General features: G+C 38.1%; 60 protein-coding genes, 1 tRNA gene and 2 pseudogenes (2 of these 63 running past the window's edge). 24 read left to right on the top strand and 39 right to left on the bottom strand.

The window, feature by feature from the left end; translation table 11 throughout:
• From LRS05_RS09175 to LRS05_RS09195, 5 genes are all read right to left on the bottom strand, one after another.
• On the bottom strand, positions 1-1752 hold the 5' portion of the coding sequence (locus LRS05_RS09175) for a DEAD/DEAH box helicase (protein WP_257868050.1). 117 nt of this gene lie to the left of the window's left edge; 1752 of the gene's 1869 nt are visible here — the first part of the coding sequence; the start codon lies at positions 1750-1752; the stop codon falls past the left edge of the window.
• Between the two features lie 99 nt (positions 1753-1851).
• A complete protein-coding gene (locus LRS05_RS09180; protein WP_257868051.1) occupies positions 1852-2424 on the bottom strand; it encodes a non-canonical purine NTP diphosphatase in 573 nt (190 codons plus the stop codon).
• 2 nt (positions 2425-2426) lie between these two features.
• Positions 2427-2927, bottom strand: coding sequence for a DUF4870 domain-containing protein (locus LRS05_RS09185; RefSeq protein WP_257868052.1), 501 nt, complete (start codon positions 2925-2927; stop codon positions 2427-2429).
• Positions 2924-3322, bottom strand: coding sequence for a DUF2752 domain-containing protein (locus LRS05_RS09190; RefSeq protein WP_257868053.1), 399 nt, complete (start codon positions 3320-3322; stop codon positions 2924-2926). Before LRS05_RS09190 ends, LRS05_RS09185 begins: the two co-directional genes overlap by 4 nt.
• 5 nt (positions 3323-3327) lie before the next feature.
• Positions 3328-3663 carry a TM2 domain-containing protein gene (locus LRS05_RS09195; RefSeq protein ID WP_257868054.1) on the bottom strand — a complete coding sequence of 112 codons (336 nt, stop codon included), beginning with the start codon at positions 3661-3663 and terminating at the stop codon, positions 3328-3330.
• A gap of 190 nt (positions 3664-3853) precedes the next feature.
• Between LRS05_RS09195 and LRS05_RS09200 the strand changes: the two genes are divergently transcribed.
• Positions 3854-5119 carry an aminotransferase class I/II-fold pyridoxal phosphate-dependent enzyme gene (locus LRS05_RS09200; protein WP_257868055.1) on the top strand — a complete coding sequence of 422 codons (1266 nt, stop codon included), beginning with the start codon at positions 3854-3856 and terminating at the stop codon, positions 5117-5119.
• A 51-nt stretch (positions 5120-5170) separates the two neighbouring features.
• On the opposite strand, the pseudogene LRS05_RS09205 reads toward LRS05_RS09200, so the two are convergent.
• A pseudogene (locus LRS05_RS09205) lies at positions 5171-6288 on the bottom strand (GTP cyclohydrolase).
• Between the two features lies 1 nt (position 6289).
• Complete coding sequence (locus LRS05_RS09210; RefSeq protein WP_257868056.1) at positions 6290-7318, bottom strand: transporter; 1029 nt, start codon at positions 7316-7318, stop codon at positions 6290-6292.
• A gap of 122 nt (positions 7319-7440) precedes the next feature.
• Here LRS05_RS09210 and LRS05_RS09215 point away from each other — a divergent pair, with 122 nt between their 5' ends.
• The 3 genes from LRS05_RS09215 to LRS05_RS09225 all read left to right on the top strand — a co-directional run bounded on the left by LRS05_RS09215 (position 7441) and on the right by LRS05_RS09225 (position 11631).
• Positions 7441-7701, top strand: coding sequence for a DUF4834 family protein (locus LRS05_RS09215; RefSeq protein ID WP_257868057.1), 261 nt, complete (start codon positions 7441-7443; stop codon positions 7699-7701).
• Between the two features lie 95 nt (positions 7702-7796).
• On the top strand, positions 7797-10307 hold the full coding sequence (locus tag LRS05_RS09220) for a YfhO family protein (RefSeq protein WP_257868058.1): 2511 nt from the start codon (positions 7797-7799) through the stop codon (positions 10305-10307).
• A 4-nt stretch (positions 10308-10311) separates the two neighbouring features.
• Complete coding sequence (locus LRS05_RS09225) at positions 10312-11631, top strand: glycosyltransferase family 4 protein (protein ID WP_257868059.1); 1320 nt, start codon at positions 10312-10314, stop codon at positions 11629-11631.
• A 4-nt stretch (positions 11632-11635) separates the two neighbouring features.
• On the opposite strand, the gene LRS05_RS09230 is transcribed toward LRS05_RS09225, so the two are convergent.
• The 6 genes from LRS05_RS09230 to aroB all read right to left on the bottom strand — a co-directional run bounded on the left by LRS05_RS09230 (position 11636) and on the right by aroB (position 16335).
• Positions 11636-12109, bottom strand: a complete 474-nt coding sequence (locus LRS05_RS09230; protein ID WP_257868060.1) for a hypothetical protein — start codon at positions 12107-12109, stop codon at positions 11636-11638.
• Between the two features lie 74 nt (positions 12110-12183).
• A complete protein-coding gene (locus LRS05_RS09235) occupies positions 12184-12627 on the bottom strand; it encodes a DNA primase (RefSeq protein WP_257868061.1) in 444 nt (147 codons plus the stop codon).
• Between the two features lie 14 nt (positions 12628-12641).
• Entirely contained in the window at positions 12642-13613 is a 972-nt protein-coding gene (locus LRS05_RS09240; protein WP_257868062.1) for a deoxyhypusine synthase family protein, read from the bottom strand.
• Positions 13614-13645: 32 nt separating this feature from the next.
• On the bottom strand, positions 13646-15046 hold the full coding sequence (locus LRS05_RS09245; RefSeq protein ID WP_257868063.1) for an arginine decarboxylase: 1401 nt from the start codon (positions 15044-15046) through the stop codon (positions 13646-13648).
• A 56-nt stretch (positions 15047-15102) separates the two neighbouring features.
• The gene (locus LRS05_RS09250; protein WP_257868064.1) at positions 15103-15279 is read right to left on the bottom strand and encodes a hypothetical protein; all 177 of its coding nucleotides are present in this window, start codon (positions 15277-15279) and stop codon (positions 15103-15105) included.
• Positions 15280-15336: 57 nt separating this feature from the next.
• Positions 15337-16335 (bottom strand): 3-dehydroquinate synthase, encoded by a 999-nt coding sequence (aroB, locus tag LRS05_RS09255; RefSeq protein ID WP_257868065.1) that lies wholly within the window; start codon positions 16333-16335, stop codon positions 15337-15339.
• A gap of 155 nt (positions 16336-16490) precedes the next feature.
• Between aroB and LRS05_RS09260 the strand changes: the two genes are divergently transcribed.
• The 13 genes from LRS05_RS09260 (at position 16491) to LRS05_RS09315 (ending at position 24562) form a co-directional block, all read left to right on the top strand.
• Positions 16491-17660: a proline dehydrogenase family protein gene (locus LRS05_RS09260; RefSeq protein WP_257868066.1), complete on the top strand. Its 1170-nt coding sequence runs from the start codon at positions 16491-16493 to the stop codon at positions 17658-17660.
• A 5-nt stretch (positions 17661-17665) separates the two neighbouring features.
• Positions 17666-18049, top strand: coding sequence for a DUF4258 domain-containing protein (locus LRS05_RS09265; protein WP_257868067.1), 384 nt, complete (start codon positions 17666-17668; stop codon positions 18047-18049).
• 54 nt (positions 18050-18103) lie between these two features.
• A tRNA-Val gene (locus LRS05_RS09270) sits at positions 18104-18182 on the top strand.
• A gap of 268 nt (positions 18183-18450) precedes the next feature.
• Complete coding sequence (locus LRS05_RS17640) at positions 18451-19125, top strand: phage integrase SAM-like domain and Arm DNA-binding domain-containing protein (RefSeq protein WP_374707767.1); 675 nt, start codon at positions 18451-18453, stop codon at positions 19123-19125.
• A gap of 59 nt (positions 19126-19184) precedes the next feature.
• Positions 19185-19805, top strand: coding sequence for a site-specific integrase (locus tag LRS05_RS17645; RefSeq protein ID WP_374707768.1), 621 nt, complete (start codon positions 19185-19187; stop codon positions 19803-19805).
• 243 nt (positions 19806-20048) lie between these two features.
• The gene (locus LRS05_RS09280) at positions 20049-20216 is read left to right on the top strand and encodes a type II toxin-antitoxin system HigB family toxin (RefSeq protein WP_257869256.1); all 168 of its coding nucleotides are present in this window, start codon (positions 20049-20051) and stop codon (positions 20214-20216) included.
• Entirely contained in the window at positions 20194-20553 is a 360-nt protein-coding gene (locus tag LRS05_RS09285; protein ID WP_257868068.1) for a type II toxin-antitoxin system HigA family antitoxin, read from the top strand. The genes LRS05_RS09280 and LRS05_RS09285 overlap by 23 nt, the downstream gene beginning before the upstream one ends.
• 149 nt (positions 20554-20702) lie before the next feature.
• Positions 20703-21140: a DUF262 domain-containing protein gene (locus tag LRS05_RS09290; protein ID WP_257868069.1), complete on the top strand. Its 438-nt coding sequence runs from the start codon at positions 20703-20705 to the stop codon at positions 21138-21140.
• A gap of 11 nt (positions 21141-21151) precedes the next feature.
• Positions 21152-21526: a hypothetical protein gene (locus LRS05_RS09295; protein ID WP_257868070.1), complete on the top strand. Its 375-nt coding sequence runs from the start codon at positions 21152-21154 to the stop codon at positions 21524-21526.
• A 62-nt stretch (positions 21527-21588) separates the two neighbouring features.
• Positions 21589-22515: a hypothetical protein gene (locus LRS05_RS09300; protein ID WP_257868071.1), complete on the top strand. Its 927-nt coding sequence runs from the start codon at positions 21589-21591 to the stop codon at positions 22513-22515.
• Positions 22496-23479: a DUF262 domain-containing protein gene (locus LRS05_RS09305; RefSeq protein ID WP_257868072.1), complete on the top strand. Its 984-nt coding sequence runs from the start codon at positions 22496-22498 to the stop codon at positions 23477-23479. The genes LRS05_RS09300 and LRS05_RS09305 overlap by 20 nt, the downstream gene beginning before the upstream one ends.
• Before the next feature lie 106 nt (positions 23480-23585).
• Entirely contained in the window at positions 23586-23924 is a 339-nt protein-coding gene (locus tag LRS05_RS09310; protein ID WP_257868073.1) for a hypothetical protein, read from the top strand.
• On the top strand, positions 23891-24562 hold the full coding sequence (locus LRS05_RS09315) for a hypothetical protein (protein ID WP_257868074.1): 672 nt from the start codon (positions 23891-23893) through the stop codon (positions 24560-24562). Before LRS05_RS09310 ends, LRS05_RS09315 begins: the two co-directional genes overlap by 34 nt.
• Positions 24563-24568: 6 nt before the next feature.
• On the opposite strand, the gene LRS05_RS09320 is transcribed toward LRS05_RS09315, so the two are convergent.
• From LRS05_RS09320 to mobA, 4 genes are all read right to left on the bottom strand, one after another.
• Positions 24569-24853, bottom strand: coding sequence for a hypothetical protein (locus tag LRS05_RS09320; RefSeq protein ID WP_257868075.1), 285 nt, complete (start codon positions 24851-24853; stop codon positions 24569-24571).
• Positions 24854-24860: 7 nt separating this feature from the next.
• Positions 24861-25133, bottom strand: coding sequence for a helix-turn-helix domain-containing protein (locus LRS05_RS09325; RefSeq protein ID WP_257868076.1), 273 nt, complete (start codon positions 25131-25133; stop codon positions 24861-24863).
• 226 nt (positions 25134-25359) lie between these two features.
• The gene (locus LRS05_RS09330) at positions 25360-26643 is read right to left on the bottom strand and encodes a relaxase/mobilization nuclease domain-containing protein (protein WP_257868077.1); all 1284 of its coding nucleotides are present in this window, start codon (positions 26641-26643) and stop codon (positions 25360-25362) included.
• A 3-nt stretch (positions 26644-26646) separates the two neighbouring features.
• Complete coding sequence (gene mobA, locus LRS05_RS09335) at positions 26647-27078, bottom strand: conjugal transfer protein MobA (RefSeq protein WP_257868078.1); 432 nt, start codon at positions 27076-27078, stop codon at positions 26647-26649.
• 453 nt (positions 27079-27531) lie between these two features.
• Here mobA and LRS05_RS09340 point away from each other — a divergent pair.
• A pseudogene (locus LRS05_RS09340) lies at positions 27532-28525 on the top strand (DUF932 domain-containing protein).
• A gap of 1060 nt (positions 28526-29585) precedes the next feature.
• On the opposite strand, the gene LRS05_RS09345 reads toward LRS05_RS09340, so the two are convergent.
• Genes LRS05_RS09345 through LRS05_RS09355 form a run of 3 tightly spaced genes read right to left on the bottom strand, consistent with a single transcriptional unit; the run spans position 29586 to position 31658 of the window.
• A complete protein-coding gene (locus LRS05_RS09345; protein ID WP_257868079.1) occupies positions 29586-29936 on the bottom strand; it encodes a hypothetical protein in 351 nt (116 codons plus the stop codon).
• Between the two features lie 25 nt (positions 29937-29961).
• Complete coding sequence (locus LRS05_RS09350; protein ID WP_257868080.1) at positions 29962-31485, bottom strand: hypothetical protein; 1524 nt, start codon at positions 31483-31485, stop codon at positions 29962-29964.
• Positions 31485-31658: a hypothetical protein gene (locus tag LRS05_RS09355; protein WP_257868081.1), complete on the bottom strand. Its 174-nt coding sequence runs from the start codon at positions 31656-31658 to the stop codon at positions 31485-31487. Before LRS05_RS09355 ends, LRS05_RS09350 begins: the two co-directional genes overlap by 1 nt.
• Positions 31659-31828: 170 nt before the next feature.
• On the opposite strand from LRS05_RS09355, the gene LRS05_RS09360 reads away from it, so the two are divergent.
• Positions 31829-32230, top strand: a complete 402-nt coding sequence (locus tag LRS05_RS09360) for a helix-turn-helix domain-containing protein (RefSeq protein ID WP_257868082.1) — start codon at positions 31829-31831, stop codon at positions 32228-32230.
• A 159-nt stretch (positions 32231-32389) separates the two neighbouring features.
• Here the strand turns inward: LRS05_RS09360 and LRS05_RS09365 are convergent, their stop codons facing one another.
• The 4 genes from LRS05_RS09365 to LRS05_RS09380 all read right to left on the bottom strand — a co-directional run bounded on the left by LRS05_RS09365 (position 32390) and on the right by LRS05_RS09380 (position 39900).
• A complete protein-coding gene (locus LRS05_RS09365) occupies positions 32390-34210 on the bottom strand; it encodes a hypothetical protein (protein ID WP_257868083.1) in 1821 nt (606 codons plus the stop codon).
• A gap of 210 nt (positions 34211-34420) precedes the next feature.
• Positions 34421-38431, bottom strand: coding sequence for a DEAD/DEAH box helicase (locus LRS05_RS09370; RefSeq protein ID WP_257868084.1), 4011 nt, complete (start codon positions 38429-38431; stop codon positions 34421-34423).
• A 292-nt stretch (positions 38432-38723) separates the two neighbouring features.
• The gene (locus tag LRS05_RS09375) at positions 38724-39467 is read right to left on the bottom strand and encodes a tyrosine-type recombinase/integrase (protein WP_308224973.1); all 744 of its coding nucleotides are present in this window, start codon (positions 39465-39467) and stop codon (positions 38724-38726) included.
• Positions 39463-39900 carry an Arm DNA-binding domain-containing protein gene (locus LRS05_RS09380; protein WP_257868085.1) on the bottom strand — a complete coding sequence of 146 codons (438 nt, stop codon included), beginning with the start codon at positions 39898-39900 and terminating at the stop codon, positions 39463-39465. The genes LRS05_RS09375 and LRS05_RS09380 overlap by 5 nt, the downstream gene beginning before the upstream one ends.
• An 83-nt stretch (positions 39901-39983) precedes the next feature.
• Here LRS05_RS09380 and LRS05_RS09385 point away from each other — a divergent pair, with 83 nt between their 5' ends.
• Together LRS05_RS09385 and LRS05_RS09390 are read left to right on the top strand one after the other, a co-directional pair.
• Entirely contained in the window at positions 39984-40691 is a 708-nt protein-coding gene (locus LRS05_RS09385; protein WP_257868086.1) for a type IIL restriction-modification enzyme MmeI, read from the top strand.
• Positions 40627-41163, top strand: coding sequence for a hypothetical protein (locus tag LRS05_RS09390; RefSeq protein WP_257868087.1), 537 nt, complete (start codon positions 40627-40629; stop codon positions 41161-41163). Before LRS05_RS09385 ends, LRS05_RS09390 begins: the two co-directional genes overlap by 65 nt.
• Here LRS05_RS09390 and LRS05_RS09395 read toward each other — a convergent pair.
• The 15 genes from LRS05_RS09395 to LRS05_RS09465 all read right to left on the bottom strand — a co-directional run bounded on the left by LRS05_RS09395 (position 41160) and on the right by LRS05_RS09465 (position 52853).
• Complete coding sequence (locus LRS05_RS09395) at positions 41160-42179, bottom strand: type IIL restriction-modification enzyme MmeI (RefSeq protein WP_257868088.1); 1020 nt, start codon at positions 42177-42179, stop codon at positions 41160-41162. The two genes, LRS05_RS09390 and LRS05_RS09395, sit on opposite strands and share 4 nt — an antisense overlap.
• Positions 42100-42609, bottom strand: coding sequence for a DNA methyltransferase (locus tag LRS05_RS09400; RefSeq protein WP_257868089.1), 510 nt, complete (start codon positions 42607-42609; stop codon positions 42100-42102). Before LRS05_RS09400 ends, LRS05_RS09395 begins: the two co-directional genes overlap by 80 nt.
• 4 nt (positions 42610-42613) lie before the next feature.
• Positions 42614-44299: a BREX-1 system adenine-specific DNA-methyltransferase PglX gene (locus tag LRS05_RS09405; RefSeq protein ID WP_257868090.1), complete on the bottom strand. Its 1686-nt coding sequence runs from the start codon at positions 44297-44299 to the stop codon at positions 42614-42616.
• 125 nt (positions 44300-44424) lie between these two features.
• Complete coding sequence (locus LRS05_RS09410) at positions 44425-44853, bottom strand: hypothetical protein (protein WP_257868091.1); 429 nt, start codon at positions 44851-44853, stop codon at positions 44425-44427.
• Positions 44854-44856: 3 nt separating this feature from the next.
• Positions 44857-45678 (bottom strand): hypothetical protein, encoded by an 822-nt coding sequence (locus LRS05_RS09415; RefSeq protein WP_257868092.1) that lies wholly within the window; start codon positions 45676-45678, stop codon positions 44857-44859.
• On the bottom strand, positions 45675-46493 hold the full coding sequence (locus tag LRS05_RS09420) for a C-terminal helicase domain-containing protein (RefSeq protein ID WP_308224975.1): 819 nt from the start codon (positions 46491-46493) through the stop codon (positions 45675-45677). The genes LRS05_RS09415 and LRS05_RS09420 overlap by 4 nt, the downstream gene beginning before the upstream one ends.
• Entirely contained in the window at positions 46448-47692 is a 1245-nt protein-coding gene (locus LRS05_RS09425; protein WP_257868093.1) for a DEAD/DEAH box helicase, read from the bottom strand. The genes LRS05_RS09420 and LRS05_RS09425 overlap by 46 nt, the downstream gene beginning before the upstream one ends.
• 8 nt (positions 47693-47700) lie before the next feature.
• Positions 47701-48519: a DUF1998 domain-containing protein gene (locus LRS05_RS09430; RefSeq protein WP_257868094.1), complete on the bottom strand. Its 819-nt coding sequence runs from the start codon at positions 48517-48519 to the stop codon at positions 47701-47703.
• 7 nt (positions 48520-48526) lie between these two features.
• A complete protein-coding gene (locus tag LRS05_RS09435) occupies positions 48527-48706 on the bottom strand; it encodes a hypothetical protein (protein WP_257868095.1) in 180 nt (59 codons plus the stop codon).
• Positions 48707-48708: 2 nt separating this feature from the next.
• Entirely contained in the window at positions 48709-49116 is a 408-nt protein-coding gene (locus LRS05_RS09440) for a hypothetical protein (protein WP_257868096.1), read from the bottom strand.
• Between the two features lie 28 nt (positions 49117-49144).
• A complete protein-coding gene (locus tag LRS05_RS09445; protein ID WP_257868097.1) occupies positions 49145-49348 on the bottom strand; it encodes a hypothetical protein in 204 nt (67 codons plus the stop codon).
• Positions 49342-51561, bottom strand: coding sequence for a helicase-related protein (locus LRS05_RS09450; protein ID WP_257868098.1), 2220 nt, complete (start codon positions 51559-51561; stop codon positions 49342-49344). The genes LRS05_RS09445 and LRS05_RS09450 overlap by 7 nt, the downstream gene beginning before the upstream one ends.
• Positions 51562-51720: 159 nt before the next feature.
• A complete protein-coding gene (locus LRS05_RS09455; protein ID WP_257868099.1) occupies positions 51721-52152 on the bottom strand; it encodes a hypothetical protein in 432 nt (143 codons plus the stop codon).
• Positions 52130-52504, bottom strand: a complete 375-nt coding sequence (locus LRS05_RS09460) for a DEAD/DEAH box helicase (protein ID WP_308224977.1) — start codon at positions 52502-52504, stop codon at positions 52130-52132. The genes LRS05_RS09455 and LRS05_RS09460 overlap by 23 nt, the downstream gene beginning before the upstream one ends.
• Positions 52497-52853, bottom strand: a complete 357-nt coding sequence (locus tag LRS05_RS09465) for a hypothetical protein (protein ID WP_257868100.1) — start codon at positions 52851-52853, stop codon at positions 52497-52499. The genes LRS05_RS09460 and LRS05_RS09465 overlap by 8 nt, the downstream gene beginning before the upstream one ends.
• A 307-nt stretch (positions 52854-53160) precedes the next feature.
• Here LRS05_RS09465 and LRS05_RS09470 point away from each other — a divergent pair, with 307 nt between their 5' ends.
• The 3 genes from LRS05_RS09470 to LRS05_RS09480 all read left to right on the top strand — a co-directional run.
• Entirely contained in the window at positions 53161-54117 is a 957-nt protein-coding gene (locus LRS05_RS09470) for a hypothetical protein (RefSeq protein WP_257868101.1), read from the top strand.
• Positions 54107-55543: a RecQ family ATP-dependent DNA helicase gene (locus LRS05_RS09475; protein WP_257868102.1), complete on the top strand. Its 1437-nt coding sequence runs from the start codon at positions 54107-54109 to the stop codon at positions 55541-55543. Before LRS05_RS09470 ends, LRS05_RS09475 begins: the two co-directional genes overlap by 11 nt.
• A 466-nt stretch (positions 55544-56009) precedes the next feature.
• Positions 56010-57671, top strand: partial view of an ATP-dependent helicase gene (locus LRS05_RS09480; RefSeq protein WP_257868103.1) — the 5' portion only. Its footprint extends 345 nt past the window's final position; only the first 1662 of its 2007 coding nucleotides appear in the window; the start codon lies at positions 56010-56012; the stop codon falls past the right edge of the window.

The raw sequence follows: 57671 nt of genomic DNA on the forward strand, positions 1-57671 counted from the left end.
ACCGCTGCGCCCGAATGATTCACCACTGCCTCTGCGCTCAGAACGTGCATTCCTGTCGCTGCTTCGGTCTCCTCCGCCACGTGGTGAGAATCCTCCGCCGCGCCCGTTATGGTCACGGCGCCCGCTGTTTTTGTCGTAGCCGTCGTTCTTAGAAATTTCAACGTTTATCCTTCGGCCCTGCAGCGTAAAGCTGTTCAGTATATCCATAACCGTTTCAGCGTGTTCAGGCGCAGTGTTGAAGAACGAGAAGCCTTCCTTCACATCAACCTTAAACACATCGTCACGGCCCAGGCCAAGCGTATCGCGAAGGAAATCCTTAAGTGACATCCAGTCATAATTATCGCGTGAGCCTATATTGATGAAGTAACGTGTTGCGCCATTGTCACCCGGCCTTGGCGAGCTGCTGTCGCGCCTGTCATTACCGGCAGACTGTGCAGAAAGGTCACGGTTCTTTTTATAGTAGTTGATGAAACGGTTAAACTCAACCGACACCATCTTCTTGATAAGCTCTTCTTTGGTAAGGTCTTTCATCACCTCTTCAATAGCAGGAAGGTATGAGTCTATCTCATGGTCAACTTCTACATCCTTGATCCTGTTGGCAAGGTGGAACAGCTGAATCTCGCAAATCTCTATACCCGAAGGAATGGTTTTCTCTTCAAATTTCTGTTTGATAATGCGTTCAATAGCAGATATTTTGCGTAGTTCACTTTTAGTGATGATTACAATAGATGTACCCAGCTTACCGGCACGGCCTGTACGCCCGCTGCGGTGGTTGTAGGTCTCAATCTCGTCAGGGAGCTGGTAGTTGATTACGTGCGTTACGTTATCAACATCAATGCCCCTTGCAGCTACATCGGTAGCCACAAGCATTTGTATCTGGCGGTTACGGAATGATTTCATTACACCATCACGCTGCGCCTGAGAAAGGTCGCCGTGCAGTGCAGCAGCGTTGTACCCGTCTTCAATAAGCTTCTCTGCAACAGCCTGCGTGTCACGCTTTGTACGGCAGAAAACCACCGAGAAAATATCAGGGTTGGCATCAGCAAGGCGCTTAAGCGCTTCATAGCGGTCACGTGCGTTTACAAGGTAAAATTCGTGTGATACTGTAGATGAACCAGAGTTCTTTGTTCCTACAGTGATTTCAAGCGGCTTACGCATGAATTCTTTAGCTATGCGCGCAACTTCCTGCGGCATTGTAGCTGAGAAAAGCCATGTGCTCTTCTCATCCGGCGATGTTGAAAGTATCGAAACGATATCGTCATAAAAGCCCATGTTCAGCATTTCATCAGCTTCGTCAAGAATACAGAAGTCGATTTTAGAAATGTCAACAAGGCCACGGTTTATCATGTCCTGCATCCTTCCCGGCGTAGCCACGATAATCTGTGCGCCGCGCTTTACTTCGCGGGCCTGTTCTGTAATGCTTGCACCACCGTAAACAGCCACAGTGTGTAGGCCTTTTACGTATTTTGAGTATAGCTTTATCTCGTTGGTTATCTGTAAGCAAAGCTCACGAGTAGGCGATAAGATAAGCGCCTGAGTGTTCCTGTTTTCAGGATTGATTTTTTGTATCAGCGGGAAACCAAATGCAGCCGTTTTTCCTGTCCCTGTCTGGGCTAACGCTACAATGTCAGTGTCTTTCTCCAATAAGGTCGGAATCGCTTTTTCCTGTACTTCAGACGGATTTTCGAATCCAAGGTCGCCAATTGCCTTCAGTAACGATTCGTTTAATCCTAATTGTTCAAATTTATTCATATATATTTTTAAAATAGGTGCAAAGGTACTGTTTATTAGCGATATAAACTAATAAGAGCATGCCAATTAAAAATATATTTAAATTTGAAAATCAATAAGTTAGCTTTTCAGGAAAGCTATAAGCTGCGCCACAGCCCGCCCACGATGGCTTATCAGGGCTTTTTCGTCAAGAGAAAGTTGCGCAAAAGTCCGGCTTTCTCCTACAGGGATAAATATGGGGTCATACCCAAATCCGCCGGTTCCGTGGCATTCTGTAGTTATGCTTCCTTCAACGATTCCGGTAAATAAAAGCTGCTTACCATCAAGGTTAAGTGCAATTACAGTTTTAAAATTAGCCTGCCTGTTACTGTTACCTTCAAGTTCCTGTAAAAGTTTTGCCATATTATCCTCTGCACTTTTTTGTTCTCCTGCATATCTCGCAGAATATACTCCCGGCGCTCCGTTCAGGGCATCTACTTCAAGGCCTGTATCGTCAGCAAAGCAATTATAGCCGTATTTTTCGGCTACATAATTAGCTTTAAGGATAGCATTGCCTTCAATAGTATCAGCAGTTTCAGGAATATCTTCATAACACCCGATGTCTTCAAGGCTTAGCAGCTCAATTTTCGGCGGGAGCTGGTGCCTAATCTCAAGTATCTTGTTTTTATTGTTAGAGGCAAAGACGAGTTTCATGGTTAGGTGCGGTATGGGTCTCTATTTTCTTTAGAGCAAATGCTGTCGGTTATATTCGCAAGGATGAACCAGCGCACATTTTTTCCTTTGCGAACATTTATCGCTGCATACATAGTTACGAAAAATTCAATTACGTTGAGCAATAATACAAATGCGATGAACCCCCAATAAGCTGATGACGCGTCAAGAATATTATCCATAAAAAAGGATTCCTGGTGTTCCATTTCTTCAAACGGGAAACCGTTGAACAAGACACGGATTGTCCACGCAAAAGCAAATGAATTGAACGGAATAAGCACTGTCTGCCCCAAAGCAGATTGTATAGCATGCCATCTTACAAAATACGAACCTTTACGGCTGCCAAGGTAAAATATTACTGCTGCAATAAAATTAACGATGGGCAGGAAAGTACCAGCCATTACAGAAACGACTGACATAAGGTAGCTGTTTGATGCCTGCTCGTATTCCTGCGGATAAATATAGATATCCTGATCTTGTGTCATAAGCCTTTATAAATGTTCCAGGCCCAGTTTGCGGCAACAAGTACAATTAAACTTGCTGCAAGCCACCGGGTGCGGATTGTTTTTTCAAAAATAAGGAAAGCCTGGTAAAGCGAATCTTTTTTTAACGCTATGTCAGCCAATAGCCACAATGGTCCTGCAATAAGTATTGCAACGATGATAAACCCCAGCGGATTTGTTTGGAGCGCTTCAAAAAAATTACCGTCATAAATCGAAATCACAGACCGTGTGCTTCCGCAAGAAGGGCAGGCTATACCTGTTGCATGTTTAAATAAGCAGGGCGTGGGCGTATCATGGATATCATGAGTAAGCGCCAGCAACCCATATCCGGCAGTAATACCGCCGGCCAGTAGAAGGTATAGCCTGTTTCTTGTCATTATTATTACAGGAACTGCTGTAGTTTCTCCATGTTTTTTTGGCGTGTGGCGTCCATGATCAGGAACCAGTCTACCAAAGCCCATACGCCAAGTCCGCCGCAGGTTAGTAGTTTTCCAACACCAAGGCCTGTATCGCCAATCAGGAAACGGTCTATTCCCAATGAACCGGCAAGTATTGACACAATAAGTATGGTTGTAGGGTCTTTAAGGTCAACGCTCTGAATCATTCCCCATTTTGAGTCATCTGCCATCTGCAGCCTTTCACGGATATAGTTCAGGTGTTGCGGCTGAAAATATTTTGCATTGGTCATCAGGTACATGTCTACTCTTTGTGATTCCATTTTATGTTTTTGGTTAGGTTATTAATTATGTAAATCTAAAAAAATATTTTAAACGTTAAAATAATCTTAATTATTAAGCACAAACTTTCTTCTAAATTTGAGTTGAGAAAGCATAATTTTTTTATGACATAAGTTTTTTAATAATTACTTTTGGTGCGGTATTTTAACACGCCGGTAATATTTTAGAAATATGATAAAAGATCTATTCGAAAGGATTCAAAAAAATAAAGGCCCACTTGGTAAATGGGCTTCACAGGCAGAGGGTTACTATGTGTTCCCGAAGCTTGAAGGGCCGCTAGCCAACAGGATGCAGTTTCATGGCAAAGAAGTAATTAACTGGAGTATTAACGATTACCTTGGTCTTGCCAATCACCCGGAAATACGCAAGGTTGATGCTGAAGCTGCTGCTGAATATGGTTCGGCCTACCCAATGGGCGCCCGAATGATGAGTGGGCATACCACTTTCCATGAGCAATTAGAGCAAGAGCTTGCAGCATTTGTTGGCAAGGAGTCAGCCTATTTGCTGAACTTCGGATACCAGGGTATGGTTTCTACGATTGATGCATTGGTGTCGAAAAATGATGTGATCGTGTATGATGTTGATTCTCATGCTTGTATCATTGATGGTGTTCGCCTGCACATGGGCAAGCGATTTACTTATAAGCACAACGATGTGGAAAGCCTTGAGAAAAATCTTGAGCGTGCTACCAACATGGCTGAGACCACCGGCGGCGGAATTCTTGTAATTACAGAAGGTGTTTTCGGGATGCGCGGACAGCAGGGCAAGTTGAAAGAGATTGTTGCCCTGAAAGAAAAATATAACTTCAGGCTGCTTGTTGATGATGCTCATGGCTTTGGTACGCTGGGTAAAACAGGCGCCGGTGCAGGAGAGGAGCAGGGCTGCCAGGATGGTATTGATGTATACTTCTCAACCTTTGCAAAATCAATGGCGAGTATTGGCGCGTTTGTAGCAGCTGATAAAGATGTTATCGACTTTTTGAAGTATAATCTTCGTTCACAAATGTTTGCGAAGTCTTTGCCAATGCTTTTGGTAAAAGGTGCACTTAAACGCCTTGATATGCTTCGCACTATGCCTGAGCTTAAAGATAAGCTTTGGGAAAATGTGAACGCACTGCAGAACGGACTTAAGGAGCGTGGCTTTAATATTGGCGACACAAACACTTGTGTAACACCTGTTTATCTTGAAGGGAGTATTCCTGAAGCTATGGTAATGGTGAACGACCTTCGTGAAAATTACAGTATATTCCTTTCAATTGTAGTATATCCTGTTATCCCGAAAGGTATTATATTGCTTAGGATGATACCAACTGCAATGCATACGATGGAAGATATCAACGAGACGCTTAAGGCTTATGAGGCTATACGCGAAAAGCTTGAAAACGGTACTTATAAAAAGATTGCCGCTGAAACAACAGTTGATGTATCAGCTGAATAAAGATTGCAAATTATAATAAAAAAGCCCGTTCATTTCGAACGGGCTTTTTTATTATAATTTTTTACTAAATGTCTTTCTTCGTTTATTAATCCGGGGGTTGAAATTCTTCCACAGGTTGTGCATGGCGTAGTTATCAGCCAGTTCAGGTGTGCGAATACAGTTCCTGATTTTATTTTTATTGAATACTTTGTAGAATTCGTCAAAGATTATTGCAGTTACACCTTTGCTTTGATATTCAGGGTCTATGCCAATAAGATAGAACACTACATCCTTGCTATATTTCTTAGCTCTTAATAAGTGTATGAACCCAAACGGGAAAAGCCTGCCATTTGCTTTTATCAAAGCCTCGCTAAATGAAGGCATTACAATAGTAAAAGCTATCATGTTGTCATCTTTATCCATGACAAACTTGATGTAATCCGGATTAATAAGCCCGATATACTTTTTTTGAAGTAATCCCGCTGCACCTGGCTTATGGGTACAAATGAAGCAAGCTTTTCATAAGATTTGTTGAAAAGGTCAAACATCTTATCAACATAAGGCATGATATCTTTCGGTGAAGTGAAATTTACCGGCACAAGCCCATAACGTTGTTTTATGAGGCCGGCAGCCTTAATGAATGGTGCAGGATCAACATTATTAAAAGAAAAGATGCTCTCAATATATTCTTTTTCTGTTGTATAGCCCAGCTTTTCAAAATGTTGAGCATAGTAAGGATGGTTATACCAGGTAATCATATTGCCCATCTCTTCAAAGCCCTCGGTAAGGGCTCCTACTTTATCAAGATTGCTGAAACCCATTGGGCCTTCAATCATCTCGAGGCTGTGTTCCTTACCGAATGTGATTACTTTGTCAAGCAATGCTTTAGTTACTTCAACATCATCTATAACATCAAACCAGCCAAAGCGCACTTTCTTCCTTCCTTGCAGGTTTACTTCCTGCCAGTTGATTATTGCTGCAATACGCCCAACGGCTTTTCCGTCTTTATATGCTATGTAAAATTTAGCTTCGGCATGCTGAAATGCCGGGTTCTTATCTTTATCAAATCCTTCAAGTTCATCATTTATTAAAGGTGGTACCCAATACGGATTGCCTTTATATAATTCAAACTGAACTTTGATGAATTCTTTCAGTTGTTTTTTATTTACAGCCTCTCTTATCTCAATCATATTAATTTCCATCTGCCGGCGCTTCTTCCGTTGGTGCGGCTTCTTCCTGTGCTTTGCGACGATTTTTTCTGCGTTCAGCACGTTCTTTCTTTTTTAGCTTTTTCTCTTCACTTTCTTTTTTCTGCTGCTCCCTGTATTCCTTTTCACGGTTTCCTTCAGTCGGCATCCACATCTCATTGTAGTGGTCTGCAAATCGCCATGAAAAGCCTACCGCAGCATACATTATTGAAGGCGTATCTTTGTAGTTCATATTGAATGAAGCGTCAATCTGCATTTCGCTGGTAAGCAGGTGAGCTGCCCCGATACGGCCGATGCCATCACTATACCAGTCGCTCATGAAGCCTTGAAATTCTACAAACCCCGACCATCTTTCATTAAATCCGCGCGTTAGCGTTGAAACGATTCCTGCACTGGGATAATCAGTCCCGAATTTATCATAGATGAAGTTGTTTATCCATACCCACCTTCCAAAATAATTCTGCGTAATTGCCATTACTTTTGGGCTCATGCGGTCATTCCTGAAAGTATAAGTTTTATCGCCTAAAGGTATGTTGGTGCCTGCGTAAATAGCTACAGCCGGTAAAAGCCTTTTCCATTTAAAAGCATGCCTTTTTTTCCAGCTTATAACTTCTTTATCATCAATATCGGGATACTTGTCAGGGTCATAAATAAGATACTTAGCACCAAAGGTTAGCTGCTTAAAGTCGTTACGGTTTTGCGTTCCCAGCGCATCATAATAATTATCAAACTGGTATTGAACATCGGCAATAAATTCAAGATTTTCCATAAACGCGCCGTAGCGTAGTACAACATCCAGGCCCAGCCCTTTCAGGTCATAGTCAAGCACCTCATGTTTTTCTTTCAGGCCATATACTCCTGTTTCAACCTGGAATATTCTTTTGCCAACCGCAAATGCAGACTGTGATTCGCCTGGGCGGTTACTGTTTATCTCGTCTGTATATTGTGCAAAAGTGGCAGAACTGGCAAGCATTATTATGCCAAAGCAGGTTTTCTTAATGCGGTTTGTCATTTTGGCTCGTTTATTGGGGTTGTTTGTTTAGTTTCCCAAAAGTAGATAATTTATTATTATTTTATGACGGTGTAAACTAAAAACAGCCAGATATTGACTAATTTTGAGAAAATTTTATGACGATGGAAACAGCATCATTTAATGGAGTAGTAAGGGTTATCATAATAATGGTGCTGGGGTACTATGCGCTCAAATTCCTGTTACGCATTTTCGCCCCGATAATTGTACAAAAGGTTGTGCAAAAAGCAGGTGAGACAATGTATGAGCGCCAGCAGGAGTTTTATAATGCTGCAAATCAGCAGGCGCAGCAACAGCAGCAACCTGAAAAACCACGTGAAAAAAAGAAAATCGGCGAATATATAGATTTTGAAGAAATAGAGTAAAGCAAGCCCCCGCACAAGGGGCTTTTTTATTGCTGCCAGATACAGGCTTTGCAATAAATTAAGTATCTTCACGGCGTTTTTACCAAAGTAGCTTTATGAAGAATCTTAACAGGTTTTACCCGCATTTACTGGCGTTGCTTGGCTTTGTGCTTGTAGCCGTAATTTATTTTTACCCTGTGCTGCAGGGCAAAGAAATATACCAGAGTGATATTGCCCAATATACGGGTATGGCTAAAGAACAGAATGATTTCCGCAAGCAGACAGGTGAAGAGCCATACTGGACAAACAGCGCTTTTGGCGGTATGCCAACGTACCAGCTTGGCGCAAAGTATCCGCACAATTATATTAAGCAGCTTGACTCAGTTTTAAGATTCCTGCCACGCCCGGCAGATTATCTTTTCCTGTATTTCATTGGGTTTTATATACTTCTTAGGGTGCTCAGGGTCGACCCGTTAAAAGCTTTTCTGGGTTCACTTGCATTTGGTTTTTCTACCTATTTAGTTATAATCCTGGGGGTTGGGCATAATGCCAAAGCACACGCCATTGCTTACATGCCTATGGTTGTGGCAGGTGTGTTGCTCGTTTTCCAACGCAGGTACATTGCAGGCGGGCTGCTCACCATGCTTGCTGCAGCGTTAGAGATTAATGCGAACCATTTCCAGATGACGTATTACCTACTGATATTGCTATTGGTGCTGGGTGTCTACTTTACCATAAAGATGGTAAAAAATAAAGAATCTAAGCAGCTGGGCATAACAGCAGGTATTTTTGCCGGTGCTGCCATTCTCGCAATCGGAGCGAATGCCACAAGCCTGATGGCGACATCTGAATATGCCAAGATTAGCAACAGAGGGAAGAGCGAACTAAAATTCAATCCTGACGGTTCGGCCAATACTACCGATGCCTCTATGGAATATGACTATATCACTGAATACAGCTATGGTATTGCAGAAAGCCTTAACCTTATAGCCCCGCGACTATTTGGCGGCGGAAACCGTGAAAATGCAGGTGAAGGCAGCCATATGTATGATTTTATATTAGAACAAGGTGCAACGCCTGCTGAAGCTAAAGAATTTGCGGCAAACGTACCTACCTATTGGGGAGACCAGCCTATAGTTGAAGCTCCCGCTTATATTGGAGCCATTGTTTTCTTTCTTGCTGTGCTGGCATTATTTATTGATAAGCGTAAGTTTAAGTATGCGTTTTTGGCTGGTGCTATAATTTCACTTATGCTTTCATGGGGTAAAAATTTCGAACCACTTACCCGATTTTTCATTGACTATGTCCCTATGTATGATAAGTTCAGGGCTGTATCGTCAATACAGGTAATTCTTGAACTGTGCATGCCGGTACTGGCTATTATGGGGCTTCAAAGTTTCTACAAAGCTGCAAAGGAAGAACAGTGGAAGCCGCTTTGGCAGTCTTCAGCCGTTGCTTTGGGTATTATCGTGATTTTATTTGTCATGAAAGGTTCATTCAGTTTTGCCGGCCTTCGCGATGAGGATTATCGACAAGGATATGGCGAAATGGGTACTGCTTTTGTTGATGCGCTTAAAGAGCAGAGAATGCAGATGTATACTGCAGACCTACTGCGTTCAGGTGTATTGATTTTACTTACGGCAGGGCTTCTTTGGGCTTACATGAAAGATAAGCTGAAAGCTACTGCATCGGTTATAATTGTCGGGATATTAATGGTTGGCGACCTTTTCTTTGTTGACAAAAAATATGTAAACGCTGAAGATTTTGTAAGTGCAAGACAAGTAAACATACCATTTGAAGCAGATGAGGCCGACAATATGATTAAAGAAGACACTACGCATTTCAGGGTTTATGAAGCAATGGGCAGATTGCAGGGCAGGACGTCGTATTTCCACAATTCAGTTGGAGGATATAGCGCTGTACGCCCGCGCAGGATGGACCAGCTATTCACACACATGGTTGAGCCTAAGATGAGCGACATATTCCGTAATATTAATCAGCAATCTCTTTCCCTAACAAAGCCGAACCCGATACTTGACATGCTAAATGTGAAGTATGTATTGCTTCAGGCTAATGAAGGGCAGAATGTTCCGGTAACCAACCCTTTCGCAAATGGCCCTGCGTGGTTTGTGGGTAATATCAAGCTTGTAAAGACTGCTGATGAAGAAATTAAAGCGGTTGCAAGTATTAACACCAAACAAACCGCAGTAATTAATGCAGAAGATTTTGGCTCACATTTTAAAGATGGACAAAAAATGTTTGTAGTTGACAGCACAGCTACTATAAAACTTGATGAAGTAAAGCCCAACTACTTGAAGTACAATTCTAACAATACAAATGCCGGCCTCGCTGTGTTCTCAGAAATGTATTATGCCAGCGGATGGAATGCTTTTATAGATGGAAAGCCGGCTTCTCACTTTCAGGCAGATTATGTATTGAGGGCGATGAATGTTCCTGCCGGAAAACACACTATTGAATTTAAATTTGAACCCCAGGTTGTAAAAACAGGCAGCAGTATAGCTTTGGTTAGTTCAATTTTGATGTTATTGCTTATTGGAAGGGGAATATACGTTGAGACAAGAAAAGCCCACCAACCCCCAAAGGGGAAGAATCCTGCTAAAAATTAGTTTTATGGAAGGAGGGCAAATTCCCCCTTCGGGGGTTAGGGGGCTGAAAGTCCTCATCATAACCTACTACTGGCCGCCTGCGGGTGGGCCCGGTGTGCAGCGCTGGCTCAAGTTTGTGAAGTATCTGCCTGGTTATGGTATAACACCTATTGTATTTGTTCCGCAAAACCCCACATACCCTTTGATTGATGAAGGTCTAGCAAAAGATGTAAGCCCTAACCTTGAGATACACCAGCAGCCTATACTGGAACCTTATTCATGGGCAGCGACGTTCTCAAAAAGCAGTACACAAAAAATAAGTTCGGGTATCATTCCCGACAAAAAGAAACAATCAGCTCTCCAAAAACTAATGCTGTGGGTGAGGGGAAACCTGTTCATACCTGATGCCAGGGTGCTTTGGGTGAAGCCGTCGGTCAGGTTTTTGTCTTACTATATCCCGAAAAATAATATTGACGCCATCATCACAACAGGGCCGCCACACAGCCTTCACCTCATTGGTATGGAATTGCAGCAGAGGCTGGGGGTGAAGTGGGTAGCTGATTTTCGTGACCCATGGACAACAATAGGGTATCACAAAGAATTGAAATTATCCACATCAGCTGAAAAAAAGCATAAAGAACTTGAAACGAAGGTGTTGAATAGTGCCGATGTGATTATTGTCACCAGCCCAACGACTAAAGCAGAGTTTGAAACTATAACAAGCAAACCTATAGAAGTAATTACTAATGGCTACGATGTAGAGAATATTGGCAGGCAACAACTAGACGAGCATTTTACGCTTGCACATATAGGTTCATTTTTATCTGAGCGCAATCCTAAGATTTTGTGGGAGGCACTGGCTGAACTTGTTACTGAAAATGAACACTTCAGGCAGAAATTCAGGATGAAGCTTGCCGGCGCAGTAAGCCAGGAAATATTAGCATCAATTAAAAATGCAGGGCTTGAAAATCACATTGACCTGCTTGGCTACCTTTCTCATGAACAGGCTTTAATTGAGCAACGTAAGTCGCAGGTACTGCTTATGGTTGAGATTGATTCGCCTGATACACGTTGTATTATCCCTGGGAAACTATTTGAATATATGGCTGCTGAAAGGCCAATTTTAGCCATAGGCCCAGAAGGTGCCGACTTTGCAGGAATAGTAACGGCAACTAATACCGGAAAGTTTATTACTTATCAGGAAAAAGAAAAACTAAAAAACACCATACTGGCCTATTTTGAACAGTATCTTGCAAATGACCTTAAAGTCCACGCCATTGGCCTGCAGCAATACTCCCGTAAATCCCTTACCGGAAAACTGGCAGAGTTTTTAAGGAAATTATAATCAATTAGTTCCTGCAATCCACTTTCGGAATTACGTGCTCATAACGCTTTTCACTTTTCTTATAGCGCCATATACCGTCTTTGCCTTCCTCTGTCGGGCCAAAGTCAACAACAACATTATTACCATTCACCTTAAAATGAAGTTCCTCAACATAGGTCATACCTTCTCCGTTGTATGTGCCTAAAGCATTTCCTTCGTTACCTTTTAGAACCCCTTTAAAAGTGCTTATTCGTTTGTCTTTCTCAGCAGGTAGCACATTAAAGATACCATGTATGCTGTCGCCTTTGCGTTTCATCTCAAAAACAATACTGTCTTTGCCGGTAACCGATAAAAAGCATTGCTTATCTGCTACTGCAGTCTCCGGAATTTCAGTTTTTACAATAGTGTCGGTTTCGGTAATAGTTGTTTCCTCTGTTTTTGTTTTTTGGCAGGAAATTATTGCCAAAGCAAGTATTGCTGTTATAGTTATCGGCCTCATAATTAGCTTTATTTTTAATGCAAAGATAAATGCGATGTATAAAAAAAGAACCCTGTTAAGAGTTCTTTAGTATATTATTCTTCGTCGTCTTCGTCTTCATCCTCATCATCAAAGCTTGCGGATGCTGACCTTCTTCGCGGCATCCCATCTTCATCAAGGTCCTCGTCATCATCATCTTCATCTCCGTCCGCATCACCTGCATCAACGCTGTCAGAGTCATCCGCATCATCATCATCATCTTTCATTTCAAGGTCTTTTAGCGCATCAAGCTCATCACCTCCGGTAGTCTCATCAACATCATCATCATCAAAGTTTTCAATCCTGTCAGCCAGCTTGGTACTTACTTTTACAAGGTATATGGTATCTTCAGTGCGCACTTCAACAGCCTCAATAGTTTCGTTTTTGGCATTTTTAAAGCGCACAATATGAGAATCATCATAACCTTCAGGGAATTTTTCCACTAAAAGCGTCAGGATTTCGTTGGTTAATTTTGCGTAGTCAACTATAACTCTTTTCATCGCATTCATTGTATCTAATAATCTAATAGGTAGGCAAATATGAGCGGCGCAACAATTGTAGCGTCAGATTCTATTATAAATTTAGGTGTATTGATATCAAGTTTACCCCATGTGATTTTCTCATTAGGCACAGCGCCTGAATAAGAACCGTAACTGGTTGTAGAGTCTGATATCTGGCAGAAGTAGCTCCAGAACGGCACATCGTGCATCTCCATATCCTGGTAAAGCATTGGCACCACACAAATAGGGAAATCACCGGCTATACCGCCGCCAATCTGGAAGAAACCGATACCGCTGTCGCAGTTATCCCTGTACCAGTCGGCAAGCCACGCCATGTACTCAATACCTGATTTCATGGTTGAAGCTTTAAGTTCACCTTTAATTACATAAGATGCAAAAATATTACCCATAGTGCTGTCTTCCCAACCCGGCACAACTATTGGCAGGTTCTTTTCAGCAGCGGCATACATCCAGCTGTCTTTAAGATCGATCTCATAATATTCTTCAAGCACTCCCGAAAGCAGCATCTTGTACATAAACTCATGCGGGAAGTAGCGCTCGCCTGCATCATCAGCATCTTTCCAAATTTTATAGATATGCTTTTGCAGGCGGCGAAAAGCTTCATGCTCAGGTATACACGTGTCTGTAACGCGGTTTAGGCCACGCTCAAGCAAATCCCATTCCTGTTGTGGTGTAAGGTCACGGTAGTTTGGCACGCGCTCATAATGAGAGTGCGCCACAAGGTTCATTATATCCTCTTCAAGGTTTGCGCCGGTGCACGAAATTATCTGCACCTTATCCTGGCGTATCATTTCAGCGAAAATCTTACCCAGCTCAGCTGTACTCATGGCACCGGCAAGCGTCACCATCATTTTGGCGCCATCTTCAAGCTGCTTTTCATAAGCTTTTGCAGCATCAACAAGCGCAGCCGAATTGAAATGCAGGTAATACTTTTCAATAAACTGACTGATTGGTCCTTTACTCATTTTTTAGTTTGTTTGTGTGTATAAAAATATATTTATTTTTTGTCGTAACCCAGAATTTTAAGAACTTCTTCAGCTTTTTGCATTTCCGAGAAAACCTCTGTTGCCAATATTCCGTTTTCATCACGGTCAATCAATATATGCTTGGGCTGCGGTATAAGGCAGTGGTGAAGCCCGCCGTAACCGCCAATGGTTTCCTGGTACGCGCCTGTATTAAAGAAGCCTATATACAGCGGTTTTTCTTTGTTGTACTTTGGCAGGTATATTGCGTTCATATTCTGCTCTGAGTTGTAGTAGTCATCACTGTCACAAGTCAGTCCGCCCAGAAGTACCCGCTCGTAGGAATCATTCCACCGGTTAATAGCCAGCATGATAAAGCGCTTATTGATAGCCCATGTATCGGGCAGGGTTGTAATGAAAGACGAGTCAATCATGTTCCACTTTTCCCTGTCATTCTGCTGTTTCTGGTAAAGCACCTGGTAGATAGCCCCGCCGCTTTCGCCAACTGTAAACGACCCGAATTCAGTAAAGATGTTTGGCACATCAACTTCGGCTTCATCACAGGCAATTTTTATCTGGTTGATGATCTCATCGATCATGTATTGATAATCATACTCAAACGCAAGCGAGTTTTTGATAGGGAAACCACCGCCAATATTAAGGCTGTCAAGCGTAGGGCATTCTTTTTTAAGGCTCACATATACTTTAAGACACTTCAAAAGCTCATTCCAGTAGTATGACGTATCGCGGATACCAGTATTGATGAAGAAGTGAAGCATTTTCAGCTCCACATTCTTGTTCTCCTGAATCTGTTTCCTGTAAAAAGGCACTATGTTTTTATAACCTATGCCAAGCCTTGAAGTATAAAATTCAAACTTAGGCTCTTCTTCGGCAGCAATACGGATACCGATTTTAAACTTACCGTTTATCTGTTCCTGTAGCAGGTCAAGCTCTTCATAATTATCAATAATCGGCATTGTCCTGTTATACCCTTTGTTGATAAGGCGCGCAATGTTTTCAATATACTGTGCGCGCTTGAAACCGTTACATATTATGTAAGTGTTCTTGTTTATTTTGCCCGATTCCAAAAGCCTCTCAACAATGTCAATATCATAAGCTGCCGATGTCTCGATATGAATGTTGTTTTTGAATGCTTCATTCATAACATATTCAAAATGAGAGCTTTTTGTGCAATAGCAATAATAGTATTTGCCATCATACTTGTTTTTCTCCATCGCGTTCCTGAACCAGCTTTTGGCTTTACGGATGTTGTTGGAGATTTGGGGCAGGTATGTAAACTTAAGTGGCGTACCGTACTGTTCTACCAGCTTCATAAGGTCTATATTATGAAACTGAAGGTTATCTTTATTTAGCGTGAATTCTTCCTGAGGAAAATAAAAAGTCTGGTTTATTAAGTCGAAATATTTAGTATTCATTATAAGGTTTAGATAAAGTTTTAATAAATAAGAAAAATCCTAAATATCAGTCACTCTCAAACCCTAATGTTAGCATATACTATCTGCAGTTTTTCATGCGGTGCTGCATTGCCCGAAAATATATCTGAACCAACGAAAACGTTTGCACACAGGGCAATCAGCCGTCTCTGAGCCAAAGCCTTGTATTTGCTGATGTTTCCGCTTATAAAAGCCGTATCGGGATTTCTTTTCATCTGGGCAAATGTAAAAAAATATGTAACTTATATAAAAAGATTTATCTTAAAAAATTGTTACCCGCTGTAGTCTTCAAAAGCCCTGTAAATCAAAGCGTTTTCTGCCTGCTGTTTTATTTTGGCCGAACCTATGCTTTCCGGCAGCACAAAATTTATCCGTCCAAAAGCGTTTTTCTTATCGTGAACCAGCAGGGAAATGATGTTTTCTACATCAGATGGGCTGATTACAACCTTTGGAAAAATTGAAGAAACCACTTCTTTAATTTCGCGGTACTCTTCAATACCTAAAAGTCCTTTTTCATGCGCAATGCACGATTCAATTATTATGCCAACAGCCACAGCTTCACCATGTAAAAGCGTCTGTTTTTCAACGTTTCCTAAAAAGTAAGATTCTACTGCATGGCCAATAGTATGGCCGAAATTCAGCAGCATACGCTCATCCAGCTCTTTAGGGTCGGCAAGTACAATTTCGTTCTTAATTTCAACCGAACGATGTATAAAAGCTGCAAGGTCATCGGTCGTAAGGCCCGAAAGGTCTGTAAAATTATTCCAGTAACTTCTGTCAGCAATGATACCGTGTTTCAGCATTTCTGCCAGGCCAGATCGCATTTCTTCCTGTGCCAGCGTTTCAAGGAAACCTATATCAATAATGACAGCTTTGGGCGTGCTGAAAACCCCTATGTAATTTTTCAGGTTGTCAAGGTCGACTCCTGTTTTTCCGCCAACAGACGCATCAACCATAGCAAGGAGCGAAGTAGGTACATTAATATAATCAATCCCCCTCATAAAAGTAGAGGCTATAAAAGCGCCAAGGTCTGTAACCATCCCGCCGCCGAGGTTTATCATTATACTCTTACGGTCGGCTCCAAGTTCGGCGAGCGCACTCCAAACACCTGTGCAGGTTTCAATATTTTTATTGGCTTCTCCGGGCTCAATTTCTATAATCTCGATTCCTGTTTCTGTAGCCAGTTGTTGCAAAAACTGAGGCAGGCAATATTGTGCCGTATTAGTATCGGCTAGGATGAAGACTTTAGAGTAGGCGCCCGGTTGCAGCATTTCATGAAGATAGTTATACCCGTCTTCATTAAAAAAACACTGTATCCGGCTGATTGTAGGGGCTGCATCTGTATATTTAAATAATCAGCAAAATAAACCAATTTGTACCAGTATTTATTGTTCAGTCTTTATATTTGCACAAATTTTTTTATCAAATGGAGAAGATCTTCAACAACACCGCTGATGCTTTTGCGCTAAAGAGCGATACCGAGCTTGAAAGGGCATATTTTCTTTTCAAAATGATTGCCTCTCAGCCATTGGTAAGGATTGGTACGGCGGTTACGAATTTTGCGCTAAAGATGCACCTGCCTGTTGAAGGGCTTATCCGTGCCACGGTTTTTGACCATTTTTGCGGCGGGACTACTGAAGAAGACTGCCTGCCGGTTGTTGATAAGATGTATACTAAGGGCGTTTCATCCGTGCTTGACTATTCTGTTGAAGCAAAAGAGGAAGAGTCTGAATTTGACAAAGCCCTTGAAAAGACTTTAAAGACCATTGTGTTTGCTAAAGAGCGCGATGCTATACCTTTTGCAGTATTTAAGCCTACAGGTTTCGGAAGATTTGACCTTTGGGTGAAACTGGGTAAAGGCGAACCATTTACTGTTGAAGAAGCCAATGAATGGAAAAGGGTGGTAGAACGTTTTGAAACAGTTTGTAAAGAAGCCCACGCCAATGATGTAGCCTTGCTCATTGATGCTGAAGAAAGCTGGATGCAGGATGCTGCCGATGACCTGGTAGCCGAAATGATGCGGAAGTATAATAAAGAAAAGGCAATAGTTTTTAATACATTGCAGATGTATCGTTGGGACAGGCTGGATTACCTGAAGAAACTTCATAAACAGGCAAAAGAAGAAGGCTTTTTTATTGGAATGAAGGTTGTGCGGGGCGCTTATATGGAAAAGGAGAATAACAGGGCGGAAGAGATGGGTTACGTTTCGCCAATATGCATATCAAAAGAGGCTACAGATATAAACTATGATGACTGTATTGCTTATATGGTTGAAAATATTGATACTATGGCAATTTTTGCCGGCACACATAATGAAGAAAGCTCATATAAACTAATGCAGCTGATGCAACAAAAAGGTATAGCAAAAAATGATGAACGTGTTTGGTTTGGGCAGCTTTACGGCATGAGTGATAACATCAGCTTTAACCTTGCAGCTAATGGGTACAATGTAGCGAAATACCTGCCATTCGGCCCTGTGCGCGATGTGATGCCATACCTTATCCGCAGGGCTGAAGAAAATACATCTGTAGCTGGGCAGACAAGCCGTGAACTGAACCTGATTAGCGCTGAACGCAAACGCAGGAAATTAAATTAAGACATATGAAGTTTGTACATAGATTAGGATATTATCTCATAGGGCTGTTAGTAGGCATATTATTTTTGTTCTTTTTTTTCAAGAACAAACGCACAGAATTTTGCTATATGCCTAATTGCCGTGTGCTAAAAAACATTCGCAGTAAGCCTTTAACCTTTTCAAAAGAAGTAAAGGCTAAGTTTGATGCAAAAACTTATGTGCTTGATGATGTGAAACATTCAACCGAAAATGGTAATGTCGATTTCAGCAAAAGCAACAAAGTGTATGAAGGCGGAGGTAAAATTTATGTAATAGAAGGGCAAAGCGTTAAGGGTGAGGATATTGTTGTAGAAGTGGTCAACTTTGATGAAAAGGTATTATTGCTCGACATCAAAAAAGCCGAAAAATAATAAGTAAAACGCTTGCAATAATCGATAACAGGCGTATATTTGCACTCACAATTCGGGCGATTAGCTCAGCTGGTTCAGAGCACCTCGTTTACACCGAGGGGGTCGGGGGGTTCGAACCCCTCATCGCCCACCACAATTCAGCTTTATATCATTATAAAGTACATTAAAACAATGAAAACCTGCAAATTACGGTTTGCAGGTTTTTTATTTTCATCCCTGCACCATCAAAATTTTCAAAATCCACAAACTTTTTGTGGCAAATCTGTGGCAATTTCAAATTCAAAAAAAAATTGCCATAAAAATAGGTTTAAGTTTTTGATTATCAACCATTAAAGCTGCTTAACGACTTGATTTGAAAGCACTATAATTCGACATTTATTAATTTTTAAAACGTTGAATTTATGTTAGAGAACAGTTTCGGAATTACCTTCTTCTTGAAGAGTTCCACAAAAGCCACAAAAGAAAGGTATGTTTACCTGAGAATTACAGTAGATGGTATACCCAAAGAAACATCTACCAAGCGCAAATGGGAAGTTGACCGCTGGAGTCAAAGGACGGAACGCGCTACCGGAAGCAGAGAAGATGCGAAAGTTTTAAACTTTTTCCTTGATGCACTGCATATGAAAATCCAGCAGTTCAAAAGTGAACTTATGTTAGCCGGGCATCCAATTACAACTCAAAAGATCATGGATTTTGTAATGGGAAAGAATGTCTCAAAAGCAAAGGTTGTCCAGGAGTTACAAAAACATAATGATGAACTTTTAGCTTTAGTCGAAAAGGGCGAATACGCCATAGGTAGACACGTCCGTTTCGAGATAGCCAAAAAGCACCTTAAGGAATACCTCCGCTTTAAGTACAGTGTGGAGGATATGGATTTCCGTGAACTCAACTTTGAGTTTGTAAAGGATTATGAGTTTTACCTGAAGACAGTTAAGAACATCAGCCACAACACGGCGGTAAAGTACATTACTAACTTTAAGAAAATTGTACTGCTTGCCATTGACAAAGAAATCATAACCGCTGACCGTTTAAGCGTTTTAAGGCAAAGAAAGTCAAAGTTCCTAAAAAGCCATTAAGTTCCTATGAACTTGCCCAACTGGAAAACCATACCTTTTCCACTCCACGCCTTTCTACTGTGCGGGATATATTCGTCTTCAAATTCTACACCGGGCTGGCCTATATTGATGCTTTTAACTTGAAGAAGTCGGATATTAAGTTTGGCATTGACGGCGAAATGTGGATCATTACTGAACGGCAGAAAACAGGCAGTAATATTAATATTCCACTCTTACCGAAAGCCAAAGCGATTATGGAACGCTACAAAGACCATAAGCTTTGCCTGGAGCGTAATTCTGTATTGCCTGTTACCTCCAATCAAAAGATGAACGCCTACCTGAAGGAAATAGCTGACCTGTGCGGCATTGAAAGCACATTAAATACACATAAAGCCAGGCGTACTTTCGGAAGTACAGTGACGCTAAATAATGATGTACCAATCCATGTAGTTAAAGAAATGCTCGGCCATCAATCGGTAAAGCAGACCGAAGAGTATGCTATTACTGAGCAGAAGTCTATCGGAAAGGAAATGAAGCAATTGCAGGAGAGGCTGGGCAACGCTGAAAGTAATTTTTCGCTTGATGACACAAGAGCAATTATTTCAAAGATGGAAGAAGAAATTAGAGAGCTAAAAGCCAGGCTTGATATGACGGGGAAGGAAAAGCCTGAAGGCAATGGTGTTCTCCGAATATGCAGATAATTAATTGTCGCCCCAGTGCGGCTACAATTGCAACATAAGCAAAAAGAAATTTTCAAACATGTTACCAATTTGGTAACAATTTAATATATTTGCAATGAGAATAATTGCTGTAAAAACCTTAAAGGACTATTGGGAGCAATTTCCGGATTCAGAGAGACCACTTCAACACTGGTATAAAGAAGTCACTGCTGCCGAGTGGAGCAGTCCAAACAACTAAAAAGCCAGTTTGGTAATGCCTCAGTCGTGACAAGCAAGCGTGTTGTTTTTAATATTCATGGCAACACCTACCGGCTGATAGTGGATATCGAGTACCGACTGAAGATAGTATTTATAGTCTGGCTGGGGACACATAAGGAGTACGATAAGATTAACGCAAAAGAGATTAGCTATGTTAAGACTGATAAAAAATGATACGCAATATGGAGATACACTTGTGCGCATTTATGAACTGATGCAAATGGACTTACAGCCTGATACACCGGAGTCCGATGAACTGGAAATCCTCTCAATGCTAGTTAAGAAGTATGAAGATGAACATTATCCCGTTCCTGAGCCAACCCCACTGGAAGCTATTAAATATCGGATGGAACAACTAAATATTACGGACGCAGAACTTTCAGAAATATTAGGCGCTCGTTCACGTAAATCCGAAATCTTGTCCGGTAAAAGAAAGCTTAGCCTTTCCATGATACGTGCTTTAAAACAACGACTCAATATATCTGCGGATATATTGATACAATTATACTAGAGGTATCTTTAATTCGACTATAGTCCGAAGAGCACTATTTAAAGGTTCTTCCCTAAAAAGACGATGATATATACCTTATGCGTACATAAAACAATTTCAGTTAAAAGTTATTCTGTATTTTTAGAGAATAACAAAAGAAGTAAATAAAAATGACTACAACCGATATAGTAAATCCTAGATTAAAGTCTATCGCAGAATTTCTAGATGGCGAACACCATTTTATTATCCCATCATATCAACGGGGATACAGATGGGAAGAACGACAAATTGAAGATTTATTAAATGATATTTATGAGTTTCAAGAAGATATAAAGAAGAAAACGGATAATAAAATCGGAGAGTTTTATTGTTTGCAACCAATTGTAGTTTTAAAAAATGGAAATAATAAGTGGGAAGTTATTGACGGACAACAAAGATTAACCACCATTTATATTTTATTATCTTCAATAAAGGATGCATTAAAGCTTCTTAAATTACCATCGAATCTTTTTACGTTAGAATATGAAACGAGAGAAAAGAAGATTTTAGTAGTAAAGAGTTTCTCGAAAATATTACTTCTGTCACTGCTGTTGACAAAACAAATATAGATTTTTATCGCATGAGCGACGCTTTTATAATAATAAAAAAATGGTTGGAGAATGAAAATCTAAATCTTGGAGATTTTTGTAATACACTTTTAAAAACTGATTTTGATGACTTTTTCGACAGGGCAAATAATGTAAGGTTCATTTGGTACGAAATTGATCCAGATGGCGACGCACCAAATGTTGCTTTCGCTAAATATAATCAGGGTAAGATAGATTTGACCAATGGAGAGCTGATTAAAGCAATCTTTTATCTTTCAGACACTTCAATGAATGAACGGGAAAAGAAAAAATATCAGCTAAAAATAGGGTATGAATGGGATAGTATTGAAAGTACATTACAGAAAAAGATTTCTGGAAATTTATTAATCCAAATAAAACGTATGTAAATCACATAGAATTTATCTTCGAATTAGTTGCCGATAAATATGCTAATAATACAAGCTTAAAGTTGAATAAAAGTGTTGATACGTTGTGGTCTTTTTACGTTTTTAACGAGTTGATTACTAATGATACTAGAATTTTTAATGACAAATATGAAAACACAAGGGATTTTTTATGGGATCAGGTAAAAATATATTATAGAACCTTTGTAGAGTGGTATAATGATAATACTTATTATCACATTATAGGATTTTTGTTGCAAGTTGATAAAAATATTGAAAGTATTAAAAAGCTTACTGAAAATCATCCAAAAAACATATTGGAAAGAGAACTCCAAATACTCATTCAGAATCATTTCGGTGAAATAGATTTAGAGCAAATTGGTTACGACTTTGATTATAAAAAAGCAAAAGAATTACTCTTGCTATTCAATATCGTTACAACTATGAATAGTAGATATAACCGTTTTGCGTTTGATGTTTTTGCAAATCAAAACTGGAGTTTAGAACATATTCATGCACAACAATCAGAAGAATTGAAAACTGACAAACAAAAAAGACATTTACTTAATGAACAAAAAAAGTATTTCTCATATCATAATAAGAGCGAATTACTTGATGAAATTGAGCAGTTATTAGCTATGTCGAAAATCGAGCAGGATAGATTTGATATCGTTCAAAATAAAGTTTTTAATGAATATTCAGATTCCGCTACAACACATTCCATTAAGAATTTAGCATTATTAGCAGTTCCAGATAATTCATGCCTTAATAATAATATCTTCCCCATTAAGAGGGATTTAATTAAAAGTCTAGATGAAAAAGGATCGTTTATTCCAATATGTACTAAAAATGTATTTTTAAAATATTACTCGAAGGATGTTGAGCAAAATGTAAAGTGGGATAAGGATGATATGAAATCGTATCTTGAAGAAATAAAAATAGTATTAAAGAAGTACATAAAAATAAAAGAGAATGAGTACGAAGCAATATAGTTTTTGGAATTTAATATCAGAATACTGTATAGAAATACCCGCCATACAGCGTGATTACGCACAAGGAAGAAAATCCGAAAGCAGAATTGCAAACGCTCTTATAGATGATTTATTTAGAACCTTAATCAGTCTCGAAGCAAAAAAGATCAATCTTCATTTTGTGTATGGTAAAGTTGAAAATGGGCATTTAATTCCTCTTGACGGTCAGCAAAGATTAACGACATTGTTTTTATTGCATTGGTTTCTTTCTATTAATAATACAAATGAAATAACGAAAAAGACATTATCGAAATTTACTTATGAAACTAGACCCAGTACAGAAGATTTTTGTTTTAAGTTAATCAAAGAAGATTTCTTATTTGAAGAAAACATAAAAATCAGCGAACAAATTGAAAATTCGAAGTGGTTTTTCTTGTCTTGGAAAAATGATCCAACAATAACTTCAATGTTAAATATGTTAGATATTATTCAAAGTAAATTTGGGCATCCAAATAAAACCATGTTTACGAAGTTAACTAGTGAGGATTGTCCCATTCAATTTCATTTCTTACCATTAGAGAAGTTTAAATTAGATGATAAAATTTATGTAAAGATGAATTCTAGAGGAAAACCTCTAACTGATTTTGAAAACTTTAAAGCTAACTTTTCTGTTCTTTTCGATATCGATAATAAGTCAAAATTTGACAATGAATGGTTAGACATCTTTTGGAAATTTGAAAAAACAAAAAACCATATAAGTATAAAAGATGTGGACGCTAAATATTTAAATTTTATCAAGAATGCGACTTTAAGTTTTTATGTTGAAACTAATGATATTGATAAAAAAGCTAAAGATAACTTCAACATATTTGATGAATATAAAAATGTATATTTTCCAGGTTCACCATATTTATGGCAGATATCTAAAGTATTAGATGCTCTAACCTCATTTAAGGATGAAAAACAATATCTTGAACGTTTTTAGAAGACGATCCTGAATATTCGGAAAGGCTTAGATACTATGCCGTTATGCAGTTTTTTATAAAAAAGGTAACTTGAACGGGTCAAATAGTGAGTGCTTCGAGAAATGGATGAGGGTTAGCATAAATCTTATCAATAATACTTTAATTCAAAGCCCTGATACATTCTACAGAGCAGTTCGTTCTATCAAAAGGCTAAGCGACAACTTACATAACCTTTATGAATACCTTTCTAATGTAGAAACTAAAATCGAGGGCTTTTTGCAGAGGCAGATTGACGAAGAAAAATTAAAAGCAGCTCTGATATTAAAGGATGAAAATTGGAAAAATGAAATTTATAGTGCTGAACTACATAATTATTTTTCAGGACAAATTGGATTTATACTTGAGTTTTCGAAAAAGAAAATGATTACGATTTGGAATTATTTAAAAATTATTCGTCCAAATTAAAAACTCTTTTTAGTGCTGAATTTAAGGATAATCATAATTGTTTATTTCAAAGAGCATTATTGACTTTTGGGGACTACTTGGTTTCAATAAATTACTGTAAAACATTCTGTACATTTAATTCCAGTTTACGAGATAAAATGGATAATTGGCGTAAAGTTTTTGAAGATTCTAAAAGGAAATTTTTTTTAAAAGAGTTACTAGACTTCATAAGTATAGATACGATTAAGAGTGATTTGCAAAAGATAATCAGTAATTATATAGAGGATGATTGGAAGGGCATTTTCATTAAAAATAAAGGTATATTAGAATATTGCGATAAATACAGAATTAGTCATACTGGAAACAAAGTATTGTTATCAAGGAGTCCAGCTGACAACTGGCGGAGACACGCGGATTTGTATTCATTTGCGTTGTTCTTAGAACTAAAAAAGGAAAATAAAAATGTTGAATATCGCGATAGTTCAGATGAGACACCATGGATTTTTATTGATTGGAAAGGAAAATCTTATTACATACAGGAAGAAGGTAGCAATTATACCTTTGGTTATTGTATCGGAAATAATGATGCTAAAGGACTTACCGAAATGCAGCAGTTTGTTGAGGAAATAATTTCCAAAAAGAGTTTGAACAAACTATAATAGCAATTATTTAAACATTAGCTCAATCTCACTTCTGCACCCAGGATGGTAGCAGGGTGTATAACGGATATAACCCATAACCTGAAGCTCCTTAAAATATTTATGGTATGTTGGTAAAGTCTTGATATGTGAAAGTGCCATGATCTTACTACGGCTGACCTTGATAATTTTAGGTTGCCCCTGCTTGTAACCAAGGTACAAGATGGCACTAAGCAATGCAAAATGCCAAACGTTCAGGGAGTTATCACGTTCAAAAAGTTTCAGGTATTTTAATAAGCTTTGCAATTCCATAAGGTGGCTATTTGTCATTGAACAAATTCATGATGTCGGCCTTACTGTAGTAATAGGAACCCAGTACTTTTTTAAAGCGTATTTTACCGGTAACCCGGAGGTTCTGCAACGAACCGGCCGATATATCCAGTAGTTTACGTACCCCACGGCTTTTGAGCCAATCCAGTACGGGTTTATTTTGCTGCTCCTTTTTAGACTCTTCAATGATTTTACGGAAAGCATCCATCATGACAAGGCCGAACTGCCTTAAGTCATCTTTTGTAACATACTCGCTCATCATTATTACATTTTCAGTTCATAGCCCTAAAATAGTTTTACTAATGGCTGGCTGTGTATCTCTGCCACTTAGAGGCAGTACATGTCCTTAACTGGTATTGGAAACCAAAAAAGGCACTCCCTTCCTTTGTCGGGAAAGCCTTTTTTTAGCCCGGTATTGCCAATTTACAGCTATGCTCCTTCGTCGCTCCGCTGCAAAACGGCAGGCTGTTTTTAGTGAGATAGTCCGTCTATCTCCTAAATCCTTTTGATTTCTTTTTCATTTGCCTTGCAAATGCTTCTTCTTCTTCATAATCTTCGCCCTGTGTTTGCGGCAGCAAACCTCCAAATATGTCTGATAGCGCATTAGCAGCATCCGAGAGGTTTGGATTTGTTTTTTCAGATTGAGAAGATGTGTTATCTCCAACTGTTGGATTAGTAATAGCTGATTTCACATTGTTTGGATTTTGTAAATGAATCTTCGGTTTGTTACCATTATTCCACCACTCGTTGAAACCGCTAGCACTTAAATTTTTAGCAAGCTGCGATCCGTTCCATACGCTCCGGGATTTGTGGTCAATAAATGTTATACCATATATTCTTTTATCGGCTGTCCAGCGGACAACCGTATTAATACCTGCATCTCTCAAGCTCGCTTTAAACTCATTTTCATTTTTGGTTGCTAATATTGCCTTTTCAATGGTAGTTTTGAGTGCTGACCTCCTTGGGCTTTTTTGCAGTTGTGCTTTGGACGCAGCAAAGTGCGATAGTAGTTCAGTATAACCCGCACCTTTTCCGAATAATGAAGCCTTGAACGGATTACTTACTTTTTCTCCTTTTTCATTCAGCGCAAAATAGACCAGCCCCTGCCGGGCTTTCCCGTTGTACTGTCCTTTCACTTCTTCGGCGGTAATATTGAACAATGACAGCAGTGCGTTGTACGTGCCAAGCGTGGTATATTGGTAGTATTTCGGCAGGTAACGGATAACCGCAGCCATCTGGCTTTTGACATCGCCTGCTTTATAATTTACTGGTTTAAAAATAGGTTCGGTTCGGATTTGCTTTTTTTCAATAGCATTTTTCAGGTTGTACGTTTGTTCCAGTTCCCTACAGGCCGCCATCGATTTTCTCTTTTCGAAGGCATCGGATATTTTCCTTCCCTCTTCATCCACACAGACCGTTACAATATGGATATGGCTGCGCTCAATATCGTTATGCCTGAACACAATGAACGGTTGTTTGCCGTAGCCCATTTTGTCCATATAGTCTTTAGCAATGGCTTTATAGTCGTTATTGTTTACCCTGTCATCAGGATCCGGGTTGAGTGAGATGTGCACCACCGGCTTTTCTGTTTTTCTGTTGTCTGCAAGATATGCCTGGAATGAATTAGAGATTTGAGAAATGGTAAACGTACCATCCGGTGATTCGACAATTTTCTGTCCTGCTAATACCGTTGCGGTATTGTTCTTTACCTTATCCATATTGTAGGACAATGCCCCAAACAAACTTTTGCCCCTGCCAATCTTCGCTATCATGGCTTACTTATTCAGATGGTTCGCTTCAAATTCAATAGTCAGTTCAATGATCTTCTGGCCTAACCTAGCAAGTTCAATGGTTTGGTTTTCCAGTTTGTATAACGCTGCTGCCGCTTTTTTCTCTGTGAAATTATTGTAGAGCATTTTTACAACTTGGTTATAGTTGACTCTAATGGCACGGAACTGCGCAAACAACCCCGTCAGCTTTACATGATAGTCCATTGCAGCCTTATCGATTTTTACTGTAGTAATGGTCTTTTGAAAAATGCAGGCAGCGATAAAATGCGCCATCACGTTCATACCCGATTGCTCAAATAAGGTCAGGAACTTTGCATTTTCAACAGCCGTCAGGCTGATGGAATAACGGAACGAGGCAGGGTCGTCTTTTGGATGCCTACCACCTTTATGCTTTTTATGTGTACCGTTACTGTCCACTATTATTCCTTTTTAGTCTTTCTGCCAGTATTGGAATGAAGATAACTATTGATCTAATCAGTAAATCGCTTCTTGCGATTTATGGCATTGGTTGGCTTTTAATAGGTTTGGAAAAGAAACTTTTCCCAAGTAAACCGATAAAAGCAAGCGAAGGTATTGCTGTCAATCCAAAAAGACAAAAGACTACGGCATAATGGCTTTGCTCGCCCACTCACAAACCCACCCCCTTGGGACTTATTCCGTTTCCTTTTGCTTTTTCCGCATTGCCTGCACCTTGTTATTGCTTTCTTTTTTCGGTTTTCTTTTGGGAAAAAGTTATGCGGAGCGCAAGCGTAGCAGGACTGTATCAGATTAGAGAATTGGAAGGAGATACAAAACGATTGTATTATTATTAAATTCAAAAATTATGGACATAATTTAAATTTCAACACTGAGACAGGACAGCACGCTTTTATGAGCGTAAAGCAGACCACATGGCACGGACTTGGGCAGATAGTAGAAGACTACCCGAAAAGCCGTGAAGCAATAGCCTTTGCGGGCTTGGATTACGAGGTAGCCAAAGCACCGATTTTTGCAAGGGGTGCGGGCGATTTCGACAGTTACCCAGTACCCGACCAATACGCCACCTTGCGCACCGATACCAAAGCCGTGTTTGGAGTGGTCGGCAAAGACTATCAAATTGTACAAAACAGTGATGCGTTCGCCTTTTTCGATGCCATTGTAGGCGGTGGCGAAAGCATACTCTACGAAACCGCAGGCGCACTTGGCAACGGGGAACGCATCTTTATTACGGCAAAGCTGCCTGGCTATATCCGTGTGGGTAACGGGGACGATGTAACCAAAAAGTACATTTTCCTGACCACCTCCCACGATGGCAGCGGTTCAATTATCGCAGCCTTTACACCGTAAGGATTGTTTGCCAAAATACGCTTAACGCTACCCTGAAAACTGCTACCAACGTGGTACGCATACGCCACACCGCAGGGGCTAAAGAACGCCTGGAGCAAGCGCATAAAGTTATGGGCGTTGCCGATAACTTATCTGTACAATTAGAGGGCATTTTTAACCAATGGGCTAACGTGCGCATCGAAGATAAGCAGGTAAAATAGTTGATACAGTTGGCACTTTGCCTCAACAAAGAAACCTACAACCTTTTAAAGAAAGGGGCTACTGAGGAACTATCAACGATGTACAAAAATGCCTGTGATGCTGCCTTTGAATATGCTATGGCAGACTATACCCAACAAACCGAAACGACTAAGGGAACTTTGTTCGGGGCTTATAATTGTATTACTGGCTATTATCAAAATGTTCGCGGTTTTAAAACGGATGAGGATAAACTCAAAAGTATCTGTTTGGGCGGCACAGCACAGGCACAGGGGCAAAAAGCCTTCGACCTGTGCGGGGCTTTGCCAAAGATGAGGCGGTTGCCCTGCAATTCAACTGATAGTTAACCGCAGCCCGGAAAGCAGGGTTGCTTTTTTATACGTACCTGCATACGTATTCATATAAGTATGTGGGTATTTATGTATATACATACTTGTGTAATAGATATGTATTTAGATATGTACAACAATACACAGGTACATACGTATCTACGTAAATACGTATGTACGTACCAACACACATAGCTACGTACATATTTAGCTACGTAGCTAAATATTGTTGTACGGCTGCCAATACAGCGGTACAGCAATACGTCTGGCTGGCTGGCAGGCAGGCTCGGCAGCTACACAGCAAAAAAACGAGACAGCACAACATTGATACAATTGGTAACTTGACAGGCGGCATAATTTTATCTCTGATAAGCCAGCCAGTCGTGCAGCCAATATTATAGCATTGCTTTGATTCCCTGCAAGCTACAACAGATTTCAAATAGTTGCTTTACAAAGAATTTTTGCGGGTGGGCAGCCATCAGGGCTGCCGACGAATATTGGTTCCTTAATATATATCCTTGCTTTACCTTATTATCGCATTGTTTTATATTTTACTTATAATTAGTACTCTTTACTAAGAATCCTTTTAGTAAAATTGGAATCAAGCTATATACTGGCTTTGCCGCTTTTATACTTTTAAAACTTTATACTTTTATTACCTACCAACAAACAACCAGGTTTGTTATATAACCAGTAAGCTTACCTGCTTTATACCTGTAAGGGAAGGCAAATAAAGATTTACTGAATTACTGCCGGGCAGCCTACAGGGCTGCCATCAAGGGGTAAACTTGATTAGTTTATTGAATTTATTACTCCATTTTTCCTGGTGGAAAAATTATTTGTTCCGAACAAAAGAAAAAGGGCGTGAAGCCCTTTCCAATTTTAAAACCATTTCTAAAAATGTTGCCGCGTAGCAACAGCAAGTTGTGTTCTAAGCTGCTTGAAATCCTTCAGCAGCTTAAAACAACTTGCCCTTGCGCAGGGGGCTAAAAAATCTCCATAGTCGATTTTTGATGCGAGTCGCCAAACTTTTATTTTTATTGGTTTATTTTTTATTACAGAAACCGCCTTCTAGCTTTTGCTGCTTTTTAGTTCCTCCAGTTTCAAATAGAGTCGATGGCAGTTATCCAAAACCTCAGATTCATTCAGGGGTAATAGTTGGGATGCTATTCTCAAAACACTTATCACATGGTAACCTGGCTCTGCTATCTCGCCTGAATTTGTATCACCATCGTGATACATTGCATGCATCGAAATCTTTAGAAGGTCTGAAACGGTATACATCAAGTCACTATAACTATCAAAATGCAGCCGGGCTTCAAAACTATCATTACCTGTATCCTCCGCTAATGTGTTAAACATCCACATTCTGGTCTCTGCATTAACGAACTTTTTTATCGCTTTTTTTCTTTCTTTTTTCATGGTAACTTTCTTTTAAGATGTTCCTTTAATCATTAATTTGGACAGTAATTTGTTCCAGTCTTTCCAATTCTTTGTTACCTATCACCAGTATCTTGTCGTAAAAATCCCTGCACTTTTGAAACATTTTGCTGCTGTCCTCAATAGTTTCCTGTCCAATATTTTTATGTTTGAGCATATCAATGTTGGCAGAGAGAAGTTGACTAAGCCTTCGATCTTCTTCTGAATTGGTAAATAATTTTGGTAGTTTCGGTATGCAATCCAATAGCCTTATTAAGTAATTAGTGGAATATATATTGGGGTGGTAGCCCATAAAAAGGCCAATTAATCCCACAGCCATTTGCTGCACCGCCTGTTGCATTAGGATATTAAGAATAATCGGTTGTTCTGTATGAACCAGTGCAAGAAATCCCTCTGCCAAGCGCATGCGGTTATCCCAATAGTTTTTACTAAAGGTTAAATCCCTTTCAGCTGCCACAGGTATCTCATAGAATGGATGGTCGGGATTGTTGTACACTTCCAGTCCATTCCGTACTACAGCATTAACAAAGTGCTTTTGGTTTACAGTTTGGTTACGCAGGTATTGCGACCTGTGTTGCAGGATGGTTACCATATACTTTCCTGCGAACTTCTTTTTAATCAAAGCCTGCAATTCGGGTACAATATTTTGCCGGTGCTCACTATTTAAAACCAGCAGGTAAAAATGATAATTTGGTAGTTCTTTGCTGAATGCTTTTTGCTTTTTATAGGAACTGGTAACCGAATACCCTAAGCAGTAAATGGCCCGAACTTTTACAAAGCCTCTGATAATTTCTGAAATTTCGACAAGCGCGCTGTCTACAAAATAATTTGTAGACAGCTTCTCTTTAAGTATCGAAGCACCGCCATTTAGGGACTGATTAAACCCTTTAAATTTTGATTTCGTACCTGCCAAATACCGGTAATAATAGTTTTCGAGTTCTGCATATAGATGCTGGTATTTTGCTTCAGCTTGTTCAAGAACTGATTTTTCTACAGACTCGATGGGATGCTTTTTTATAGAACTATTGTAGGCTGCTTGTAGTGGAATCAATATTTCTTCTCCTTCCTTGGTTTGAATATCTAGTATGTCCCTTAGTTCAGGTGCATAATGATTGATTATGTCATACACATAATCAAACTCCGGATATTCATAATACTCTTCAAGGTAGCCGGTAAAGAAAGCAGCAAAGCACGTGTAGACACTCCAAATGGCACTATAAAGTGAGACCGTTGCATTCTCATTCTCGTTATTTGAGATATGTGTTTGGTAGGCTTCAAACTGCCTTGTCGCACTGTTAAGGTCATCGGTAGATTGTTTATTGAACCCTTTTAACAGTCTTTCAACATTAGTATATTGAGGGAGAAAGACTTTACCTTTGGGTTCATAGTATACCAATTCAGGCAATGTGCAGTGCATTAGAAGAAAAGGACTTCCTTTTTTAAATCCTAATGTGGCAATCTTTTCATCTGAAAACCTGAATATCGTATTGGGATTCTCTCTTGCCAGCTTCTCAGAAAACCGTTCCAACATTATACCGTGCTGCTTGCAGTCCTTTTTAGTATGGTTGTTACTATTGCTGGATGTTTGGTTTTACAACTTACATATATACTGCCTGCATCAATAAATGTGAGCAGGCCGTATAGCACCTCTTCCAACTGCTCCCGCATTGGAATACGATCCGGTATCCTTATTTGATACTCCATAAAACATAATTTTGCTGTGAAACATCAGTGAAAAAGCTTATTTTTGCTTATACACAGCAAGTAACGACCTCATGGTAGCGTACCGAACCAATGCGGTTTGTATATTACCAATTAGGGGTTGTGAAATACCAATCGAATATTTCTTACAGAATTTTGAATATCTTTGAGTTATGAGTACTGCAACTAAAAATCACATAGGAAGGAAAATAAGCCGTATTCGCGAACTGCGCGATATGAAACAGGAAGCATTAGCCCAGGCTTTTGGTATTAGTCAACAGGCAGTTTCTAATATTGAAAATAGTGAAACCGTTGAGGATGCTAAACTTGAAGAGATTGCTAAGGCTTTAGGTGTAACTGCTGAAGGTATTAAACAGTTTTCTGAAGAAGCCGTTTTAAATATTATTGGTAATACTTACCATGTAGATAATTCATCTGCTGTTAATTATGGTTGTACTTTCAATCCAATGGACAAACTTATTGAAGCCTATGAGGAAAATAAGAAACTGTATGAAAGATTAGTTCAAGCAGAAAAAGATAAGGTAGCTTACCTGGAGAAGCTTTTGAATAAATAGTAAACTCGTTTTACTGTTACTGATGGAGACCGCCGAAAGGTGGTCTTTTTTTATTATATGGATTATTTGCGTTGATTTAGTAAAATTTCAAATCTGTATTTAAGCTGCTTGCCACGTAAGCCTCTGTAAGCATCGCCAATCTTTAATTTTATTATTGGATTATTTCTTGGAATTGATAGGCACTTGAGCAATTAGCGTAAATAACTTATCGATTTCATCTTTATACAGTTCACTTTCTAGTTTAAACTCCTGCTGGAGGGCAGTAACTTTTTTTACCATTTTGCTTTTCCTGTCGGGCATTGGCCTGTTTTGCAATAGCTTGCGCACTTCCTGCATATAATCGTTGAGGTACGGTAGGAAGAACTGTTCCGAATAATACTGTTCATTAATTTTCTTGGTGTTCTCTAGCATTTCCAGTTTATCGTCAAATTCTTGAATGCCGATGTTGTGGAAGGGGCGAAGCTTTTTAGTATTGATGGTACGCAACTTTTGAAGATAGCTGCGGTCAATGACAGTAGGCGGGTTTTGGCACACGGCATTGAAGTCATCAACGGCCTTATTAATATATTTCAATCCGAAGGCCTTGAACACATCGTTGAACTGGACAACAAGCTCATCATCCCATCGCATCTTTGTCATTTTTTCCTGCCGTACATTCTTTTTATCTTTGCTGACGAAAAAGGAGAGGATATTGTAGCTCCCAGAATAATATGAGTTGCTTCCATTCTCTTTAACGAGCCATACATTCTTATAGTGGAATGCCGGCAACTCACAGTGATAGAAATTCAAGTTTTTATCAAGTTCGTCAATGATTTTTCTAGATTGGTCCTGTACCATCTGCTCGCCTCCAAATGATTCATTTTCAGAGTAGGCGATATATACACGTCCACCCTTTTTCAGGTAGCTTTTGATAAACGGTACACGATTCCTGAATGCATAGTCCCGAACCCAGGGACTTTGGATGATAATAGTATCGGAAGTATCATCAAAAAGCTTTTTCAGTTCAACCTCAAATTCTAGGCTGTTAAAATGACGCTTGCCCATTTCAATTTCCTGCCTTATCTGCAATACTGTCTCAGTATCGGATATATCAGCCGCCGCTTCGATTTGCGCCTGCTTGTATATTAAAAGTTGTTCCGCCTCAAGCTGCTCCGTATGTTTTTCCTGAGAGGTAAATTCTATGTCTTCATCGTAAGCTATCAACTTATCTAGCAGACCTGCCTTAAGGTATTCTTGTCGGTCAAGCGCATCTGACAGGGCATCAATGATAATATCTTGCTTTTGGTCATACACAATCGCACGCAAAGCATTGTCCCTAAAATCTTCAAGCAGCACTACCCATACCTTGGCAACAAAGCCCTCAATGCGTTCCAATTGGCAGCTTTGCAATAAAAAGTTTTTCTCAGGATAATGTATCTCAGGTGCTTGGGCTTCCGCAAGCAGCTTGACAGTTTCAATGTCTTGGCTAAAGGCAGTGTCAGGCATTCCGGGGAACCTTTCGCTTTTTAACCGACTTAGGATTGCCTTTGCCTTTTCTGGTGGAAGGCCATTTATATCTGTGTAAAGCGAAAACTTTCGGGTAAAAGTAGAATACTTTACGCCCTTCTTCGCGTATTCCACGCCTATATCCGTAAGGGATGCAATACCGCTATCATGTTCCAGCATTTTGCTTTGTACTAGATCACCAATTGCTATGTCAAGAAGATACCTCTCAGCCGGGTCACGTAGAGGATCCAACCCAAGGATTTCACCAATACTGCTAACGCGTAGCGGCCCGTCGAGAAGCAAGTCGCAAATGACTTCGTCTGACAGACTAAATTCAACCGGTTGGGAGCAGGTGCCTGTATATTCCGCTAAACTGTAATGCCAATCATATTCCGTAAATCCTATGATACGTTCAACGAGTTTCTTCTCTTGGCTTGCAGCGTCGATTATCTTGATCTCTAGGGGGGATTTCTTCCTTGCTATAAATTTTAGCACTCGTCTTCAATATACCGACCTTAGATCCAGGGTAGGATTTGCTGTCCTGAAGATACGCAGAATAGTTTTCGTCAATGAAAGCCACAATATCCTCTGCGATTAACTCATCTGGCTCCTCATTACAATCATAGCCGTTCGACTTAATGAACTCTGCCATAGCCGAGACGGTCGTTTTATGGTTGCGGGCAATTTTAGATAATCTTACGTTCATTAACTAATTAAATTTTGAAGTTGTGCAATATCAATCTTGTGCATTTTCTGTATTGCTTTCTGGTACTCTGGCTTGTGGGCAAAATGACGTTCATTACCCACTATTATCAGAAGTCTCTTCGCACGTGAAAACCCGACATTGATTCGTTGCAGCTCTCGTGCAAAGCCCAGCGCAAACGGGTATTTGTTATTTTCAAGTATAATTTTTTTCCCCCTCTCATCAATTTGCTGCCTATTGCTGCGTACCGTTGACACAAGCACAATGTTGCGCTCCATGCCTTGGAAGCGGTCAACTGTATTAATCCGTAAGGGTATACTGAACTCGTTGTCCAATTTATGCTGTTCAAAATTTCGCCACTCATTCCTTGAGAATGTAGGATATAAGGTGGTGCGTATCCGCTGCATCTGTGGCATATAATATGTTATAATCCCAATTTCCCTATCTTCATCTTTGCTAAAGCTGCTATTATAATCATTATAGCCTTTTGCTTTACCTAATGCTAGCAAGACGGTACGTATCGCTTCCGCCTCACCTGGGTTTTCATAAGAAGTACCAACCTTATGCTCAGGGGTCTCCACATTTACCCAAATGGCATGGGTTTTCGGCTCGAGGAAGGGCTCAAGTTGCAGCCCATGCCACCTGCTCGCTTTTACTTTGAGGTCTGGAATGTCCATCTCGGCTCTAATACCACAAACCAACCCGTTTTCCAGCTCAGTCTGGTCAGTATAGAACTGTGATATGCAATTCATGATATCTTCGTGCATACGGAATTGCGTGTCAAGGCTCGTGACAATAGATTTCGGAGAATTTTTGAAAAGCTTTTCAAACTGCGAAATCTTATAATCTTCCTTAGTCCAGTCCTCAATAAGCCTTTTGGCTCCCACTGCTTCCAAGGCCTCACCGAATTCCTTCTCGTCAATCATTGGCGGCAATTGCTTATGGTCTCCAATGATGACTACTTTTTTGCCGAGTGTCAGAGGCAAGACAAGCTCTGGTGGAGTTGCCTTACTGGCCTCATCCATAATAACCAGGTCAAATTCAGGCTCTCCTGGATTCTCGGAGCCTTGCTGAAACGCGGACTTATAGGCGTCTGCAAAATTCCTGCTCCCACACTCGCTACAGGTCGCCGCAAAAACATTCACATATTTATAGTACGCATCGGTAAACACCTTTTTTACTGATGCGCTCCGCGCTTCCAATCCCTGCTTCCACTTAGTTACGGCCTTTGAATACCGCGGTTCATCACTGCAACGCGAAACGATTCTCGATAACCATTCCGACACCGCGTTATCACTGTTTATCTTCTCTTCTTCTGAACCCTTTTTCGCCAACATCCATTTGGTAATGCGGTCATTGGAATAGGCTTTTCCTTCGTCCTCGAACTTATCAGTGTTACCAATGCGCAACGGCCTGACCGATTTCTTGCCCTTGATACGCTCGAGGGCATTATCAACTGCGAGGTTTGTCTGGGAAGTAATTAGCAGCCGGGAACCCGGGTCCTGTCGCAAAGATTGCCAGATTATTTCCGCGATAACAGTAGTTTTTCCGGTACCAGGTGGACCCTGTATCAATGCCATATCTGTAGCTGTCAGTGTTTTGGTAACCGCCTCAAGCTGCTTTGGCTGCGTGCCGAGCAGAGGTTCATTCAGGCTTTCAACCACCTTTTGCCTAACATTAGCGAAATCCTCAGCCGCTTGTCGTGCTTCGTTTGGATCAAATAAGAAATTGGCAAGGTTAAGATTTACCGGATATCCATTCTTGAAGCTGGGTTCCGTAACTTTTTTCATTGCCTTTATCATTCGGGTAATATTAGTCAGTTCTCCAGGAAAAATTGGCTTTATATACCCCTTCTCAAGCTCATCAAGATCAATCCTGTCCCCCCCTCTGCCATTGATGGCATTATCAAAAAGAGAAGTTATCTTGAACTTTAAGCGGTTCTTATCTTTCCTAACCAACTTGCCCATAATGATGCCCTCCTTAAAAATGGCATCATCTCCATACTTACTGATTTTCTCAGCCAGGCTATTCTTCTGTTCGGGTGTGAGGTATATGAAAGTAGCCTGGCTGATATTTCTCCGGACTAGCTTTTCCTTTTCCAGTTCGAGGGTCTCATTCTTAACAAGTTCCCATATTGTCCTGCCGTTCTTGGTATCAAAACTGATGTTAACAACATCCTCGAAGCCTTTGCACGCAGCAGCAAGCCGCTGCTTGAAAAGCTTACGCTCAGCCACATCTCTGAAATCACAGTTAAAAAGGAGTGTAGTGTTATCCTTTACCGGATCCAGTACAATTTTTTGCCCATCATCTTTTCTAAGTCTGTCTTGTATGGCAGCAATGACGTCGCCCCGTTCAGATGGGCTGTCAATAGTGAATGCTAGAAAATATTTCGCTTGGAATTCCTTACGCTCCACGAGCACTTCAGGAAATTTTGTCTCGATGTCTGCTACCAACGTATTGTATTGTTCGGCACTATCTGCAGTAATGTACAGGCGCTTGTTCTGCATTGAGAAGTTAATCTGGCCTTTTACATCCACCGCAGTTTTGAAATTCCGTAGAGTTTCCGACGTAGGTTGCTGTGATGGCCTAAAGTTATAAAGTGTTGGCAGGCGCCGCATCGTATTACTAGGATATAACGCAGAGAGTTTTTCGGCTGCTTCGTCGATCTGCATCTTACCTGCATTAATAAGTTGATAGGTACCCTCTTTGAGAAGAAGGCCTTCTACTTCTGCAAGCTTTACTTTTTTAAAAGGTGCAAATCTTGTAATTGCGCTGTGGAAAGATAGTCCTTTAGCGACCAACCTGTCGGGGCGCAGGTACGAGGATACAGCTATCTGAATTCCATTTTCCTGCTCATAAGTGACACAAGCCCGGTCAAGCCCTTCGGCTGAAAGCTGCTCCTTAACTGCGTTGCAAAGGCCCGGTATATCTTTGGGTATCTTGAATTCCACGGCCAGCGGTATCATATTGTCTTTTTTCAATGAAACGGCCTTGGGATAGTTATCTTCCAAAACCTTCAACAGGTGTATTACATCGTTTTCCATTATATCCAACTGTCCCTGGTCGCTGATGGCGATATCGAGGAGGTATTCTTCTCTAAGCCGTAACTCAATATCACGAAATACTTCTATCTTTTGAATGGGATTGGTAGATTGGAATAGGATTCTGCCAGAAAGATAATGGTTGGGTGATTCATTTAATTCATAAAACAGTTCTTCAGCAAGACTCTTCAGCTGCTTTAATTCCAAAGGTGCCAACTCTCTGTAATTTTTGAACTCCACAAACGCCTTTCTGTCACTAACACCATAGTCTTCCAGATCATTAGCCCCAAAAATGCTTAATATGTCCTTTTCCATCTGGGCGATAAGGTCCTTTTCATCAATAGTAATATCAACATAGTAGGATCGCTCGGTTTCACCCTCTCTTAATTCTGCGTACGGTAAGTTTATCTTTAAGATCTTCCACACCTGTTCTTTCCTTTTAATCAATGTCTTCAATGCAGAAACGTATTTTTCCCATATTTGGCGGTCTTTTTCCTTATTAATATCGATTAGAGGGATTTCGCCCGATTCCACCTCGCGGTATAGCTTTTGAAAGGCAATGGAGTCTGTGCCTCCTATTTGGCCTGCTTCAATGATATGAAACATACAACCTTGTCTGACAGTATACTTCGTTGGCTCTGTAAAGAAGCTAGCTTCATATAATTTGGAAACCTGATAGGAATATACGCTGGTAAACTCGTCCTTTTCATCCTTCGAAAGGCTTACGATGGCCACAAGCGACCGGTCATTCCCTAGTGGAATGATGATCTTATGCCGCGATCGATTGGCCGAAACATCAGGTTTATATTTTTGGAAAAAGCAAGTTATCTGATCTTTTAGCAGGATACTTCGGACATCGCTCCACCTTAATTTATTTTCCTGATTGGCATCGTAACGCGATCCAAATCCATTTTTAATCTTAAGATATAACGATACGGCAGCAATCGCTCCCTGTTCAGTTGGTGAGGCCATAGTCGGTTTTTTTATTTTTCACATTGACGGACAGCTATTGATTATCCTTTTATCTAAAGTAGCCTAGGCCTACGATAAAAAGGTGGGGAGCAACCATCTGAGTTGACGTTGAAATTATAATAAAAATTAGATTTAACAAATATTTTGCACGTTTTTGTTAAAATAGATCTGAAATGCAAACTCGTAGGCTTCCCTTTTTTAGTACGATTTGGACTATAAATATTGTTATTTCTAAATGAATAAAAAGAAGCCTTTTTCGTCAAATTAGGCTCTTTTTTATTCATTTCATTTTTTAATTGGTTTGATTATATAAACCATCCCACTTTTTCATCTCCTTTATCTTAACAGTATCAACAATTTTGGCGTAAACTTGCGTAGTTCGGATACTGGTATGTCCTAACAGTTTGCTTACTACCTCAATAGGAATTCCTAATGAAATTGATACGGTGGCAAACGTATGTCTAGCAACATGGCAAGTAAGTTTTTTATTCATTTTTAATTCTATTCCTATTTTCTTAAGTACTCTATTTGTTACTTTATTACAATATATCCTAAAAACACAAGTGTTATTGAAAGGAATAACTGGAATAAATTTCTTTGCCTTCTCAGTAAGGGGGATATTTACTAAGTATCCTGTTTTATGCATTCGAATATGTATAGAATTATCGAATATAGAATCGGCTGAAAATGTTTTCAAATCTGAATATCGAAGTCCAGTATAACAAGCGAAAAGAAAATAACCAAGGATATCTTTTTCTATTGATTTGGTAAAGTTATCCTTTAGATAATAATTACTGAGTTTATTTAACTCTTCAATCGAAAGGAAATCTCTTTTTCCTTCAACTTTTTTTATTGACGTATATTGAAATGGATTTATTTTGATATGACCAAAACGCATTGAAATATTGACAAATGTTCGAAGTACCCGTAGACTTTTGCTAGCGGTATTTTCATTATTTCGCAAGGTATTCAACATATATTGTCTATAATCATCTATGAATTTTTCATTGATATCTGAAAAGAGAATTTTTTTAATAAAATTTTAGAATTTTAGAAATCTGTGATTTGTAGCCAAACCAGGTTTCTGCCCTGAATTTTCCTCTGTTTTCTTCTAAATAATTAAGAATATATCCTGTGAAGCTTTGTTCTGTCGTATAGTAATTTAAAGCTAGTAATCGGTCTTTAAACTGTTCTAATGATAGGGGATATTCTTCATTTAAAAAATTTTCTACTAATAACTTGATGGATTTTTTATCTATTGCATCCAGTATCATATTATATCTTTCATAGTGATTATTTTGAGATTTCACTCGTTGATTTCTCAATGACCAGTCACGTAAAGGGATGGTTACTGGTGTAGCAGTTTCTATTTTCTTTCCTTTTAAAAATGCTCTTAAGTAAATTGGATATAATCCATGCTTGTTCTTTTCTTTTTTGATTACAAAACGATAGCTTATTTGTATGCTCATAGTTACTGAAGTATTTGTGAAGTGAATTTATTCATAATCTGCAAAGTGAAAGATTTTAAAGCAGTAAAAACCAGTAAGTATATTTGGAATTTGGAGAGATGGGAAAACCTATGCCTTTGTTGTCTAATAAAGAGAAAAGTTTTATAGGAAGTTATGTTTTAGGAATGGGGTTCGTTTTGTCCTCCGAACAAGCTGAAAAACTAATAAAAAAAGACCCGCGAAATAAGGATGTGCTTTTCCCGTATTTAAACGGTGATGATCTGAATAGTGATCCTGAGCAAAGACCATCTCGATGGGTCATTAATTTCTTTGACTGGGATGAAGAAAAAGCAAAAACTTATCCTGATTGTTACGAAATTATAGAAAAATTAGTTAAGCCAGAAAGACAGCGATGGAAAATAGACAGCGCTGGTAATGAGATTGTGGGCACATATGCCTTGCGAAAACCGTTACCTCAAAGGTGGTGGACATATGGTGAAAAACGCCCAGCTCTTTACAAGGCTATATCTGAGTTAGACCAGGTAATGGTCATTCCATTGGTTAGTAAATATTCTTCATTTGAGTTTTCAAATACAAATACTGTTTTCATGCATAAGTTAGGAGTCATTGTTTTAAATGATTTTCACAATTTTGCAATTCTTTCCAGCTCGATACATAACATCTGGTGCTGGAAATATTCATCAACTTTGGGATCAGGTACATTAAATTATTCAACCACTGATTGCTTTGAAAATTACCCTTTCCCTAAAAAAAAATACCTTAATAGAAAATGTTGGCAAAGAATATTATGAATATAGGAAGTATCTACTGAGTATAAGTAGCTTAGGCCTAACCAAAATCAGTAATCTGTTCCATACTAAGGGTATTCAAAAAGATATAGACCCGAAAAACAGTCATGTTTTGCATCTTAAAAAGCATTTACAAAAGCATTCAATAGATAGTTATAACGCAATAATAAAAGGTATTATTGAGCTAAGAAAATTATATATCCAGATGGATCAGGCTGTAGTAGATTTATACGAATGGCATGATATTCAACTCAATCATGGCTTTTATGAATTAGAATATCTTCCTGAAAATGATCGCGTGAGATTTTCAATAGATCCAGCCGCTAGAAAAGAAATTCTAAAACGATTGTTACAGTTGAATTTACTACAATATGGTCAAGAGTCAAGAGTTAGTGTTACAGTTAATAATAAAAAACGGCACCAATTAATCAAAGATGATGACACAGACCGTAATACTCTATTCCCCGAAATTTAAAACAATTTCGGGGAATCATCTTTTGCTATTTTTTTAATTACTTTTTTGGATTGAATCTCAGGTTTTAGTGCGCTGGAGATTTCTTGATTGTAATATTGATCGTTAAGTAATAGTAGACGTTTTAATATCTCTCTGCATGCATCCGGATGAATAAAAAAGCGAATTCTATCACTCTCAGGTAAATGTTCCAAAGGGTAAAAATCATGTTGCAATTGCATGTTTCCCCAATTATATGCTTCTATAATTAAATAGTCTATTTCTTGCTGAAGCTGTCTAATTATTATTATGTCATGGAAATAAGGACTGCTAGATTTCAAATCTTTGTTATGATAAATATTTTGCAACTCTGTCAAGCCTATTTTGTATTTAGACATCAGCTCTTTTCGGATTGTAAACAATCTAAGCCCACTGTCTTCTAGCTTGTTAGATAAATATTCCGTAGGAAAAGGAAAGGTTTCAAATGCTCTACTTGCAGAATATCTTAGGGTAGCTGCTCCCATTGTTGAACTATTTTTCCACGCCCATATATCATGAATAGAGGAGTTTAAAATAGCAAATTCCGAAAATTTATTAATTGCCAATACAACAGTAGCTTCAGAAAACACAATATTGTTCTTAATAATAGAAATTAATAAATGCTTTGCATGACGATTCAAAATCATTACCTGGTCTAACTCAGATATGGTAGCGTACAATTCTTTTCTAGGTCTTAAAAACTGCCACCATTTTTCTTTGCCTCCTTTATCTTTCTGAATAAAACGTTCCGGTCGAACTAAACGTTCAACTATATCAAAACAGTCTGGATAGGTTCGAGCTTTCTCTTCCGCCCAATCAAAAAAATTGATCACCCAACGAGAAGGTTCTTGATTAGGACTGTTATTAAGGTCATCTCCATTCAGGTAAGGAAATAATACTTGTTTGTTTCGAGGATCCTTATTAATCAAAGCTAAAGCTTCTTCTTGGAGTAATATAAATCCTTTTCCTAGAACAATGCTTCCTTGAAAACTTTTTCCCAAGTTGCTTTTTTAGCGGCATAGGTTTTCCCATCACTTCGGAATCATCCAAATAAGGAGTAATTCTATCAACCGATTTATTATCTAAAATGAACTTATTTTTCCATTCACCTTTATGGATCGTAATCAGAGAAACTTCAACGGCAGCTTGGCCTGGCCACTTCATAGAACGAATGGCGTGATTAATAACTCCATTGTTTGAAAATATTACATCTAAGCCTCCTTCGCGGGCAGAACCTTGAGCAATAGTATTTGTGGAAATCAAAGACTGAAATCCATTTAATTTAATTATATCAAAAATTCTTCTGAAGAAGTAGGTAACCAAATCTACTGCTCCAATCGGCTTATAAGTGTATTTTAAATACTCAAGAAAATTTGTACCATAATTACCACTCAACTTTTGCCCTCCTAAAAATGGAGGATTCCCCAACACACAATCAAAACCCCCCTTTTTGAAACACTTGTGGAAACTCTAAAAACCAATGGAAGAAACATTTATCTGCGCTTACGCTCATAGCTGCTCCACGATCTACAATCTGTGCTTCTGTTTTAAGGTAGCTCATGTATTGGCTGTGTGTCGTTAACTTTTCTTTATTATCTTCTGTTTTTGGTATAAAAAATTGTGCGACTTGTAAATCTGCAATTTGTTTTAGACGAAACCATTTTTTTCCTTTAGTTAAATCGTGATAAGCTTTTTCTTTGTGAATAATTTGATCTGCAGTGTTTTCGGGTAATTTTGTAAATGATTCGAAATCTTTCTGTAGATTTTCAAAATCTTGGTCTACATTAGAGACGTTAAAAGTAGCCAATTGACTCTTAGTTTTACTCTCTAAATCGTTACGTTTCTTAAAAGCAGCAGCTATAGTTTTGTCGTCTCCAAGCGTGGGCTTAAAAGCTTCGCTTGCAATTCCATTTTCAAGTTCTTCAAAATGCGCCAAACCAACTACAGCATTACCATTTTTAATATGGTGATCTAAAAAATTGAGCGGTTGGCCTGGTTCATGAGCTTCTAACCAAAGTGCAACCTTACACAATTCAACTGCCAGAGGATTTAAATCAACTCCATAAATACAATTTTTGATCACATCACGAACTGCATGGCGCAAGACTGAAGGCGTGGGTTGATCTTCATGAGAACGTATTCTTGCTAGCTCAAATCCTATACGACGCGCTGCGGATAATAAAATATGACCACTACCACAAGCAACATCGCAAACGGTAATACTTAACAAAGCTTGCTCAGGATCTGTCTCTTGTAGCTTATTAGCAATGATATAATCTAATGAATGTACAATTAATGGCTTTACTAATTCTTCTGGCGTGTAGTGGGAGCCTGAAGTAGAACGATCATCGCCTTGTTTAAACCGGAATTGGTTATTTTCTACCACTGGTTCAAATTCTAGTAATCCTTCGTAGACTGAACCAAATTCTTCTACATCCAAATCAGCATAGTTTACACGTATTGTTTGTTTGTTTTCGTTTTCGAAAGTTACCAAGTATTTGAAAACTTCTAAAACAATCTTATTACTTAAAGTAGTATCCTTAATGCTATTTATAGCATCTGGGCTAAAAATTCCAGAACCCAATGCGTCAAGTCCCAAAGCTTTCCCTGCTTGGAAATCTTCAAACAAACGGAAGGTCATTAATAATGATTGCCAAAGATCAGTTTTGTTTGGATCAATATATACAGCTTTATTGACTAAATAAGTTAATCGCTGGATGCTGTAATATTTATAATAAATATCCTTGAGTTTCTTTTCATCTTCACGGAGGTTTTCTTTGTAAATGAGGTTACGCTCTTCGATGACCAACAAAAACAGAATTCGATATACAGAACGGAGAATATTTAAATAATAGTCTTTTGCCGTTAATTTATCTATCTCAAACAGGTCTCTTAATTTATTGTTTTCATTTTGCACTAAAAGCCCATTTGCTAAGGTTACAATAGATTTTTCTACTGCTTCACTAAGACGCTCACGAATGCGTGAACCTGAAGCCAGCGCTTCGTTATGATAGAATTCTAAAATAGCATCTTTCGCTTCATCTTTAAGATTTTTTAAACGTGAAGAGTGTAGCAAACGATAAAAAACCGCAAACTCTGCATAATGGCCTTCTTCTACCATTTGCTCCAAGTTAAATTCCAAATAACTCAACCGCGATAACCGGGTTGCGTCGCGTAATATGCGAAAATGAATACCATTAGTTACATAACCATAAATATGCTCTGTAGAATTAATATATTCCTGCATTAACGCATGTGGTGACAAACGCGCATTTTCTGCTTTTTTTCTAATGATTGTTCTGACCCTATAATATGGATAGGAAATTCATCCTTATTACTTGCTCTATGCGAAATTGCGTAAGACCTCCCGTTAACTAGTTCTGCATTTGATAAAGTAACTTCATAACCTAATAAATTTAATAATGGCACAATCCAATGCCTACGTGTTTCAGTTACCCCGGTATCCGTTGGTTGAAATGCGCTTCTTTTTTGTTTGAAAATTTGCCAATGGGTATTAATTAAACTCCAAGCATTACTAATTTCGTCACGAACCAATTCGTTAGGTTTTAAACCAAAATCTTGTGGTTTTTGAAAACTGATATTATCCTGACGAATGCGATCTAAAATTTCGCTTGTAAAAATATTTCCCTGTATGTTGATGGTTGTAAATTTCATAATCTAAAATAATGCTTTAGGTTTTGGTAACAAGATGTAAACCCCCATAACATCAGGCGGTAAAACTGGTGTAGACTTTTCATAACTTCTACCGCCAATTAAGGTTTTAAATCTACTATGCGCTTCCACTAGCTTATCGGCTCTTTGTGTTGCAATTTCAATAAAAATTTCTTTCTTGTTTTCAAATGAATGCAGCTCTGTTTCAATTAATTGTTGTTGCCTTTCTACTGGAAAATTACTTAATGGAATAGCTTTAGCTAGTAAATCCTGAGCCTCTTTGAAATCTATGGACTGTAAATCAGCGTTGGCTTCAGTATAACCCCATAAATACATTTCCTCTGCCACAGATTCGTTTTTAGAACGAACTTCTTTAACCACGTTACGCACCCTGAACATAACCAGGGTTGTTTTATAAGCTACACTATCTGTTTGAATCACACTTGTACGCGCTAAATTATATCTATTACCTTCTTCCTCAAAAGCATTACTAATTACATAATGACATAGTTGTTCTATTAGACGATGATTTCGTCCAATATACTGATAACCTCTAGGTGTTGGAGATATAAATGCTATTTTAGTTTCGGTTTTACTTTTTGCTTGCTCTAATGCGGTTAGTAAGGCTACTTGTAAATGTTTTGGTAAGTTGGTCACTTGAATCTTGTAGCCATCAACATCTTGTATAACAGTGGCTCCTAATAACTGTAGAGCATAAGTTGCAAAGCTTTCCACGACGGATGGATCTCCTATGGCTTCATCTACTTCTTCTAAGTCTTTTTTTATAGCTTCAGCATCAACTGATTCTTGGGCAAAAATTGATCTCAAGTTTTCACCTTTTTACGTACATTCTCCAGTTCACTTTCAATCTTTATCTTTTCTTCTGCAAATAATGTCAATTGATCTGCTTCTGATGCTGTTTTTAAGATTTTTTGAGTAAGTTCAGTCATCAACGATTTGTTGTTTTCCCCAATTGGAATAGTCACACCAATGCTTCTTTGAATTTCACGTACTTTGCGGATTAATACTTCTAGGATAAACTTATCCATTGGATTATTCTCACCGTACAACATATAAGTTTTAATTTCAGGAGAATTTTGGCCAAAACGGTCAACACGTCCTTCACGTTGTTCTATACGATTGGGATTCCAAGGTAAATCGTAGTGCAAAACTGCATTGAACAAATCTTGTAGATTAATACCTTCAGATAAACAGTCGGTGGCGATTAACACTCGTTTTTCATGTCCCCCCATACGCTGAATCTCCTCTTTACGTTGTTCATCAGCCAATTCTGAAGTAATTGCTTGAACAAATATATTTTTAGGTAATATGGCTCTAAGTTTTTCTTCCACATATTTTGCAGTTGCTATATAATGACAAAAAATAATCGGTTGAAAACCTGTTTTTAACCATTTCTGAATAATATCAATGGTGTGCTTAATTTTTAAATCCGTATCAGAATTCTTTAAAAGATAGTCAGCTTTACTTACTAAATTTACTAAACCTCTTATTTCATTTTCTTTATAATCAACTGCATTTAAAAGATCGTTTCTTGAAAAATCTACACCAAACTCATTTTCCTCAAATAATGTGTTCTCTATGGCTTCGGTACCAATTTCCTGATTTTCCTCTTCGGAAATAATTTTAGCATGTCTTTTTCTAACATTTCCTTAGCCATTACAGGACTTGACATAGCGCCTTTAATTAAAGCAATAGCGGCCCATGAACGAAGAAGCTTGGTGTTTTCGCTGTCCGTTTCTACCTCAGAAATGCCTCTAGCAAATGAGACTAGATCATTATAAAATGATTTTGTGCTTTCAGACAACGTAAACGCTATTTCCTTAGAATCTCTTTCAGGAAACAGAGTATCTTCATTTAACCAACGGCGAATATTTTCTCTTTTACGTTGAATAAAATGTTTTGCTATATTTTTACGATCTGACTGTTCTAATTTTTCGAAATTTAATTCTTTGAAACTTGGTTTTATTAATCCTAATAGGGATAAAAATTCCTCGTCTTTACCACTGTGCGGAGTTGCTGTTAGCAATACTAAATGACGGTTTACATTTGATGCCACATCATGTACAAGATTATAACGTTGCTGTTGATTCTTTGAAGAAGAACCTTTTGGCAAAGTGCAGGTGTGCGCTTCATCAACAATTACCAACTCTGGACAATCATTCAAGAAAATACCTCTACGTTTATCAGTTTTAATATAATCTACCGATATTACTTGATAAGGAAGATGATGAAAAACTGAACGGTCATCTGGTACCATTCGATCTAAACGTGAAGCTGTACTGGAACGAATAATTTCGGCATCAATATCTAACTTATCTTTTAACTCCTGTTGCCATTGTTCACATAGATGTGGAGGTGATATAACGGCAAATCTTTTAATTTCACCCCTTTCCATCAACTCTTTTATGATCATTAAGGCCTCGATCGTTTTACCAATACCCACATCATCTGCTATCAAAAGCCTTGTAATGTCTTGTTTTAATGCCATTACTAATGGTACAACCTGATAAGATCTAGGGCGGAAGGATAGTTTTCCCATACTACGGAAAGGTCCGGCAGCATTGCGTAAAGAGAGCCGAGATGCATTATAGAGGAGCTTAGCTGTTTCAAAGTTTCCTATTTGGTTGGGGGTTGGGTCCTTGAAAGTTGCTTTTTCAATTTTTTCAAAATCTTTTGCTAATGGTAAAAAAATACCTGTAGTTTCTTCATCAGAACCGCCTAGAGGTTTTACTAAAACTATTTGATCATCATTTGAAGGCAAAACCATCCAGTCTCGATTTCTAAAACGTACTAAATTACCTGCTGTATATTTGTTACTCATTTACTTTGCTATTTCACTTTTCTAAAAATATCTTTTCTTCTTGACAACAAATCTTCTATTGGCTCTTTATAATGCCAACGTATAACGTCATGTGCTCCCTCATTAAGAATTTGATTGATCATCTGATCACGACTATTTACTTCTGCTAAATCATGAACAGTACCATCACAAAACACCAGTGTAAAACCAAAAGTAGTTTTATAAACAAAATCCGCACTAACGTAGTAGTCTTTTAAATTAACCTGCGCCTTATCAGGCAGCATGTAGCCATTTTCATAAAGATATTTAATGAATTTTAATTCAGTACCACTATTTTTATCATAAGTATCCAGAAGATATTTATACTGCTCATCTCTGTCATTGTCGAATCCTTGTACGATTTCAACCTTACAATCCATTAAACTTTCAAGTGTTTCCTGTATATCATATCGATTTAATTGTTGGTGGTAAATTTGATTGTAATAACTTAATAGATCACTATATGTTGCATGAGGTAACTTTTTACCTTCTTCAGTTTCCTGCCTTGTATCTGCATTGAAATGTAAAATTTCATAGCTAGCCCTGAACCATTCCTGCATTTTCATCGGGTCGGATATTAGTTGAGAAAGAATTCCCAAAGAACCCTCAGAAGCTTCATTAATTAGAATATTTGGTTTTTCAGAATCACCCATCAAGCTTACTGCAATTTCACTTTCTTCAACCAAGAACAGTTTCTCAATCCCCCTTTTTAGAGCGTAACTTAATGAGATAACTTGATTTGGACTAGTTCCTATATTTCCTAATGGCTGTATATATAAAACATCCGAAGTATCCTTAGTGTACAGCATTATTTCTTTAGTGTTTTGCTCCTAATTCTGGTTTCGTCTTTAAACTTTTTTCTTGAACCCAAACACCATTTCTTTGGTCAATTTTAAATCCCGCATTTTGAGATCTTCTAGCTTTTTTATTTACTTTAACTAGATTTGCAGTTTTACTGAAATACAACTGTAGCAGTTTTTTTTCTCCTTTCTTCAAAACTACAGATTGCGTATTTTCAATTCCTTCCGGAAAATTAAAAAAGAAACAACTTCATAGCCTGAACGACTACGTTCTTCTTCGATGCATGATATTTTTTGTAAGGGAATTCCCTCGCATTCTGAAAATTCGACAACTCTGGAAAATACTTCAATTTCGTTTCCTTTTAGTTGACTTTTGCTTATAGGGTCAATATTTGCTGTTTTAATTTCTTCATTAAAATAAACATAACCCGATTTGTTTGATACCATAATTTGTTCTGTGGCATTTTCTAAATCAGAAATCATCATACGATTAATTCGATATTTGCTGCCAGAATGATAAACGGTATTTGCCGGCCCAAACTCTGAAAGGGCCAGATTTCTGGGACGAGAAAGTACCTCAACATCATCACGATAACTTTTCCCCAAAACAGCACGTACTGGTAATCTGGTAAAATTATAACCTGGTAAAAAAACCTTCTGCTGCTAAATAACGGAAAACGTAAAATTCTGAATTACTAGAATGTTGTTGCTCTTCATTTTTTAACAAAGCGATCTGTTTGCGAGCAAAACGTTCTTGCTTAATAGCTTCCTTTCTTTCTTCACTCTCCACCTTATAAGTATGATTATCAATAATTGCTTGCGCATTATTTCTTAACAAACAGGCATTTTGAAACATTCTAATCCAACGAGTAAATGCATTTGCAAAATGTATTGGGAATTTTTTATTTTTATTTCAATCCATTGTTTAGTAAACCAAGTTGTATCGACAAGTTCTGAAACTATAGACAGCGTTATCTTTTCAAATTCATTAATAAAATATTCTTTATTTATTGTACATAAATGCTCAATCCTAGCATAAATGTCTTGATTTACGAATATTTTATTCTCATTTGAGAGGTCTAAAATGTCAGCGGCTGAACTCTTCAATTCTGATATTTCTAAATTCATTAATAGAAAAGCATTGAGATGAGAACCTATTAATTCTTCATTAATCAAATCTATACGAGGCGGCTGAACTGTTCCAGCTACCATGTCCGTTGCGTTCCTGAAATAATTGACATCATGTGGAGACATAGTTGAGCAGTAGGTAAATACTAAAGCTGTTTGACCGCTACGACCAGCACGACCACTCCTTTGTGCATAATTTGCTGCATTTGGTGGCACATTGCGCATGTGCACAATATTTAAATTGGCTATATCTATTCCTAACTCCATTGTAGGAGAACAAAACATGTTCGATATTTCACCTTTACGAAAAGCTTCTTCCCTTTCAATTCTTTGATCGGAAGATATTTGACCTGTATGTTCTTTTGCTACTAATTCTTTTTTGAAATGTGAAAAATCTGTCTTGTATAACTCTTGAAAATAATTATTTGGTTCTAAGCCTTTAAGACCCTCTTGAAAATTGAACCTTGTATGATCTAAAGGAATAGTTTTTTCATCCCCTTTAATCCACAACAATTGATCTACCCTTAACTTATAATATGAAATATTTGTATCCTTCCTATCTTTTTCAACTGTCAAAAAATTAGTATCACATAGCAATTTTAATATACTTTGTAAGGTTATTTCGTATTCTTCTTTTTTTAATTTTTCAAATCTTTCTTCCATTAAACATCTGTTGATGTACTTGCCTAAACTTGAACGTTGACCGATAGAAACAAAAAATTTCCCTTTAGGTTTTGGAGAGGGCATCGTTATAACCATTTCAGAAGGTTTATCTAATCTTTCGTTATAGTCTAAAGACCATACAGAATCTAAAGACAACCTGTCTCTCATCAATTCTTCGTTGTTTGCAATGTCTTTGAAGAATTTATGATCCAATGCAAAATTTGTTCTGAAATAATCTAATATATTTTTCAAAATATCTTTTCTTTTCTCTTTTGGCATATTTGCCATAAAACTTATATTTTGAAAACGATCGTCCAGGGCTGCTAATTTGTCCAGATTTTTATAGTCTAATTCTAAAAGTGCAACTTGTTCTAAGTTCGGCAACGTATATCGCCATCCTCTTTTTAAGTCCTGAAAAATTCTATATTTTAGATATTCTTTTAAAGCTTCTATGTTTCTTTCGTCTGGGAAATCTTCATCATTTGAAGGATATATTGCATACTGTTTTTCTTTCAGCCCCAAACTTCTGTATAAAGCTTCAGCTATTTCAAATATTTCTAAAGGTTTGTTAGACTTCTCCACAGCAGCACATAATGCAGCTCTCAATCTAATTGTCGCGTAAAAATCATTGAAGTGTCCTGCTTGTAACGAAGCATCTTGGCGATTATCAGTAAAACTTAATAGTTTTTGATCCTCAACGGTTTCACCTTGTTCTGCCAAACTTTTGACAACTGCATAAGAAATTACGGATGTAGCTGTACTTCTTCCTTCAGATCCTAATCTTGCTAATTTTGTTAAGTCATTAGTTCTACTGTCTTCATAAACGATATGGGCTGTAGGATCAATACGTAATTTCGCGGGCATATAGTACCCTTTAATAGGATACTTGGGTTCAAATGAAAAGTTACCATCACTATTGAAATAAATTTCGTGAGGCATTAGCATTTTATAGTATGGAAGCAGATCTGACCCTTGCTTGTTTAGCCATTCTGAAGGAACTAAATCTCTATAATCAGTGTTCCAAAATTCTTCTCCTTCATCTAAGACAATGTAACCGTATTTAAAATCTCTGATATCTGGATTTTTCTGATCAATATCCTCCTTCTTTTTGTTTACAAATTCTTTATTTGGAATTATTGGAATTAAAGTATTATCATCACAATTCAACTCTACACAGATAAAATCATGACCTGAATAGCGAGAAAAAAGAAGGGGGTATAATTTCTTTTCCTTGCCCTCACTTTTAAAAAAAGGGTTCATCAGAAGTAATAATCGTTCTATTAGCTCGAGGTTCTAGAGTCACAGAAACCGAACCTGTTTGCGATATAAATTGATGAAAACGAAATGGCAAAAATGATTTACGTGTTTTATTCTTCCTGTTATCCTCATTTATACGTTCGGCCCATTTTAATAGATCTATTACACTTTTTTAATATCTTCTTTTGCTAACGAAGTCTCTATGGATATTTTCTCTGTAATTTGATCAATATTAAGAGGTTTTCCTCTTTCTAAAATCCCATTGTTTAATTTTAATGCAATATTCAATTCAATCCAGTTCGCTAAATCATTCTCAATAAAATCATTATCGTTACCATTTTTGTCGATCCCTAATTTAATTGCATTTGCAAGCATAAATGGATTTACAACTTTAGCTTTCGTACAAGGTTCTAAATATTCATTTATAATAAATTCAGTCTTAAATGGCTTCCCAAATATTTGAGACGCTATCTCAGCTACTTTCAATTTCTTTTCTTCTGGTGACCCATGAGATGCCATAGTAGCCGATGTACCTATAAATACCAGCTCATTTTTAGCTAACGCTTGGACTCTACGATTTAAAAATACTAACATCAGCACCTTGACGTCCTCGATAGGTATGTAACTCATCATAAACAACATATTTAAGATTTTCTTTAATCGAATTTCTTAACCAATTTTCTGACTGACGTGTCATTATTAATTCCAACATCATATAATTAGTTAAAATTATATCTGGTTGATTCGTTTTTATTTTCTCTCGTAAATCTCCACTTTCTTGACCAGTATATTGGGCAAAAGTTATAGGGAAATCAGCGCCATAATTTTCAGCGTATTTTTTAATTTCTTCGTACTGCGAATTAATCAAAGCATTCATTGGATATACCAAAATAGCTTTAACACCTTTCTTTTTATTGTACCCTTGATTAAATAGGTCATTAAAAATAGTGGCTAAAAAAAGTTAAAGATTTACCGGAGCCTGTACCCGAAGTCACTATAAAACCTTGATTCTTTACACCTATTTTAATAGCCTCTACTTGATGCTTGTATAATCTATAAGAAACTAAAGCTTTGGAAAGATTAGGATGTACTATATTATCATTAATCAAATCCTCAAACGAATCACCCTTCTCAAAAGAAGGATTAAATTGTATAAGCGGTTCAGGTAGAATATTTTTAATTAAAGTAGAATTATTAACAAAGTCCAAAATTCTTTCATCACTTATATTAATGAAAGATTTTAAATATGATTTGTAATCAGATATTACATTTTCGTGAGTTTTAAAGGCATCCATTTAGCAAGGTTTGATGTAAAAATAACGAATAATAGAGAAACATTACAGTGTATATTAATCTTAATATAATTAGAATAAAATTTTATTCTTAATCTCCTTAATTATATTGAAACAGAACAGCTATAAACATCTTCACTTATTCAAGTTACAGATTAAAATCTGGAGATGAGTCTGTGAAGTTTGTAAAACTATGAATTAAACATGTGTTTTTTTGAATTCTGAGATTAAATACTAAATTAGCTGTCTATCTTACTCACAGATAAAATGTTGTAGATTTTGTTAGATAGAAAAACAAACCATAATCTTTTTGAGTTTAATGCTAACAGGTGAACAAAGCAATACCCGTTCAATCACATTTATAGATACCGAAATTGACCCAAGTAAAGGTAAAATCCTTGATATAGGTGCGATTAAGGAAGATAATAATTATTTCCACAAGCCATCATTAACGGATTTCTCCCAATTCCTGAAAGGAAGCGAATATGTTTGCGGGCACAACATTTTAAAACACGATATTAAATATGTAGGGAGCGCTGTATATAATGCAGGTATTGATGCTTCAAACATTATCGATACTTTATACCTGTCACCGTTATTATTCCCAACAAAGCCGTATCATGCACTATTAAAAGATGATAAACTACAAACTGATGACACAAACAACCCGTTAAACGATTCTATTAAGTCAATGGACTTGTTTAATGATGAGGTTGCTATTTTTTGGCAAACAGACGACCCCCTTAAAGATATATTTTACCTCTTATTGGGTCAAACAACAGAGTTCAGCGCTTTTTTTAGATATGTAAATTACAAGAGTAGAGCTACTACTGATGCCGAAGCTTTAATAATGTCAAAGTTTAGTGATGAAATTTGTAGCCATGTAGACATAACTAAAATTATAGCTGACCATCCCATTGAATTGGCCTATTGCCTTTCATTGATTAACTCATTCATAACCAACAAAAATGTTCATTCTATTACACCTCCATGGGTGCTCAAAAACTACCCTGAAGTAGAACGTATAATGCTATTGTTGCGCAGCAAACCTTGTGTAACAGGATGTACCTACTGTAATAAAGCACTTAACATTTATAAAGGATTAAAAACGTTCTTTAAATTTGATACTTACCGTACTTATGGTGGTGAACCGCTTCAGGAAAATGCTGTTAAAGCAGCCGTAAATAACAAATCGCTACTGGCTGTTTTTCCCAACAGGAGGAGGAAAATCAATCACCTTTCAGGTTCCGGCACTTATGAGTGCTGAAAATTCAAAGGGGTTAACTGTAGTGATTTCTCCGCTTCAATCGCTAATGAAAGACCAGGTGGATAACCTCGAAAAGATTGGAATAACCGAGGCAGTAACTATTAACGGATTATTGGATCCTATTGAAAGAGCCAAATCTTTTGAACGGATTGAAAACGGTTCCGCTTCTATCTTATATATTTCGCCCGAATCGTTACGTTCTAAAACTATAGAAAAACTTATACTTGGTCGTAAGGTTGCCCGTTTCGTAATTGATGAAGCCCACTGTTTCTCATCATGGGGGCAGGACTTCAGGGTAGACTATCTGTACATTGGCGATTTTATAAAATTGATTCAGGAAAAGAAAAATCTGGATGATGGTATTCCTGTATCGTGTTTTACCGCCACGGCAAAACAAAAGGTAATTGAAGATATCCGTGACTATTTCAGTGAAAAATTATCGTTGGATCTTGAAGTATTTACATCTAAAGCATCAAGGACTAACCTTCAGTACAAGGTTTTTGAAAAGCAGAATGAAGAAGAAAAATATCTGGCTGCGCGCGATTTAATCGAAGATAAAAACTGCCCTACAATTATCTATGTGTCACGAACCCGAAAAGCATATCTGCTTGCTGAAAGGTTAGAAAAAGACGGCTTTAGTGCCAAACCCTACCACGGCAAAATGGATAAGCAGGAAAAGACTGAGAACCAGGATGCCTTTTTAAATGGCGACACACAGATAATGGTGGCTACCTCCGCGTTTGGTATGGGCGTAGATAAGAAAGATGTAGGTTTGGTCATTCACTATGAAATCTCTGATTCGCTTGAAAATTATGTGCAGGAAGCAGGGCGCGCAGGCAGGGATGAAAACATCTCAGCGGATTGTTTTGTACTTTTTAATGAAGAAGACCTTAGCAAACACTTTATTCTGCTAAACCAAACAAAGCTTTCCATAAAGGAAATACAGCAGGTATGGAAAGCCATAAAGGATATTACAAGATTCCGTTCAAAAGTATCTAATTCAGCTTTAGAGATTGCACGCAAAGCAGGTTGGGACGAAGGTGTTAAAGAAATAGAAACACGTGTCACTACAGCCATTGCTGCCCTTGAAGATACGGGATATTTAAAACGCGGGCAGAATATGCCAAGGGTATTTGCCAATAGTATTTTATCTAAAAACGCGCAGGAAGCCATTGATAAAATAAACGCATCTGAGAAATTCGAAGAAAAGCAGAAAGAGCAGGGAGTACGCATAATAAGGAAGTTGTTTTCCAGTAAAAGCAGGAAAGAGAATAGTAGTGAAGCTGCTGAATCAAGGGTAGATTATATTAGTGAGCATTTAGGCATTGTAACAGGAGATGTTATTAATGTGGTAAACCTATTGCGCGAGGAAAATATATTGGCCGACACCAAAGACCTTACTGCATTTATAAAGAAAAACAGATAATAGGAAACCGTTCCCTTGCCATTGTAGAAGCTTACAGTAAAATTGAAAAATTCTTACTGCCGGTTTTTAGCGAAGAAGAGCATGTTTTTCATCTAAAAGAATTAAATGAGGAGGCAGAAAAAAATGGCTGTGATGGCGTAAACACCAACAGGCTTAAAACCATACTTAACTTTTGGTCTATTAAACACTGGATTAAAAGGAAAAGTGTAGATTATTCTAAAAACCATATAGCTGTTTTATGCCTTCAGAATAATGAGCTATTAAAAGAAAAGCTGGAAAAACGTCATGAACTTGCCTCGTTTATTGTTGAGTACTTTTATGATAAAACCCTCATCGAAACTTCTATAGGCAATACAGATAAAGATGAGGTTTTGGTGGAGTTTTCAGTACACGAACTAAAAGCTGCCTATTACAACAGCTTTAGCCTTTTCAAAAAGAAATAAGCATCGATGATGTTGAGGATACCTTGTTTTACCTGTCACGGATTGAAGCGATAAAGATAGAAGGTGGCTTTCTTGTGGTCTATAACCGCTTAACCATTGAACGTACCGAACAGGACAATAAAAAACGCTATACCAAAGACGATTATCAAAAGCTTAACCAGTTTTACGAAAGTAAGGTGCAGCAAATACATATTGTTGGAGAATATGCCCAACGTATGATTACCGATTACAGAAATGCGCTTCAGTTTGTAGAAGATTATTTCCAACTGAATTACAGTGTTTTCTTAAACAAGTATTTTAAGGGTAGCAGGCAAAATGATATTAAACGGAATATAACACCAGCTAAATTCAGGCAGTTGTTTGGTGAGCTATCGCCTACACAATTGAAAATTATCAACGATAACGAAACCCAGCATATAGTTGTGGCTGCCGGACCGGGAAGTGGAAAAACAAAAGTGCTAGTCCACAAACTGGCTTCCTTGTTGTTGATGGAAGATGTGAAGCACGAACAGTTACTAATGCTTACATTTTCGAGGGCTGCGGCTACCGAATTTAAAAAGCGCCTTTTAAAGCTGATTGGTAATGCAGCCAACTTCATTGAGATTAAAACATTCCATTCCTATTGTTTCGATTTGCTAGGGAAAGTTGGCACTTTAGAAAAATCAGCTAATATTTTAAATACTACAGTTGATAAGATTAAGAATGGTGATGTTGAACCCAGTAAAATTACTAAGACCGTTTTAGTAATTGACGAAGCCCAAGACATGAATGCAGAGGAGTTTGCTTTAATAAAAGCATTGATGGAGCAGAATGAAGAAATGCGTGTTATTGCAGTGGGAGACGATGACCAAAATATCTACGAATTTAGGGGTGCGAATGCTAAATATCTGGAGCAGTTTATTTATGATAACAAGGCACTAAAGTATGAGTTGGTTGAAAATTATCGAAGTAAAAACAATTTGGTAGCATTTTCAAATCAATTTGTACAGCAAATTCAGCACCGCCTTAAAGTAACACCAATCATTGCTAATCAATCTGATAATGGAAAAATAAAAGTAGTAAGGTATCAAAGCAATAATCTTATAACACCGCTTGTAGACGATATAGCTACTTCAGACCTTTCAGGAACTACTTGTATAATTACAAAAACGAATGAAGAAGCTGTAAAAATCAACGGGCTACTTTTGAAAAATGGGATTCAGGCGAAACTGATACAATCTAATGAAGGTTTTAGTTTATATAACCTTGCTGAAGTCCGATTTTTATTGAATAAGGTAAATGTAGGAGCTGATGTTTACACCATAAATGATGAAGTTTGGGATAATGCTAAACGGGAACTGACTACTGTATTTCGTAACAGCAATAAGTTAGAAATTTGCCTGAACATCATTAAAGATTTTGAAACCACAAATCCATATAAAAAGTATAAATCAGATTTAGAGGTCTTAATCCGGGAATCTAAACTTGATGATTTTTATAATCATAACGGCGAAACGATTTTTGTATCTACCATTCACAAAGCAAAGGGGAAAGAGTTTGACAATGTATTTCTTCTACTCGAAAATTTTATTCCGGCAACTGATGAAACCAAACGGCAATTGTATGTTGCAATGACCCGTGCGAAAGTCAATTTAAATATTCACTTAAATGGAAATTATCTTAATCATTTGTTTGCAGAAAAAATT

The organism is Flavobacterium sp. J372 (genome assembly GCF_024699965.1).
In the GTDB taxonomy this organism is placed as follows: Bacteria; Bacteroidota; Bacteroidia; order Flavobacteriales; family Flavobacteriaceae; genus Flavobacterium.

What these genes read in the sequence shown, in the direction of transcription:
- LRS05_RS09180 (WP_257868051.1), bottom strand. Translation starts at nt 2,424, where the DNA reads ATGAAACTCGTCTTTGCCTCTAACAATAAAAACAAGATACTTGAGATT.
- LRS05_RS09185 (WP_257868052.1), bottom strand. Translation starts at nt 2,927, where the DNA reads ATGACACAAGATCAGGATATCTATATTTATCCGCAGGAATACGAGCAG.
- LRS05_RS09190 (WP_257868053.1), bottom strand. Translation starts at nt 3,322, where the DNA reads ATGACAAGAAACAGGCTATACCTTCTACTGGCCGGCGGTATTACTGCC.
- LRS05_RS09195 (WP_257868054.1), bottom strand. Translation starts at nt 3,663, where the DNA reads ATGGAATCACAAAGAGTAGACATGTACCTGATGACCAATGCAAAATAT.
- LRS05_RS09200 (WP_257868055.1), top strand. Translation starts at nt 3,854, where the DNA reads ATGATAAAAGATCTATTCGAAAGGATTCAAAAAAATAAAGGCCCACTT.
- LRS05_RS09210 (WP_257868056.1), bottom strand. Translation starts at nt 7,318, where the DNA reads ATGACAAACCGCATTAAGAAAACCTGCTTTGGCATAATAATGCTTGCC.
- LRS05_RS09215 (WP_257868057.1), top strand. Translation starts at nt 7,441, where the DNA reads ATGGAAACAGCATCATTTAATGGAGTAGTAAGGGTTATCATAATAATG.
- LRS05_RS09220 (WP_257868058.1), top strand. Translation starts at nt 7,797, where the DNA reads ATGAAGAATCTTAACAGGTTTTACCCGCATTTACTGGCGTTGCTTGGC.
- LRS05_RS09225 (WP_257868059.1), top strand. Translation starts at nt 10,312, where the DNA reads ATGGAAGGAGGGCAAATTCCCCCTTCGGGGGTTAGGGGGCTGAAAGTC.
- LRS05_RS09230 (WP_257868060.1), bottom strand. Translation starts at nt 12,109, where the DNA reads ATGAGGCCGATAACTATAACAGCAATACTTGCTTTGGCAATAATTTCC.
- LRS05_RS09235 (WP_257868061.1), bottom strand. Translation starts at nt 12,627, where the DNA reads ATGAAAAGAGTTATAGTTGACTACGCAAAATTAACCAACGAAATCCTG.
- LRS05_RS09240 (WP_257868062.1), bottom strand. Translation starts at nt 13,613, where the DNA reads ATGAGTAAAGGACCAATCAGTCAGTTTATTGAAAAGTATTACCTGCAT.
- LRS05_RS09245 (WP_257868063.1), bottom strand. Translation starts at nt 15,046, where the DNA reads ATGAATACTAAATATTTCGACTTAATAAACCAGACTTTTTATTTTCCT.
- LRS05_RS09250 (WP_257868064.1), bottom strand. Translation starts at nt 15,279, where the DNA reads ATGAAAAGAAATCCCGATACGGCTTTTATAAGCGGAAACATCAGCAAA.
- aroB (WP_257868065.1), bottom strand. Translation starts at nt 16,335, where the DNA reads ATGCTGCAACCGGGCGCCTACTCTAAAGTCTTCATCCTAGCCGATACT.
- LRS05_RS09260 (WP_257868066.1), top strand. Translation starts at nt 16,491, where the DNA reads ATGGAGAAGATCTTCAACAACACCGCTGATGCTTTTGCGCTAAAGAGC.
- LRS05_RS09265 (WP_257868067.1), top strand. Translation starts at nt 17,666, where the DNA reads ATGAAGTTTGTACATAGATTAGGATATTATCTCATAGGGCTGTTAGTA.
- LRS05_RS17640 (WP_374707767.1), top strand. Translation starts at nt 18,451, where the DNA reads ATGTTAGAGAACAGTTTCGGAATTACCTTCTTCTTGAAGAGTTCCACA.
- LRS05_RS09285 (WP_257868068.1), top strand. Translation starts at nt 20,194, where the DNA reads ATGTTAAGACTGATAAAAAATGATACGCAATATGGAGATACACTTGTG.
- LRS05_RS09290 (WP_257868069.1), top strand. Translation starts at nt 20,703, where the DNA reads ATGACTACAACCGATATAGTAAATCCTAGATTAAAGTCTATCGCAGAA.
- LRS05_RS09295 (WP_257868070.1), top strand. Translation starts at nt 21,152, where the DNA reads ATGAGCGACGCTTTTATAATAATAAAAAAATGGTTGGAGAATGAAAAT.
- LRS05_RS09305 (WP_257868072.1), top strand. Translation starts at nt 22,496, where the DNA reads ATGAGTACGAAGCAATATAGTTTTTGGAATTTAATATCAGAATACTGT.
- LRS05_RS09310 (WP_257868073.1), top strand. Translation starts at nt 23,586, where the DNA reads ATGAGGGTTAGCATAAATCTTATCAATAATACTTTAATTCAAAGCCCT.
- LRS05_RS09320 (WP_257868075.1), bottom strand. Translation starts at nt 24,853, where the DNA reads ATGGAATTGCAAAGCTTATTAAAATACCTGAAACTTTTTGAACGTGAT.
- LRS05_RS09325 (WP_257868076.1), bottom strand. Translation starts at nt 25,133, where the DNA reads ATGATGAGCGAGTATGTTACAAAAGATGACTTAAGGCAGTTCGGCCTT.
- LRS05_RS09330 (WP_257868077.1), bottom strand. Translation starts at nt 26,643, where the DNA reads ATGATAGCGAAGATTGGCAGGGGCAAAAGTTTGTTTGGGGCATTGTCC.
- LRS05_RS09345 (WP_257868079.1), bottom strand. Translation starts at nt 29,936, where the DNA reads ATGAAAAAAGAAAGAAAAAAAGCGATAAAAAAGTTCGTTAATGCAGAG.
- LRS05_RS09350 (WP_257868080.1), bottom strand. Translation starts at nt 31,485, where the DNA reads ATGTTGGAACGGTTTTCTGAGAAGCTGGCAAGAGAGAATCCCAATACG.
- LRS05_RS09355 (WP_257868081.1), bottom strand. Translation starts at nt 31,658, where the DNA reads ATGGAGTATCAAATAAGGATACCGGATCGTATTCCAATGCGGGAGCAG.
- LRS05_RS09360 (WP_257868082.1), top strand. Translation starts at nt 31,829, where the DNA reads ATGAGTACTGCAACTAAAAATCACATAGGAAGGAAAATAAGCCGTATT.
- LRS05_RS09370 (WP_257868084.1), bottom strand. Translation starts at nt 38,431, where the DNA reads ATGGCCTCACCAACTGAACAGGGAGCGATTGCTGCCGTATCGTTATAT.
- LRS05_RS09380 (WP_257868085.1), bottom strand. Translation starts at nt 39,900, where the DNA reads ATGAGCATACAAATAAGCTATCGTTTTGTAATCAAAAAAGAAAAGAAC.
- LRS05_RS09405 (WP_257868090.1), bottom strand. Translation starts at nt 44,299, where the DNA reads ATGGTAGAAGAAGGCCATTATGCAGAGTTTGCGGTTTTTTATCGTTTG.
- LRS05_RS09410 (WP_257868091.1), bottom strand. Translation starts at nt 44,853, where the DNA reads ATGAAATTTACAACCATCAACATACAGGGAAATATTTTTACAAGCGAA.
- LRS05_RS09425 (WP_257868093.1), bottom strand. Translation starts at nt 47,692, where the DNA reads ATGAGTAACAAATATACAGCAGGTAATTTAGTACGTTTTAGAAATCGA.
- LRS05_RS09430 (WP_257868094.1), bottom strand. Translation starts at nt 48,519, where the DNA reads ATGCTGTACACTAAGGATACTTCGGATGTTTTATATATACAGCCATTA.
- LRS05_RS09450 (WP_257868098.1), bottom strand. Translation starts at nt 51,561, where the DNA reads ATGAACCCTTTTTTTAAAAGTGAGGGCAAGGAAAAGAAATTATACCCC.
- LRS05_RS09455 (WP_257868099.1), bottom strand. Translation starts at nt 52,152, where the DNA reads ATGTTAGTATTTTTAAATCGTAGAGTCCAAGCGTTAGCTAAAAATGAG.
- LRS05_RS09465 (WP_257868100.1), bottom strand. Translation starts at nt 52,853, where the DNA reads ATGGATGCCTTTAAAACTCACGAAAATGTAATATCTGATTACAAATCA.
- LRS05_RS09475 (WP_257868102.1), top strand. Translation starts at nt 54,107, where the DNA reads ATGAGTGCTGAAAATTCAAAGGGGTTAACTGTAGTGATTTCTCCGCTT.